51 protein-coding genes and 2 pseudogenes (1 of these 53 running past the window's edge) are annotated in these 56,222 nt (G+C 71.8%); 18 read left to right on the top strand and 35 right to left on the bottom strand.

All coding sequences use genetic code 11. The features are described 5' to 3' along the window. The 10 genes from ACIA5D_RS47360 to ACIA5D_RS47315 all read right to left on the bottom strand — a co-directional run. A protein-coding gene (locus ACIA5D_RS47360; protein WP_396037280.1) for an RDD family protein crosses the window boundary here: on the bottom strand, positions 1-326 show its 5' portion. Its footprint begins 124 nt before the window's first position; only the first 326 of its 450 coding nucleotides appear in the window; the start codon lies at positions 324-326; the stop codon falls past the left edge of the window. Next, entirely contained in the window at positions 323-3,064 is a 2,742-nt protein-coding gene (locus ACIA5D_RS47355; RefSeq protein WP_396037279.1) for a cation-translocating P-type ATPase, read from the bottom strand. The genes ACIA5D_RS47360 and ACIA5D_RS47355 overlap by 4 nt, the downstream gene beginning before the upstream one ends. A 236-nt stretch (positions 3,065-3,300) precedes the next feature. Beyond that, complete coding sequence (locus tag ACIA5D_RS47350) at positions 3,301-3,792, bottom strand: hypothetical protein (protein WP_396037278.1); 492 nt, start codon at positions 3,790-3,792, stop codon at positions 3,301-3,303. 1 nt (position 3,793) lies between these two features. Continuing rightward, the gene (locus tag ACIA5D_RS47345; RefSeq protein ID WP_396037277.1) at positions 3,794-4,222 is read right to left on the bottom strand and encodes a hypothetical protein; all 429 of its coding nucleotides are present in this window, start codon (positions 4,220-4,222) and stop codon (positions 3,794-3,796) included. Next, positions 4,222-4,731 carry a DUF6069 family protein gene (locus ACIA5D_RS47340; RefSeq protein WP_396037275.1) on the bottom strand — a complete coding sequence of 170 codons (510 nt, stop codon included), beginning with the start codon at positions 4,729-4,731 and terminating at the stop codon, positions 4,222-4,224. The genes ACIA5D_RS47345 and ACIA5D_RS47340 overlap by 1 nt, the downstream gene beginning before the upstream one ends. Before the next feature lie 173 nt (positions 4,732-4,904). After that, positions 4,905-6,122, bottom strand: a complete 1,218-nt coding sequence (locus ACIA5D_RS47335; protein ID WP_396037274.1) for a YihY/virulence factor BrkB family protein — start codon at positions 6,120-6,122, stop codon at positions 4,905-4,907. A gap of 8 nt (positions 6,123-6,130) precedes the next feature. Further along, entirely contained in the window at positions 6,131-8,797 is a 2,667-nt protein-coding gene (locus ACIA5D_RS47330; protein WP_396037273.1) for a LuxR C-terminal-related transcriptional regulator, read from the bottom strand. A 147-nt stretch (positions 8,798-8,944) separates the two neighbouring features. Then, positions 8,945-10,054 (bottom strand): YbdK family carboxylate-amine ligase, encoded by a 1,110-nt coding sequence (locus tag ACIA5D_RS47325; protein WP_396037272.1) that lies wholly within the window; start codon positions 10,052-10,054, stop codon positions 8,945-8,947. Positions 10,055-10,179: 125 nt separating this feature from the next. Continuing rightward, positions 10,180-10,680, bottom strand: coding sequence for a hypothetical protein (locus ACIA5D_RS47320; RefSeq protein ID WP_396037271.1), 501 nt, complete (start codon positions 10,678-10,680; stop codon positions 10,180-10,182). Then, positions 10,677-11,210: a hypothetical protein gene (locus ACIA5D_RS47315; protein ID WP_396037270.1), complete on the bottom strand. Its 534-nt coding sequence runs from the start codon at positions 11,208-11,210 to the stop codon at positions 10,677-10,679. The genes ACIA5D_RS47320 and ACIA5D_RS47315 overlap by 4 nt, the downstream gene beginning before the upstream one ends. Before the next feature lie 110 nt (positions 11,211-11,320). Between ACIA5D_RS47315 and ACIA5D_RS47310 the strand changes: the two genes are divergently transcribed. After that, entirely contained in the window at positions 11,321-11,725 is a 405-nt protein-coding gene (locus ACIA5D_RS47310) for a hypothetical protein (protein ID WP_396037269.1), read from the top strand. 8 nt (positions 11,726-11,733) lie between these two features. Beyond that, positions 11,734-12,282, top strand: coding sequence for a hypothetical protein (locus ACIA5D_RS47305; RefSeq protein WP_396037268.1), 549 nt, complete (start codon positions 11,734-11,736; stop codon positions 12,280-12,282). Between the two features lie 46 nt (positions 12,283-12,328). Here the strand turns inward: ACIA5D_RS47305 and ACIA5D_RS47300 are convergent, their stop codons facing one another. Together ACIA5D_RS47300 and ACIA5D_RS47295 are read right to left on the bottom strand one after the other, a co-directional pair. Beyond that, on the bottom strand, positions 12,329-12,757 hold the full coding sequence (locus ACIA5D_RS47300; RefSeq protein ID WP_396037267.1) for a hypothetical protein: 429 nt from the start codon (positions 12,755-12,757) through the stop codon (positions 12,329-12,331). After that, positions 12,754-14,220, bottom strand: a complete 1,467-nt coding sequence (locus ACIA5D_RS47295) for an APC family permease (RefSeq protein ID WP_396037326.1) — start codon at positions 14,218-14,220, stop codon at positions 12,754-12,756. Before ACIA5D_RS47295 ends, ACIA5D_RS47300 begins: the two co-directional genes overlap by 4 nt. A gap of 105 nt (positions 14,221-14,325) precedes the next feature. On the opposite strand from ACIA5D_RS47295, the gene ACIA5D_RS47290 reads away from it, so the two are divergent. Continuing rightward, complete coding sequence (locus ACIA5D_RS47290; RefSeq protein WP_396037266.1) at positions 14,326-15,099, top strand: N-formylglutamate amidohydrolase; 774 nt, start codon at positions 14,326-14,328, stop codon at positions 15,097-15,099. A 50-nt stretch (positions 15,100-15,149) separates the two neighbouring features. On the opposite strand, the gene ACIA5D_RS47285 is transcribed toward ACIA5D_RS47290, so the two are convergent. From ACIA5D_RS47285 to ACIA5D_RS47275, 3 genes are all read right to left on the bottom strand, one after another. Next, positions 15,150-15,743 (bottom strand): TetR/AcrR family transcriptional regulator, encoded by a 594-nt coding sequence (locus ACIA5D_RS47285; RefSeq protein ID WP_396037264.1) that lies wholly within the window; start codon positions 15,741-15,743, stop codon positions 15,150-15,152. Positions 15,744-16,212: 469 nt separating this feature from the next. Continuing rightward, on the bottom strand, positions 16,213-16,935 hold the full coding sequence (locus ACIA5D_RS47280) for an MBL fold metallo-hydrolase (protein WP_396037263.1): 723 nt from the start codon (positions 16,933-16,935) through the stop codon (positions 16,213-16,215). Positions 16,936-16,999: 64 nt separating this feature from the next. Then, positions 17,000-17,485: a molybdenum cofactor biosysynthesis protein gene (locus tag ACIA5D_RS47275; RefSeq protein ID WP_396037262.1), complete on the bottom strand. Its 486-nt coding sequence runs from the start codon at positions 17,483-17,485 to the stop codon at positions 17,000-17,002. Positions 17,486-17,759: 274 nt separating this feature from the next. Between ACIA5D_RS47275 and ACIA5D_RS47270 the strand changes: the two genes are divergently transcribed. Further along, a complete protein-coding gene (locus tag ACIA5D_RS47270) occupies positions 17,760-18,533 on the top strand; it encodes a phosphatase PAP2 family protein (protein ID WP_396037261.1) in 774 nt (257 codons plus the stop codon). A 3-nt stretch (positions 18,534-18,536) separates the two neighbouring features. On the opposite strand, the gene ACIA5D_RS47265 is transcribed toward ACIA5D_RS47270, so the two are convergent. From ACIA5D_RS47265 to ACIA5D_RS47240, 6 genes and pseudogenes are all read right to left on the bottom strand, one after another. After that, the gene (locus ACIA5D_RS47265) at positions 18,537-19,835 is read right to left on the bottom strand and encodes a neutral zinc metallopeptidase (RefSeq protein ID WP_396037260.1); all 1,299 of its coding nucleotides are present in this window, start codon (positions 19,833-19,835) and stop codon (positions 18,537-18,539) included. A 170-nt stretch (positions 19,836-20,005) separates the two neighbouring features. Beyond that, a pseudogene (locus ACIA5D_RS47260) lies at positions 20,006-20,281 on the bottom strand (AraC family transcriptional regulator); the annotation flags it as partial. Between the two features lie 112 nt (positions 20,282-20,393). After that, positions 20,394-21,245 (bottom strand): carbohydrate ABC transporter permease, encoded by an 852-nt coding sequence (locus ACIA5D_RS47255; protein ID WP_396037259.1) that lies wholly within the window; start codon positions 21,243-21,245, stop codon positions 20,394-20,396. Then, complete coding sequence (locus ACIA5D_RS47250) at positions 21,242-22,165, bottom strand: carbohydrate ABC transporter permease (protein WP_396037258.1); 924 nt, start codon at positions 22,163-22,165, stop codon at positions 21,242-21,244. Before ACIA5D_RS47250 ends, ACIA5D_RS47255 begins: the two co-directional genes overlap by 4 nt. Positions 22,166-22,176: 11 nt before the next feature. Next, positions 22,177-23,493, bottom strand: a complete 1,317-nt coding sequence (locus ACIA5D_RS47245) for an ABC transporter substrate-binding protein (RefSeq protein ID WP_396037257.1) — start codon at positions 23,491-23,493, stop codon at positions 22,177-22,179. A 3-nt stretch (positions 23,494-23,496) separates the two neighbouring features. Then, entirely contained in the window at positions 23,497-26,334 is a 2,838-nt protein-coding gene (locus tag ACIA5D_RS47240; protein WP_396037255.1) for a family 78 glycoside hydrolase catalytic domain, read from the bottom strand. Positions 26,335-26,484: 150 nt separating this feature from the next. On the opposite strand from ACIA5D_RS47240, the gene ACIA5D_RS47235 reads away from it, so the two are divergent. From ACIA5D_RS47235 to ACIA5D_RS47220, 4 genes are all read left to right on the top strand, one after another. Beyond that, on the top strand, positions 26,485-27,414 hold the full coding sequence (locus ACIA5D_RS47235; protein ID WP_396037254.1) for an AraC family transcriptional regulator: 930 nt from the start codon (positions 26,485-26,487) through the stop codon (positions 27,412-27,414). A 27-nt stretch (positions 27,415-27,441) separates the two neighbouring features. Then, on the top strand, positions 27,442-28,752 hold the full coding sequence (locus tag ACIA5D_RS47230; RefSeq protein ID WP_396037253.1) for an MFS transporter: 1,311 nt from the start codon (positions 27,442-27,444) through the stop codon (positions 28,750-28,752). 27 nt (positions 28,753-28,779) lie between these two features. After that, positions 28,780-29,304, top strand: a complete 525-nt coding sequence (locus tag ACIA5D_RS47225; protein ID WP_396037252.1) for an NUDIX domain-containing protein — start codon at positions 28,780-28,782, stop codon at positions 29,302-29,304. A gap of 88 nt (positions 29,305-29,392) precedes the next feature. Further along, positions 29,393-30,928: a serine/threonine-protein kinase gene (locus ACIA5D_RS47220; protein ID WP_396037251.1), complete on the top strand. Its 1,536-nt coding sequence runs from the start codon at positions 29,393-29,395 to the stop codon at positions 30,926-30,928. A gap of 291 nt (positions 30,929-31,219) precedes the next feature. On the opposite strand, the gene ACIA5D_RS47215 is transcribed toward ACIA5D_RS47220, so the two are convergent. The 3 genes from ACIA5D_RS47215 to ACIA5D_RS47205 form a co-directional block, all read right to left on the bottom strand. Continuing rightward, entirely contained in the window at positions 31,220-32,617 is a 1,398-nt protein-coding gene (locus ACIA5D_RS47215; RefSeq protein WP_396037250.1) for a WD40 repeat domain-containing protein, read from the bottom strand. A 63-nt stretch (positions 32,618-32,680) separates the two neighbouring features. Further along, on the bottom strand, positions 32,681-37,342 hold the full coding sequence (locus ACIA5D_RS47210; RefSeq protein ID WP_396037249.1) for a DUF4011 domain-containing protein: 4,662 nt from the start codon (positions 37,340-37,342) through the stop codon (positions 32,681-32,683). A gap of 76 nt (positions 37,343-37,418) precedes the next feature. Next, positions 37,419-38,441 (bottom strand): 12-oxophytodienoate reductase, encoded by a 1,023-nt coding sequence (locus ACIA5D_RS47205; RefSeq protein WP_396037248.1) that lies wholly within the window; start codon positions 38,439-38,441, stop codon positions 37,419-37,421. Between the two features lie 62 nt (positions 38,442-38,503). On the opposite strand from ACIA5D_RS47205, the gene ACIA5D_RS47200 reads away from it, so the two are divergent. The 3 genes from ACIA5D_RS47200 to ACIA5D_RS47190 are packed head-to-tail and all read left to right on the top strand — an operon-like array spanning position 38,504 to position 40,386. Then, on the top strand, positions 38,504-38,803 hold the full coding sequence (locus ACIA5D_RS47200; protein ID WP_396037247.1) for a MerR family DNA-binding transcriptional regulator: 300 nt from the start codon (positions 38,504-38,506) through the stop codon (positions 38,801-38,803). Positions 38,804-38,848: 45 nt separating this feature from the next. Beyond that, entirely contained in the window at positions 38,849-39,478 is a 630-nt protein-coding gene (locus ACIA5D_RS47195) for a formylglycine-generating enzyme family protein (RefSeq protein WP_396037246.1), read from the top strand. A 41-nt stretch (positions 39,479-39,519) separates the two neighbouring features. Further along, a complete protein-coding gene (locus ACIA5D_RS47190) occupies positions 39,520-40,386 on the top strand; it encodes a hypothetical protein (protein ID WP_396037245.1) in 867 nt (288 codons plus the stop codon). A gap of 10 nt (positions 40,387-40,396) precedes the next feature. Here the strand turns inward: ACIA5D_RS47190 and ACIA5D_RS47185 are convergent, their stop codons facing one another. Beyond that, on the bottom strand, positions 40,397-41,215 hold the full coding sequence (locus ACIA5D_RS47185) for a class I SAM-dependent methyltransferase (RefSeq protein WP_396037244.1): 819 nt from the start codon (positions 41,213-41,215) through the stop codon (positions 40,397-40,399). A 48-nt stretch (positions 41,216-41,263) separates the two neighbouring features. Between ACIA5D_RS47185 and ACIA5D_RS47180 the strand changes: the two genes are divergently transcribed. Next, the gene (locus ACIA5D_RS47180; RefSeq protein ID WP_396037325.1) at positions 41,264-42,004 is read left to right on the top strand and encodes a DUF899 domain-containing protein; all 741 of its coding nucleotides are present in this window, start codon (positions 41,264-41,266) and stop codon (positions 42,002-42,004) included. A 116-nt stretch (positions 42,005-42,120) separates the two neighbouring features. Here ACIA5D_RS47180 and ACIA5D_RS47175 read toward each other — a convergent pair whose 3' ends face one another. Genes ACIA5D_RS47175 through ACIA5D_RS47165 form a run of 3 tightly spaced genes read right to left on the bottom strand, consistent with a single transcriptional unit; the run spans position 42,121 to position 45,031 of the window. After that, positions 42,121-42,846, bottom strand: a complete 726-nt coding sequence (locus tag ACIA5D_RS47175; RefSeq protein ID WP_396037243.1) for an ABC transporter permease — start codon at positions 42,844-42,846, stop codon at positions 42,121-42,123. Next, positions 42,843-44,315, bottom strand: a complete 1,473-nt coding sequence (locus ACIA5D_RS47170; RefSeq protein ID WP_396037242.1) for a DUF1349 domain-containing protein — start codon at positions 44,313-44,315, stop codon at positions 42,843-42,845. The genes ACIA5D_RS47175 and ACIA5D_RS47170 overlap by 4 nt, the downstream gene beginning before the upstream one ends. Then, complete coding sequence (locus tag ACIA5D_RS47165; RefSeq protein WP_396037241.1) at positions 44,312-45,031, bottom strand: ATP-binding cassette domain-containing protein; 720 nt, start codon at positions 45,029-45,031, stop codon at positions 44,312-44,314. The genes ACIA5D_RS47170 and ACIA5D_RS47165 overlap by 4 nt, the downstream gene beginning before the upstream one ends. An 87-nt stretch (positions 45,032-45,118) precedes the next feature. On the opposite strand from ACIA5D_RS47165, the gene ACIA5D_RS47160 reads away from it, so the two are divergent. Beyond that, complete coding sequence (locus ACIA5D_RS47160) at positions 45,119-46,219, top strand: sensor histidine kinase (protein ID WP_396037240.1); 1,101 nt, start codon at positions 45,119-45,121, stop codon at positions 46,217-46,219. Next, the gene (locus tag ACIA5D_RS47155) at positions 46,216-46,872 is read left to right on the top strand and encodes a response regulator transcription factor (RefSeq protein ID WP_396037239.1); all 657 of its coding nucleotides are present in this window, start codon (positions 46,216-46,218) and stop codon (positions 46,870-46,872) included. The genes ACIA5D_RS47160 and ACIA5D_RS47155 overlap by 4 nt, the downstream gene beginning before the upstream one ends. Here ACIA5D_RS47155 and ACIA5D_RS47150 read toward each other — a convergent pair. Together ACIA5D_RS47150 and ACIA5D_RS47145 are read right to left on the bottom strand one after the other, a co-directional pair. Then, the gene (locus ACIA5D_RS47150) at positions 46,869-47,012 is read right to left on the bottom strand and encodes a hypothetical protein (RefSeq protein ID WP_396037238.1); all 144 of its coding nucleotides are present in this window, start codon (positions 47,010-47,012) and stop codon (positions 46,869-46,871) included. The two genes, ACIA5D_RS47155 and ACIA5D_RS47150, sit on opposite strands and share 4 nt — an antisense overlap. A gap of 2 nt (positions 47,013-47,014) precedes the next feature. Continuing rightward, positions 47,015-47,665, bottom strand: a complete 651-nt coding sequence (locus ACIA5D_RS47145; protein ID WP_396037237.1) for a GNAT family N-acetyltransferase — start codon at positions 47,663-47,665, stop codon at positions 47,015-47,017. 91 nt (positions 47,666-47,756) lie between these two features. Here ACIA5D_RS47145 and ACIA5D_RS47140 point away from each other — a divergent pair, with 91 nt between their 5' ends. Next, on the top strand, positions 47,757-48,992 hold the full coding sequence (locus ACIA5D_RS47140; protein ID WP_396037236.1) for a sulfite oxidase: 1,236 nt from the start codon (positions 47,757-47,759) through the stop codon (positions 48,990-48,992). 12 nt (positions 48,993-49,004) lie between these two features. Here the strand turns inward: ACIA5D_RS47140 and ACIA5D_RS47135 are convergent, their stop codons facing one another. The 5 genes from ACIA5D_RS47135 to rox form a co-directional block, all read right to left on the bottom strand. After that, entirely contained in the window at positions 49,005-49,430 is a 426-nt protein-coding gene (locus ACIA5D_RS47135) for a PPOX class F420-dependent oxidoreductase (RefSeq protein WP_396037235.1), read from the bottom strand. 4 nt (positions 49,431-49,434) lie between these two features. After that, on the bottom strand, positions 49,435-50,172 hold the full coding sequence (locus ACIA5D_RS47130) for an MBL fold metallo-hydrolase (RefSeq protein WP_396037234.1): 738 nt from the start codon (positions 50,170-50,172) through the stop codon (positions 49,435-49,437). Between the two features lie 19 nt (positions 50,173-50,191). Further along, positions 50,192-51,877 carry a dynamin family protein gene (locus ACIA5D_RS47125; RefSeq protein WP_396037233.1) on the bottom strand — a complete coding sequence of 562 codons (1,686 nt, stop codon included), beginning with the start codon at positions 51,875-51,877 and terminating at the stop codon, positions 50,192-50,194. A gap of 154 nt (positions 51,878-52,031) precedes the next feature. After that, positions 52,032-52,229, bottom strand: a complete 198-nt coding sequence (locus ACIA5D_RS47120) for a hypothetical protein (RefSeq protein ID WP_396037232.1) — start codon at positions 52,227-52,229, stop codon at positions 52,032-52,034. 299 nt (positions 52,230-52,528) lie between these two features. Further along, entirely contained in the window at positions 52,529-53,938 is a 1,410-nt protein-coding gene (gene rox, locus ACIA5D_RS47115) for a rifampin monooxygenase (protein ID WP_396037324.1), read from the bottom strand. Between the two features lie 260 nt (positions 53,939-54,198). Between rox and ACIA5D_RS47110 the strand changes: the two genes are divergently transcribed. The 3 genes and pseudogenes from ACIA5D_RS47110 to ACIA5D_RS47100 all read left to right on the top strand — a co-directional run. Next, positions 54,199-54,936 (top strand): hypothetical protein, encoded by a 738-nt coding sequence (locus tag ACIA5D_RS47110; protein ID WP_396037231.1) that lies wholly within the window; start codon positions 54,199-54,201, stop codon positions 54,934-54,936. A gap of 273 nt (positions 54,937-55,209) precedes the next feature. Further along, positions 55,210-55,551, top strand: a pseudogene (locus ACIA5D_RS47105) (dihydrofolate reductase family protein); the annotation flags it as partial. A gap of 162 nt (positions 55,552-55,713) precedes the next feature. Next, positions 55,714-56,222 (top strand): hypothetical protein (locus tag ACIA5D_RS47100; RefSeq protein WP_396037230.1); only part of this gene is annotated, 509 nt, incomplete at its 3' end.

Here is a 56,222-nt window from a genome sequence, read left to right as displayed (position 1 = left end):
CACCAGCGGACCGGCCTGCGGTTCGTGCCGACCACCCGGATGCCGACCATGGCCATGCCGATGGTGCGGCCGGCCAGTCCCCAGAGGACGGTGCAGTAGAGCGCGAACACGGCCGGCAGCGCCACTAGGTAGGCCGCGGTGAGCGTGCGGGCCAGGTCGCGCGCATCGCTGCCGACGACCGAGGCGACCAGGCTGATCCCGGCGGCCGTCCCGGCCGACGCGATCGAGACGATCAGCGCGTCGATGACGTACGCGATGGTCCTGCTCACCACGCCCGCGAAGCCGGCTACGGAGAGGGCCGGCTTCGCGGAGATGGTGGCGCTCATGCGGTGACGGCGACCGGCACGGGTTCCGCGGCGACCGGCGGGCGGCGGCGCCGCAGGACGGCCTTGCGGATCTCGGTGAGGACGATGACGGTCAGCGCGGCGCCGATGCAGATGATCCACTGCACGGCGTTGAGGCCCACCGTGCCCAGCAGCCGCTGGAGCACGTCGAGCGAGGTGGCCAGGTAGATGGCCGCCACCGACATGCCGCTGGTGATGACGAAGCGGCGGTCGCCGAAGGTCTCCACGCTGAACACCGAGCGGAGGTCGCTGCGCACCGTGAACGAGAAGAACAGGTTCATGATGGAGAACGCGGTGACGCCCATGGTCCGGCCGGTGTCGAGGTTCCACTCCTGGTCGCCCCACCAGATGACGATCAGGGTGCTGATGCCCATGACCAGGCCGACGACGCCGAGCCAGCGCATCGACTTGCGGCTGAGCAGCGGCTCGTCGGACCTGCGGGGCTTGCGGGCCATGATGTCGGGGTCGCCCTTGCCGTAGCCGAGGCCGACCGACTGGAACACCTGGGTGGTGAAGTTCAGCCACAGCGTCTGCAGCGGCACGAACGGGACGCCGGCCGCGATGTTGAAGATGCTGGCGCTCAGGAACGTGACGACCATGCCGATGAGCACGCCGATCTGGAAGAAGATGTACTTCTTCAGGTTGTCGTAGAGCTCGCGGCCCAGCCGTACCGCCTTGACGATCGTCGCGAAGTCGTCGTCGGTGAGGATCATCGCGGCGGCTTCCTTGCTCACCTCGGTGCCGGTGATCCCCATGGCGATGCCGATGTCGGCCTTCTTCAGCGCCGGCGCGTCGTTGACGCCGTCGCCGGTCATCGCGACGATGTGGCCCTTGCGCTTGAGCACCTCGACGAGGCGGACCTTGTGCTCGGGGGTGACCCGGGCGATCACGCCGATGCCGTCGATCTGCTCGTCGGCCTGGGCGTCGGTCATCGCCGCGAACTCGGCGCCGGTGATGGCCCGGCCGCGGATGCCCAGCTTCTCGGCGATGGCGGCCGCGGTGACCGCGTGGTCGCCGGTGATCATGCGGACCTGGATGCCGGCCGCGTGCGCCTCGACGATCGCGGCCTTGGCCTGCGTCCGTGGCGGGTCGACGATGCCGACGAGCGCGAGCACGGTCATCCCGTCGAGCGCCGCGAGCAGGTCGGCGCCGGCGTCGAAGGTCTTTGGGTCGAAGTCCTTGCGCCCGGTCGCCATGACCCGCAGCCCCTGCTCGCCGAGCCGCCGGTTCTCGTCGAGGTAACGCTTCTTGAAGGCGGGATCGGCGTCGATCACCGAGAGGTCGTCCGGGGCGAGCGTGTGGGTGGCACGGGACAACAGCTGGTCGGGCGCCCCTTTGACAAAGGCGCGGATCACCTCGCGCCCGTCCGGCAGGGAGAGACGGTGGAAGGTCGCCATCATCTTGTACGCGGCATCGAACGGCAGCACCGCCACCCGGGGATAGTGCTCCCGGGTCGCGTCGACAGAGATCCCGCCCTTCTCGGCGAGCACGACGAGCGCGCCCTCGGTCGGGTCGCCGATCATCGAGCCGTCGTGGACCACGGCGTCCGCGGCCAGCGCCATCGGCAGCAGGAAGTCGTCGAGCGGCGTGTCCGGCTGGCCGGCGACCCGCTGGATCGTGCCCTCGGTCGAATAGCCGCTGCCCGTGACCACGTAACGCCGTCCCGGAATGGCCATCTCGGTGGCGGTCATCTGGTTGAGCGTCAGCGTCCCGGTCTTGTCCGAGTTGATCGCCGAGGTCGAGCCGAGCGTCTCGGTCGAGCGCAGCCGCTTCACGATCGCGTTGGCCTTGGCGAGGGTGGTGGTGCCCAGCGACAGGATCGTCGTGACCACGGCGGGCAGGCCGGTCGGGATCGCCGAGATGGCGAACGCGATGGCGGCCGTGAAGACGACGTTGAACTCGTTGCCGCGGGCCAGGTTGATGATGACCGAGGCGAGCAGCGCGAAGCCGGAGATGTAGAGGATCTGGTTGGTCAGCTTGGCCAGCTGCCGGGTGAGGGGAGTTTCCTCCTCCTTCTCGGTCTGCAGCATGCCGGAGATGTGACCGACCTCGGTCTCCATGCCGGTCGCGGTGACCAGCAGCTCGCCGGAGCCCCGGGTGACGTTGGTGTTCATGTACGCCATGTCGGACCGGTCGCCGAGGTCGGTGTCGACGTTCCCGCAGGCCTCGACGCTCTTGCTCACCGGAAGGCTCTCCCCGGTCAGCGCCGACTCGTCGATCTCCAGGGTGGCAGCGCGCAGCAGCCGGCCGTCGGCGGGCACCAGGTCGCCGGCCTCGATCAGCACGACGTCGCCGGGCACCAGCTCCTCGGCCGCCAGCTCGACGAGGGTACCGTCGCGCCGCACCTTGGCCTTGACGATCATCATCTTCTGCAGGGCGCCGATCGCGGCCGCGGCCTTGCCCTCCTGGTGCAGGCCGAGCACGGCGTTGAGCAGCGTCAGCAGGATCAGCAGGATGCCGGTGCCCCACTGCTTGAGCGGCACCATGCTGCCGATGCCGGCGACCAGCAGCACGATTTGCATGGGGTCGGCGTACTGCCGCAGGAAGGATCGCCACCAGGGCTCCTTGCGCGCCTCGGCGAACTTGTTGGGGCCGTACTGGGCGCGGCGGCGCTCGACCTCGGCGGTGCCCAGGCCGGACTGGCGCTCGACCTCCTCGGCCTCGAGGGCCTGGTCGACCGTGAGGGTGTGGAAGGGGGGCGGGGAGGTCGTGATCGCCATCGGTTGCTCCTCATGAGAACGGCGGGATCGGGCACGGCCGGGTGGACGTTCCGGCCGTGCCCGCGGTGACGCCGGTTAGCGGCGGCGAGAAACGCGTCGTGCCGTTCTGCGGCCGGTGCGCCGGGCCACGCGGCGGGATCCGAACATGACTTTGCCTCCTCGGGCTCGATCGTCCCGATCGTCCCGTCGACGCCCGTGCGACCGCCTCATCCCAGCCGAATGAGCCGGGCGGGCGGTCAGTGCAGGAGGATCTTCAGCGCGATCATGACGACGCCGAAAGCGCTCGCCACCAGCGTGGACACCAGCCGCTCGGCCGGGTGCAGCCGGGCGCCCATCCGCCATCCGGCCAGGCCGAGCAGAAGTGTGCTGGTGACCAGCGCGAACAGAATCGCGAGGTTCATCCCCGCGCCGGCCGCCCGGGCGAGCAGCAGGACGAGCAGCGGCACCAGCGAGGCGCTCATGATCTCCCACCCGTGGGTGAGCTGATCGCGCACGGCGTGCCATTGCGGCCGGTGCCCCTCGTGTATCCGTTCCGCGATGATCCGGGCGTACCGCTCGGCCAGCCAGTAGATGATCAGCGTGACGACCACGATGATGTCGAGCTTGTACGCGGTCTCGGCGTGGGCCGTCACCAGCACGGCCGAGCTGACGATGATGCCGTAGATACCGGCGGCGGTGCCCTCGGCCGTCTCGTGCGTCAGGCGGATCCGCCACCGGCTCACCGACATGTCAGGCCTTCTCCCGGCGGAGCATCTTGGCCTCCTGGCCGTGCACGGCGAGCGCGTAGATGGCGATCAGGTCCAGGCCGATCGCGATGATCGACCAGATCGGGTACGCGGCCAGGAAGGTCAAATTGATCAGCGCGTGGACGAAGACGATGATCAGCGAGATGAACCGGGCCCACAGGTAGCCGAACATCACCGCGTACCCGGCGCCCATGAGCATCACCCCGAACGCGACCAGCGTCCAGCCCCAGACCGAATAGTTCACGTCGATCGCCAGTGCCTCGGCGGTGACCAGGTAGAAGTCGTCGTCGAGGAGCGCCACCAGGCCCTGGATCAGGCTGATCAGGCCACTGACGATCATGACGATGCCGATGAACAGGATCCAGCCGATCCACTTGGTGAGGTCTCCGCGCCGAGCGGCGTGCTGGGACATCAGCGGTATCCCGTCTGTGGTGGTGGCGGTGGATTCGTGCGGGCGCCGGGCTGCATGAGGGCGGGCCGCAGCGCGCTCTTGGCGACGCCGGCGACGAGCGTGCCGATCGCGATGCCGAGCACGAGGTTGAGCCCGGCCGTGTACCAGCGCGAGCCGCGGTCCTCGGTGGTGACGAACGGCATCAGCATCGCGGCGATCGTGGCCAGCCCGATCACCCAGCCGAAGAAGCGCATCGGCCTCGGCGTGGTGAGGATCAGCAGCTGGATCAGACCGGTGGCGAGCAGGGCGGCGATCGCGGCGCCGAGCGCGTACCAGCCGGTGGAGGCGTCGCCCCAGACGCCCTCGCCCTTGGGGGCGAGGACCTCGACGTCGAAGACGCCGCGGCCGAAAAGGATGCCGACGACAGCGATCAGCGCGGCCACCACGGCGGTGGCGACGCCGCCGGCCCAGAGCCGGCCGGCGTTCAGTACGGGTTGCGGTGGTGTCGGCGGTCGATAGACGTTGGTCATTGCCGTCCTCCTCGAGAGCTGCCCGAGTCGTCCCCGAGTATCGCGACCGGCGCACGCGGCGTACCTCATCCGGCGAGGGTGACGCGGTCGTCCCGGCCGCGGCGGACGCTGGCGGAGTGACAGATCAAGAGAAGGAGCCGACCGGGTGGATCGCCTGGATCCTGTTCGGCGGCCTAATGCTGTTGCTCCTGGGCGGCGCGCACCTGACCATCGGGTCGCTTGCGCTCATTCGCCCGGAGGCCCTCGAGGGCTCCCGGTCCGACCTGCTGCTCGACGTCGGGCTCACCACCCTCGGCTGGATCCACATCGTCCTCGGCGTGGTCCTCATGGTCGTCGGCGGCGGCCTCATGCTCGGTCAGATCTGGGCCCGCGGCCTCGCGATCGTCCTGGCCTGCGTCGCTCTCGTGATCAACTTCGCCTTCATCGACGCCTACCCGATCTGGTCGGTCGTCTCCCTCGGCCTGGCCGCCGTCGTGCTGTACGCGACGGTCGCGCACGGCGGGGAGCTGACGCGCGCGTATCGCCACTGACAGCGACCGCAGCCCGGCCTCGCCGCGGACCACCTGGCCGAAAAGGCTCCGGTCCTCGGCGAGGACCTGCCCGATCACGGCCGCGCCGAGCAGGCAGAACGAGATGATGTAGAGCCATCCGATGTAGGTGAAGGCCAGCCCGATCGTGCCGTAGTGCTCGCTGCTGGAGCGCAGCGCCCGCGGCAGGTAGATGTGCCCGGCCGGCCGCACGGCCAACATGATCAGCCCGAAGGCGAGCCCGCCCGGCACCAGCCGCCGGGCCGGGACGGCGCCGCCCAGCAACATCATCGGCAGCAGGATCGTGATCGCCACGTCGGCCACGAACAGCGCGACGCTGTCGGTGATCAAGGGCAGCGGCGTGTCGTCGCCGAGCCGGCCGATCATCCGGCTGCCGATCACGTACCCGCTCAGCAGCAGCACGACCAGCAGCCAGCGGGCGGCCGCGGCCGGCCCGGAGCGGACCTTCGCGATGCCCCAGACGGCCGCGTACGCGCGCACCATCGCGCGGGCGAGCCCGGTGGCCGACACGAGCACGATCAGCGCGCTGAGCACCCCGAACGTGCCGAAGCCGGTGTCGTCCAGGGCGTCGGACAGCAGCTGGCGCGACGAGTCGGGAAGCTCGATGGTGTCCGCGATCGCGCCCGCGTTCTTCGCGCCGAGCAGGGCGCCGAACATGATCAGTAGCGGGAAGATCGAGGTGAACGCCTGTGCGGCCAGGGTCATCGACCGATCGAAGATCTGGACGTTGATCAGCCCGCCGGCGAACCGCAGCAGCAGGCGGCCGAACCAGGACGCCAGCACGAGACCGGCGCGCGGGCGTAGCCACCCGGGAAGGGCGGCCAGCCCGCGGTCCGCGTCCATCGCCGGCTTCAGATGAGGCCGAGCGAGCGCGCCCGCCGCACGGCCTCGTTGCGCCGCGAGGCCGACAGCTTGCGCAGGATGCTGCGCACGTGCGTCTTGACCGTGTTGACCGAGACGTAGAGGGTCGCGGCGATCTCCTCGGTGGGCAGCATCGCCGCCATGCCCTCGAGCACCTCCATCTCGCGCTTGCTGAGCGCCTCGAACACCAGGACGTTCTCGGCGGCCGCCGCGGGCGCGGCGTGCGCGGCCCCCTGGAGCTGCTTGTACTGCGCGGCGAGCTCGTCGTCGTCGCGCAGCACCCGGCGCAGGTCGGCCCAGACCTGCTGGACCGCCCGGCGCTGGGACTCCGGCGAGGCGGCCCGCAACGCCTGCCGCAGCGCGCCGCGCGCCTCGTCGACCTCGCCGCGGCGCGCCGCGACGGTCGCGAGGACCAGCCAGGCCTCCAGGCTCACCGGGGAGGCCACCCCTGCCGCCCCGGCCACCGGCTCGACCAACTGCCAGGCCTGCTCGGCCTCTCCCGCCGCGGCCAGCGCCGCGGCGCGCACCACGGTGGCGTCGTCGGCCTCCGGCTCGGCCATCTTGCCCAGGGCCTCCAGGGCCTGGTCGGGCCGGCTCATCGTCACCAGCAGCCGCGCCCGCGAGAGCGCCAGCTGGCGGGTGAGCCAGTACGGCGCCGCCTGGCCGCCGGGCACGGGGCCGCCGTCGGCGAGCGCCGTGAGCGCGCCGCGCAGCTCGCCGCGCGCCTGCAGGCGGCGGGAGCGGATCAGCGCGAACGCGGCGTGGATCATGCCGTCCGCGGGGCGGATCCGGCGTGGGTCGGCGGCGCGCAGGTGCCGGCCGGCGGTGTCGATGTCGTAGCGCTCCATCGCCACCCAGGCCAGCGCCAGCTCGGCGCCGACCGGCCGCGAGGCGGTGCCGAGTCCTATCCGGTCGGCGAGCTCCGTTGCCTGGTCGGCGAGCTTCTCGGCGTGGCGCAGCCGGCCCCGGTGCGCCTCGATCAGCGCCAGGTGGGCGAGCGCGCCGATGCGTACGCCGTCGCAGTTGGCAGTCGCCGTGGTGGCGACCTCGGTGAGCGTGATCGCGGCGGCGTCGACCGCCCCGATCCGGCTCTGCGCGTCGCCGCGGGCGGCGAGCACCAGCATCCGCAGCTCGTCGTGGCGTTGCTGCTGGGCGGGCGGGGTCTGGCCGAGCAGCTCCTCGGCCGCCGCGGCGGCGTGCAGCACGGCGTCGGTGTCGTCGCGCTGGCGGGCCAGCATGGCGTCGGTGATCAGGTGGGCGAGGGCCAGGGCGGGGCTGTAGCCGGAGGGCCGGGTCATCATGAGCTCCTCGGCCCGCTCCAGCTGAGCCGCGCTGGTCTCCGCGTCGCGCACGGTGAGGGCGAGCGCCGCCGCGATGACCGCGCCCTCGGGGCTCTCCAGGCCGGCGGGCATGCCGGACAGCAGCTCGCCCAGCCGGCTCTCCCGCCCGTCGACCAGAAGCCGGCCGATCGCGTAATCCTCGATCACGACGGACGCCGCGAGCACCCAGTCGCCGGCCGCGGACGCGTGCCCGATCGCCTCGATGAGCTGGCCGGCCGCGGCGAACCACACGGCGGCCCGCCGGTGCAGTTCGGGGATGCGCTCGGGCGCCTCCCGGTTGAGCTGGGCCTCCAGCAGCTCGGCGAAGAGCCGGTGGCACCGGTACGCGCCTTCGCTCGCGTGCTGGACGAACGCGTTCTGCCGGCAGAGCGCCGCCAGCAGCTGCCGCGAGTCGGCCCGCTCGGTGACGGCGCCGGCCAGTTCCGGGGTGAAGGTGTCGAGGATGCTGGTCTCCAGCAGGAACGTGCGCACGTGCGCGGGCTGGATGCGCAGCACCTCGTCGACGAAGTACTCGGCGATCGTCGCGTCGTTGCCGGTGATCGTGGCGATCAGGCTCTCGGCGTCGCCGGCGTCCTCGAGCGCCATCGCGAACAGCCTCAGCCCGGCCGCCCAGCCCTCGGTGTGCTGCAGCAGCTGGGCCATGCCGTCGCGGCTGAGCGGCACCCGGTGCAGCGCGAGCAGTTCGGCCGCCTCGTCGGCGGTGAAGGCCAGGTCTTCGCTGCGGACCTCCTCGAGCCGGCCGGCCAGCCGGTAGCGGTGCAGGGGGAGCGGGGGATCCCAGCGGCCGGCCAGGACGAGCCGCAGCATCCGCCCGGCGTGCCGCAGCACGAACTCCAGGTCGGTGGCCCATTGCTGGCCCTGCAGGTACGACACGCCGTCGAGCACCAGCACGACGGGTTCGGCCTGCTCGGCCAGGGCGGCGGCGAGCCGCACCAGGAAGGACCGGTCGGCGGTGGCGTTGAACGACGGCGCGAACGGCACGCCGGCCCGGCGCAGTGCCTCGAGAATGTACGCCCAGAGCGAGTCGGACTGCCCGTCCTCCTCCTCGAGCGTGATCCAGCCGATCGGGTATCCGGGCGACTCCTCGGCGGCCCACGCCGCGACGAGCTGGGTCTTTCCGGCGCCGGCCGGCCCGACGACGAGCGTCACGGGCTCGCGGACGCCCCGGGCGAGGCGCTCGGTGAGCCGGGGCCGGGCGACCAGGAAGCTGGGCGGCTCGGGCACGGCGAACTTCGATTGCAGCAACGGATCGCCGGCGGTGGCCGGGGCCACCGCCGAGGTAGAGATCGGTGCCGGGACGACGAGCTCTGATGTCACAATGCTCCCTCCGCAGGCACAAGCGTCAGAACGACTGGATCATCGTTGACCGTGGGTGACGAATCCCGCATCGTCCGAAACGGATTAAGCGCTGAGTAACCCTCTCACTACGCCAAGGCAGCCACCAGCGTACGCGTTGACAAGCTTCTATTTATGTGCCGCCGTGGCGCCCGCGGTCGCGTTCGCGAGGAAATCGATGAATCCCTCTGGCGATCCGGCGCGGACCCAGGCCCGCCGCTGCCGGTCGGCGCCGGTTCCCTCGCGCCGCAGCCGGTCCAGGCTCGCGTACACGTCGTCGGCGTCTCCCCAGGCAGCGAGGGCCGGGGCCACCTTCGTCATGAGGCGCGCGACCGCGCCCGCGGCGGCCGGCGACGTCGCGTCCGGCGTGCGGCCGCGGCGGATCCGCACCTGGCCGTGCGCGGCCGTCATGAGGTGCGCGTCGACCACGCCGGTGGGGATCGGCAGCGTGGTGATGTTGTGCCGTGCGTCCTCGATCAGCGTGGCGACCAGCGCGCGTACGACCGCGGCGAAAAAGACGGTGTCCTCGACGCTGAGGCAGGCGTCGGCGACCCTGACCTCGACCGTCGGGTAGCGTTCGGACAGCCGTGCCAGGAAGTACACGGCGCGCGGGTCGTAAGCCGCGCCTGTGCCCACCAGCGAGCGCACCACCCGGTCGTAGCGTGCCGCTCCGGCCCAGGCGCCGGGCGGCCGGAACGTCGGCCAGCGTTGCTGCAGGTGGTAGCGGTAGCTGGCCCAGCCGGTGTCCCGGTCCCCGGCGAACGGTGAGTTCACCGTGAGCGCCAGCAGCGCGGGCAGCCACGGCCGGATCCGGGCGAGCACCTCGACCGCGAGGTCCCGGTCGGGCACGCCGACGTGCACCTGGCACGCGCAGGCGCTGCCGGCCACGACCGCGCCCGGGAAGTGCCCGGCCATCTCGCGGTACCGGGTCTCGTCGGTCACCGCGCCCAGCGGCCCGGCCGCGAACGGCGGCGCGCCGACCGAGACGAGGTTCGCCCCGGCCCGCCGCGCGGCGTCGCCGGCGCGCAGCCGCAGCCGTACCAGTTCCTTGCGCAGCTGGTCGAGCCGGGTGCAGACCGCGGTGGTGGTTTCCAGTTGAAAGGCGAGGAACTCCGGCTTGACCTGGTCGCCCGCCCGCGCCAGGCGCGCCACGTAAGGCGCCGACGGCACCACGGCGCCGTCCGGCCCCAGCAGCAGGAACTCCTCTTCGACCCCCATCGTGAGCATCGCGTCCCCCATCGCTCGCTGCATCACGTAGCGTGCAGCGTGCGACCGTGCGGCGGGCGGGTGCCTCATCCGCAGGGGGTGATCCGATCTTTATAACCGCAGCTCTTTACAACCGCAGCTCTTTTGTGACCGCAGCGTCAGGCCTCGCGGCGCAGCACCCGGGTGGTGATCCGGTCGACCGCGTCGTCGCCCGCGGCGGCGCCGCTACGGATCCGGCCGACCAGTTCGTCCACCATGGTGTCGCGCTGGCCGCGCACGAGCGACTGGATCCGGTCCGGCTCCTTCTCCAGCAACGCCAGAACGTCGTCGAGGATGTCCCGCACGAGCGGCCGCAGGATGCGCTCGACCTGCGCGTCGACCATGCGGTTGACGATCGGCGAGGTGGCGATCGCCGTGATCGCCGAGTCCAGGGCCGCATCGAACGCCGCCGACGCACGGCGCTGGGCCTTCTCCCGCTCGGCCGCGCCGCGCGCGGCCATCTCGTCCATCCGCTGCTGCGCCTTGATCCCGTTGAGCGGACGGGAGACGCCGTAGCGCACTCCCGCCACCATCAGCTCGGCGGCGTCCTGGGCCTGGAACGCGGCGCCCACCAGGACGTCGCGCATCCTCGTGCCCTGGACCAGGATGAAGGTGTTCATCGCGCACGTTCCAGCTCGTCGAGCTGGGCCGCCTCCGCCGCGGTGACCAGGCCGATGCCGACCAGGTCGAGCGGGCTGATGAAGGCGTCGGCGAGCCGGAACCCGCCGGCCCGGGCGATCGCGTCGCGCAGCGGCACCGCCCAGTGGTGCTCGATCAGCAGCAGCGCGGCGGCGCTGTCGTCGGGGATCTCCTCGAGGACGTCCCAGGCGGCCTCGTCGTCGAAGACCTCGATGCCGTCCTCGGCCGCGGCGGCGCCCAGCGCGGCGCCGGCCTCGAGCCCTTCCTCGCCCTCGATGCCGAGGCCGACCAGCGCGCCGACCTTGCTGCCGAGCTCGACTGCCTCGTCGGCGGTGAGGTTGCTGAGGTGCTCGACCTCGATCTCGCCCTTGGCGTCCTTGTAGACGGCGAGGGCGTCGATCACCCGGATCGCGTCGCTCGCGCGGAGCCGTTCCAGCTCGGCGATCACCTCGCCGTGGAAGTTGGGGTGTGTGAAGCCCAGCACGATGAGCTGGACCGGTCCGATGGCCATGGGATGCGCTCCCTTCGTGGGTCCAGGTCAGCGTCGCGCCCACGCGGCCCCGCATACCTCATCCGGCCGGGGTGACGTGACCGGCAACGCCTCCGGCGATCCTCGATGACATGCGACGCACGACAGCGATCATCATGTCGGCCGCCGTGCTCGGCGTCCTGCAGACAGCCGGTTGCGGCACCACCTCGACACCCGCGTTCTGCGACAGCCTCTCCGCGGTGCAGCTCTCGGCGCAGCACGCACGGGAGACGAACGTGGCCGAGAACGGCCTGTCCCAGCTCCGTACCAACCTCAACCAGCTGCGCACCGACGTGCAGCAGCTGATCACCGACGCGCAGGGCCAGTGGTCCGAGCAGGCCGGTCAGGTCCGCAGCAACCTGGACCTGCTCAAGGCCAGCATCGAGGCCGCGAGGGCCACCCCGAGCGACACCAACATCGGCGCCGTCCGCTCGTCGCTGAACACCCTCATGGCGAGCGTCACCGACCTCGGCGACGCCATGCGCGACACCTGCTGAGGCGCGGGGTGCGCAGACTGCTGCGGCGGCTGGGCTGGGACCGCAACCCGCTCCGCCGCCGGTCCGATCGGGTGGAGGCGTGGCTGAACGCCGCGCTGCTCATCGTCCTGCTGATCGCCGGCGGCGTGCTGTCCGTCCACGCGGGACGTGCCGCCTACCGGGAACAGGCGCGGGCGGCCGCCTGGGACCGGGCGCATCGCTTCGAGGTGTGGGCGGTGCTGCTGGCGAAGCCGGCCGCGCCGGAGGGCACGGCGAAGGCCCGCTGGAAGGCGCCGGACGGCTCACCCCGTACCGGGCCGGTGCGGGTGGCGGACAACACCGCCGCCGGCACCTGGACGGTCATCTGGGTCGACGAGAAGGGCGGGGTGGCCGCCGCGCCACCGCTGCGCCGCCCGGCCAACCACGCGGCCGAGGTCGTGGTGGTCACCGTTCTGCTGGTCGGCACGGCGCTGGCGCTGATCCGGCTGCTCCTGCTGCGGATGCTCGAGCGCCGGCGTCTGCGGTCGTGGCAGGCCGAGTGGATGGAGGTCGGGCCCCGCTGGTCCAACTACCGATGAGGAAGGGCCGGCCCAGCGGGCCGGCCCTCCCTTACCGCGCACGATGTCAGGCCGCGACGTCCGCGAACTTCAAATCGTCGATGACCTGCTGGAAATCCTCCGCCTCCTCCGGGCAGTAGACCTTGACGATCAGCAGAACGCCCTGCACCGCCTTGTTGTCGGCGATGATCGGCCGCTGCCCCGGCCCGGCCGCGCCGTTGGTGAGCTGCCCGTACAGGATGCTCTTGACCAGCGCGTTGGCCGGCGCCGCGCAGACCGCGCCGCCGTCGTCGCCGAGGACGTTGTAGATCTGCTGGGAGGCCGGCACCGGCAGGCCGGCCGCGGCCAGCTCCTGGCTGAGCTGGGCGGCCTTGTCGATGGCTGCCTGGTTCTCCTTGTTGGAATTGAAGATCGTCACGCCGACGACCATGAATCCGAGGAAAATGAGGCCGAGGACGATCCAGGTGACCCGCCGCTCGCGCTGCGCGTCCATCATGATTGCGCCACCTCCGCCTCATCCGCGTTGACTGTCTTCCACGAGGGCTTGCGGGCGCGGTAGAAGAGGAACGGCACGAGCAGGCCGAGGCCGAGCGCGCCGACGGCCACGATGACCACGTAGAGGCCGGGGCTGCCGCCGCCGAACTGCGACGGCGGGACGAAGCCGATCAGCAGGGCGGCGAGGGAGGCCGCGAAGCCGACCCCGCACAGCCCGACCAGCATCGGCGCCTTGTAGCCACGCGGGTGGTCCGGCTGGTTGCGCCGTAGCCGCACCGCGGCCACGAACATCAGCAGGTAGACGATGAGGTACACCTGCGTGGTGATCACCGAGAAGATCCAGTACACGCTGGAGACGTCCGGGATGAGCGCGTAGCCCAGTGCGATCACGGTGGTGACCAGACCCTGGGTGACCAGGATGTTCTGCTGCACGCCGTGCTTGTTGAGCCGCTGCAGGAACGGCGGCAGGTAGCCCTCCTGGCGAGAGATCAGCAGCAGGCCCTTGGACGGTCCGGCCAGCCAGGTGAGCATGCCGCCCAGCGACGCCGCCACCAGCATGATGCCGACGATCGGGGTCAGCCAGGACGAGTTGAACTGCGCGAACATCGCGTCGAACGCCTGCATGACGCCCGCGGTGAGGGACAGCTGGTCGGCCGGGACCACCCAGCTGATGGCCAGCGCAGGCAGGATGAAGATCAGCAGAACCAGGCCCATGGCCAGGAACATCGACTTCGGGAACTCCTTGCCGGGGTTGCGCAGCGAGCCGACGTGCACCGCGTTCATCTCCATGCCGGAGTACGACAGGAAGTTGTTGACGATCAGCACGAGGCTGGACAGGCCCGCCCACGCCGGCAGCAGGTGCCCGGCGTCCATCGGCGCGGCCGACTCGTTGCCCTGGCCGAGGAACACCATGCCGAGCACGACGAGGACGGTGCCCGGGATGAGCGTCCCGATGATCAGGCCGCCGCTGGCGAGCCCCGCCACCGATCCCGTGCCCCGCGACGACACCCAGACGCCGGCCCAGTAACAGACCATGATCACGATGGCGGTCCAGAGACCGTTCGCCGCGAGCTCCGGGTTGATCACATAGGCCAGCGTGCTGGCCACAAACCCCAGCAGGCTGGGGTAATAGAAGATCGTCATCGCGAACTGGCACCAGATCGCGAGGAAGCCCATCGGCTTCGACAGGCCCTGGCTCACCCAGTTGTAGACGCCGCCCGTCCAGCCCGAGGCCAGCTCGGCCGAGACCAGCGAGGTCGGCAGCAGGAAGACGATCGCCGGCACGATGTACAGGAAGATGGCCGCCAGGCCGTACACGGCCATGGTCGGCGCGGCGCGCAGGCTCGCCACCGAGCTGGTGGTCATCAGAGCCAGCGCGATCCACGAGATGTAGTGAATGGCTTTGGGTTTCGCGGCGGCGGATGCTCCAGCCGCGGCGGGCGCCCGTCTTGCGGGCACATCCATGGCGCTCACGCTGGATCCTTTCTGGTAGGGGTCCAGCGAAATCATCAGCGGCGATGGAAGCGGGCAACCTCATCCCTGGCGGGCTAAACGCTAGGCTCCCTAATAATGATCTTCGAAAGCACCCCGGGCGCGCCGGCCTCCCCGGTCGTCCTGCACGTCCCGCACGCGTCGAGGGCCATCACTCCCGCCGCGCGGCAGTCGCTGCTGATCGGCGACGAGGCCCTGACCGAGGAGCTCGACAACCTCACCGACGCCCACACCGACGTCCTGGCCCACCGCGCCGCGCGCTCCGCGGCAACCCCGCCCTGGATCTTCGAGAACCGATGGTCGCGCCTGGTCGTCGATCCGGAACGCTTCCCCGACGAGCGCGAGGAGATGCGGGCGGTGGGTATGGGCGCCGTCTATACGCACGGCTTCGCGGGCCGCAAGCTTCGAGACGATGATTTCGTACGGGACCAGGCCCTTCTACAAACGCATTTCCGCCCGTACTCAGAAGCTTTCGCGAGCTTGGTCGCCGACCGCTGTGCGGCCACCGGCCACGCCGTCATCGTCGACGTCCACTCCTATCCGACGGCGCGGCTCCCGTACGAGATGCATGGTCTCGGCCCTCGACCACCGGTCTGCCTCGGCACGGACCCGGACCACACGCCCACCTGGCTTCTCTCCGCCGCTTCGGCCGCGTTCCCGCTTTCCGCCCTCGACACGCCGTTCGCCGGCGCCTACGTCCCGCTCGACTTCTACGGCCGCGACCCGCGCGTCTCGTCGCTGATGGTCGAGATCCGCCGCGACACCTACATGACCGAGCCCGGCGGCCCGTTCCACGAGGGACTGGACCGCCTGGCGACCGCCCTGGCCGGCCTGATCGACGCTGTTTCCTGATCAGCGCTGTTTCCTGATCAGCGCTGTTTCCTGATCAGCCTGTTTCCTGATCAGCGCTGTTGGCTGACCAGCGGCAGGAAGATGTCGTCGACGATCTCCGCGATCGCCTCGTCGGAGGCGGGCCGCAGCGTCATCAGCAGCTCGTGCCGCAACAGATCCCCCGGTAGCGCCGCGATCCGGGGCGTGAGCCGGTGCGGATCGACCTCCCCGCGCGCCACCGCCCGCTCGAGCAGCCGATCGAAGCCGAACGGCCGCCGGCGCACCGCCAGGAACTGTTCCCGCAGCTCGGCCGGCGTGGTTCCCGTCTCCGCGAAGTACTCGGCCATCTGCACGCTGAGCAGCGCCACCAGCGCCGACCGCCGCTCCGACATGTCCCGCAGCATGAGGATCAGGTCTTCCCGGAACGACCCCGTGTCCGGCACCTCGGGAACCGGGTCGTTCCGCCCGTAGTGCCGCAGCGCCGCAAGAGCCAGCTCGGCCCGCTGCGGCCACCGCCGGTAGATCACCGGCCGGCTGGTCCCCGCCCGGGCCGCCACCCCTTCGATCGTGAACCGGGCATACCCCACCGCGATGAGTTCCTGCCAGGCGGCTTCGAGCAGCGCTTCCTCGAGAACGGCCCCGCGCCGCCGAGTCTCACCCGCCATCAGCCCACCCCACCCCTGGATGCATCCCCGTACCTTATCGACCCCGCACCCCCACGGTCGCGTAGCCGAGGACGTGGTCGCCGACGGCGTGCGGCAGCCGTGGTGAGTTGATGCGCGCTCCGCGCCGATCCTTATCAAGGTCGCGTCGCCGACAGCGTGGTTGCCAGCAGCGCTCGGAAGCCGTGATGAGTTGCTGCGCGCTCCGTGCCCGCCGTCATCAAGGTCGCGCTCTCGGATGCGCGCGAGAGGCGAGCAGACAAACGGCGGGAAGGGTGAAACGGCGTGGGGCAGCCCGGCCGCCGACCGACGGATGGGCAAGCAGTGGCCGCCGGTGCCCCGGCGGCGGGCGCCCCAGCGGCGGGTGCCCCAGCGGCGGGTGCCCCAGCGGCGGGTGCCCCAGCGGCGGGTGCCCCAGCGGCGGGTGCCCCAGCGGCGGGTGCTCCAGCGGCGGGTGGATGGTGGCCGGCGGCTACGGGTTTGCCGTGGTGTCGGCAGTGGCTTGGAGGGCGGCGGCTGTGTTGTCGGTGAGGGGGTCGCCGTGGCCGAAGCAGGCGATGCTCGGGCGGAGGGCCGCCTGTTTCCGGAGCGAGGCGGCCGCGGCCGGCGGGTCGTAGTTGAAGACGCCGAGCATGACCGTGCCGTCGGGGCCGCGGGCGATCGTGTCGCCGGTGAAGAGGACTGCGGCGTCCGGCAGGTGGAACGCGACGCTGCCCGGCGTGTGGCCCGGTGCTGCCACGCACGCGGCCCGGATGCCCCCGCCGAGGTCGATCTGGTCGCCGTCGTCCAGTTCGTGGTCGACCTGCACCGGGGGGACCGGCGCGGCGGTGTCGGCGCCGGCGTGCACCTCGGCGAACAGCTCGCGTTCCCATTCGGCCACCAGGATCGGGGGAGGGCCGGTCGTCTCGCCGCGGATCGTCGGGGCGTCGAGGCGATGGGCGAACACCTCGGCCCCGCCCCACCCGGCGATCTCGGCGGCCGAGCCGGCGTGGTCGCCGTGGAAGTGGGTGAGGAGAATGCGGCGCACCTCGGTGGGCCGATGCCCGAGGGCCTCGAGCGCGGCGGCCATGGCCGGGGCCGAGCCCGGGACGCCGGTGTCGATCAGCGTGAGCCCGGACGGGTCGCGCCACAGGTAGGCGTGCCCGACCGGGAAGCGGAACATGACCAGCTCGGGCAGCAGCTCGACGACGTCCATGCGCTTGACCGTATGCGGGGTAGCGACCGGGGAGAAGGGCGATCTGCCGACGGCAGAAAGGGGCTCAGGCGGCAACCGAGGGCAGCACCGTGGCCGTCACCGGGCCGACCCGCAGGACGCCGTCGTCGAGTGGCGTGCAGCGCACCCCGCCCTTGCCGCGCAGCGCCTTCCACGCGCCCGGCCCGACCGTCACATCCATCCAGGCGCAGGGGTGCGCCTTACGGTTGACCATCAGGCGGACGGGACCGTCGCCGGAGTCGAGGGTCAGGATCTGGCCCACCAGGTCGTCGACCGGCACGCCGGACAGCAGGATGTTGCGCCGCACCGCCAGCAGACCGGCCCCGGCCGGCAGCGATGAAGAGGCGATCACGGTGACGGCGGCGTCGCGGTGGGCGGTCCGGCCGAAGTAGCGGTCCCCGACGATGCCGAGGCCGGCCCGGATCCGCACGGAGGACACCAGCTCACCCGGCGGCGCGGGTGCCGGGCCGTCGCTGGGGCGCCCGCCGAACCGGTGAGCCGGCGACGCGAGAAGTTCGAGGATCTCCGGCACGCGGCCGAGTCTATCCACCCCGGTCATGGGTCCGATTCGACCGGAAAATCGGGATGGGTCCGGCTGACGGGCGGCGAGAACCAGCCGGCAGGTCACAGGTTAACGACGTGCAACCCACAGGTGAAGGAGGTCATACCTTCCGGTTGCGGGCATCTGGGAAGATCGCAGGCCGGTCGCCAGTTCGATCTTTCCGGAGAGGCGCGGCGGCCGGACGACCAGGACGCCTGCGCTGTTCCGTTCGGATCGCACAGCCGAGACCGGGGGGAGACGCGCGATGAGCCTGCTTCGGGAGAACGACGCTCCGGCCGTACCGAATAAATCCCGACAAAGGCTGCGACGCGCCCTTTACGAGGTGGTCCTGGTCGTGGTGCTCTTCCTGGCGTACAAGGTCGGCCGTCTCGCCGCGGACGGGCACGTCGGGGAAGCCCTCACGAACGCCGACAACGTCTGGAATCTCGAGCGCCTGCTGCACCTCCCGAGCGAGTACGCCTTCCAGCAGGCGGTCATCTCCCACGAGTGGCTGATCAAGGCCGCGAACTGCTATTACGCGTACGTCCATTTCCCCGCCACCGCGGCCGCCCTGATCTGGCTGTACCTGCGCCGCCCCGAGCACTACGTCCCGACCCGGCGCCTGCTCGCCTGGCTGACCGCCGCCTCCCTGGTCGTGCACCTGCTGTTCCCGCTCGCCCCGCCACGCATGCTCGCCGCCGTCGGCATGGTCGACACCGGCCGCCTCTTCGGCCCCGCCGTCTACGGCTCGCCGAGCGCCGACACCCTCACCAACCAGTACGCCGCCATGCCGTCCCTGCACGTCGGCTGGGCCCTGGCCGTCGCGATCGCCCTGATCGCCGCCACCAAGGGCAGGTATCGCTGGCTCTGGCTCGCCCACCCGACGATCACCCTGCTGATCGTCGTGGTGACCGGCAACCACTACTGGCTCGACGCGATCGTCGCGGCCGCGCTGCTCGGCCTGGTCGCCGCCGTGCTCAGCCATCGCGCGCCGGCGGCGGCGCTGACGATCCCCAAACCCCGCGTCGGCGAGAGCTGAGCGTCAGACGCAGACGCCGGTGCCTTCCAAAACCCCTTTCCGGTACGCGGAGATGCGGTCGAACGCGGAGGGACCGCCGTTGCCCGCGTCGCCGAACGCCAGCAATGCCGCCACCGCTTCGTCGAGGTCGCCGGGGGAGAGCCGGATCCTCTCGTCCCCGGCCTCGCCGGTGAGCAGGTCGTTGGTCCACGACCCGGCCAGGCAGTCCACGGTCAGCTGCCCGGTCTTGCCGGTGGTGGACTCCCCGCGCCGGTCCTGCACGGCCCGCGCGAAGAGGTCGCCGAACACCATGCCGACCGCGAAGTCCCCTATCCGGTCGTACAGCTGTGGCCCGAGCTTGGCAGTGTCGAAGGCGATGAAGTCCGGCGAGGGGCAGTAGTACGCCTGGTCCTCGACCGCGGCGTCCGGGTCGTCGCAGTCCGGCGCCTGCCCGGCGTCGATGACGTCGACCCGCTGCCACTGCTCGTCGGTGATCTCCGGGAAGGTCCGGGTCCAGTACGCCTGCGCGTCCTGGGCGAGCAGGTTGACGGCGTCCTCGTACGGAAGCTCGCCCCCGCTCGCCGCCTCCTGCTCGGTGCTGAACGGAACCTCGGTGACCTGGAGGTTGCCGGCCTCGTAGCCGGCGCACTTCGCGGGGCCCTGCTGGACGCCCTCCTGGAACGCCCGGATCCGATCGAACGCGTTGCCGTGCGCCCCCTCCGCCACGGCCGGCGTCCCGGGCTGGTCGCGCAGCATGAGGATTCCCGCGACGGTGTCGTCGAGCTGGGCGGCGGCCGGCTTCTTGAACGCCGCCGAATGCCCGGCCTGCACGTCCGCGAGCCACGCACCGGCGAAGCAGTCGGCCTGCTGTTCGAGCACCACGGTCTGCTGGCCGGTGTTGCCGAGGCGGGCCTGGATCGCGTGCCCGTACTCGTGGGCCATCACCACTCCGACGAGCAGCGGCCCGTAGTCCTCCTGCAGCTGGGGGATCAGGTTCTGCGCGTCCCAGGCGATGTAGTCGCCGTCGGGGCAGTAGAACGCGTTCGGCTGGTAGCCCGCGGACTGGCCACCGCATTCGAGCGGCGCCGACTTCTCGATGTAGGGGTGGAACCCGCCCGTGACGGCCTGGAACTTCTTCCCGCCCGAGATCTTCGGGTACTCGCCCGTCCAGTACCGCTCGACGTCGTCGAGCGACCGGGTGACGACGTCCGGCGACTTCTGCGGCCGCCGGTCCTGCGCGCCGTCGTCCGAGGGCGCCGGCACCAGCCCGCACCCGGCCACCGACAGCGCCAGAACCCCGGCCACGACCCGCAAAGCCCGCATACCCTCAGGAGTACCCGACCGCCGCAACCGGCTACCGCCCCGGGACTATTTGCGCGACTGCTGGCGGTACCGGCCGGGGGCCACGCCGAGCTCCCGCTTGAACGCCTTGGCGAAAAGGCGAACTCGGACGTGTATCCGGTGCGCTGCGCGACGGACTGCACCGGTTTGTCGCTGTCGCGCAGCAGCTGCGCCGCCAAGGTCATCCGCCACCAGGTCAGGTAGCCGAGCGGCGGTTTGCCGACCAGCGTGGTGAACCGTCGGGAGAACGCCGCCCGCGACAGCCCGGCCTTCGTGCCCAGCTCTTCGACCGTCCACTGCCGGGCGGGTTCCTGGTGGATGTGGCGCAGCGCCGCGGCGATCACCGGATCGCGAAGCGTCGCGGCCCATCCCGCGACCGGGCCGTCGGTCTGCTGGGCGAGCCACGCCCGCAGGATGTAGAGCAGCATCATGTCCAGCAGGGCCGCAGACCGGGTAGCCGGGGGCGGTCGATGCGCAAGGCCGGGCTCTCCATGGCGTGCGGCGTTGACGGACGCGCCATGGAGATCTCGGCCGGACACCTCAGCCCTTGATGGCGCCGGCGGTCATGCCGGCGACGATCTGGCGGTTGAAGAACAGGAACATGATCAGCGGGGGGATGGTGATCAGCAGGATGTTCATGAACAGCAGGTTGTACTGGGTGGAGTACTGACTGGAGAAGTTGTAGAGGGTGAGCTGGACCGTCGCGTTCTGGTCGCCCGGCAGGAAGTACAGCGGGTTGGTGAAGTCGTTGAAGACGGTCACCGACTGCACCACCACCGACGTGATGATGACCGGGCGCAGCAGCGGCAGGATCACCCGGAAGAACAATCGCATCGGGCCGGCGCCGTCGATGGTGGCGGCCTCGTCCAGCTCGCGCGGGATCGTGCCGATGAAGGCGCGGAACAGCAGGATCACGAACGACAGGCCGAACGCGATCTCGACGAGGATCAGGCCCGGCATCGTGCGGAACAGGCCGGTCTTCTGGAGCACCCAGATGGTCGGCACGACCGCGGGCGGAATGATCAGGCCGGCCAGCACCAGCATGTTGACCAGCGGGTTCCAGCGGCTCTTGCGGCGTTGCAGCACGAACGCGACCATCGCCCCGAACACCACCATGATGGTCACGCTGGCGACCGTCAGGATGGTGCTGTTGATGAACGCGATGACCAGCATGTAGTCGCGGGCCTCGAGCACGTCCATGAAGTTCTGCACGAACATGAACTGGTGGGGCCAGCTGAAGTCGAGCAGCGACGCCTGCCGCTGGTCCTTCACCGCGGTCAGCAGGATGAAGGCGAACGGCACCACGAACACGATGATCGACAGCACGACCGCGACGATGCTGAGCAGCAGGTTCTTCCGGGGGCGGCGGGAAACCACGGGAGTCGCGGTCACAGCTCGACCTCCTTCCGGTTCAGGAAGCGAGACAGCGGCAGCACGATTGCCGTCACGACCAGGAACAGCACCACGTTCCCGGCGGTCGACAGGCCGTAGAACCCGGCCTGGTACTGCTTGTAGATCACCGACGCGATGACGTCGGAGGTGAAGCCGGGACCGCCGCGGGTCATCGCCCAGATCAGGTCGAACGACCGCAGGCCGCCGATCAGCGACAGAATGATCACGGTCACCGTGGCCGGCCGGGCCAGGGGCAGGACGATGTTGCGGAAGCTGTCCCATGCGCTGGCGCCGTCGACCCGGGCCGCCTCGAAGTACTCCTGCGGGATCGAGACGATGCCGGCGATGTAGATCAGCGTCGCCAGGCCCACGCCCTTCCAGACGTCGACCAGCGCGACCGAGATCAGCGCCAGCGACGGGTCGGTGAGCCAGCCCGGCCCCTGGATGCCGATCGCCGAGAGGGACTGGTTGATCAGGCCGCGCTCGGGGTTCATCAGCACCGTGAAGGTCAGGCCGACGCCGATCGTCGACACCAGGACCGGGAAGAACACCACCGAGCGCAGGTAGCCGCGGGCGATGATCTGCGAGGTCAGCAGCATCGCGAGCAGCAGCCCGAGGACGACCTTGAGCCCGGACGTGATCACCGCGTAGACCAGCGTGTGCCACAGGCTCGACACCAGCGCCGGCTCTTTGAAGAACGTCACGTAGTTGTCGAACCCGATGAACTTCGAGTCGAAGATGCTCCACCGGGTGAGGCTGAAGTAGAACGCGATCAGCGTCGGCACGATGAAGAGCACGCCGTAGATCACGGCGGCGGGGAGATAGAACCAGTTCGGGTACGGGCTCTTGGCCCGCACCCGGCCCGCCGAGGACGCGTCGCTGCGCGTCTCGGCGGACCGGGTCACGGTGGTGGTCGCCACGGGCTGCTCTCCTACCAGCCCGACAGTCCGAGCTGCTGGGCCTGCTTCTTGACGTCCTCGTCGTAGAGCTTCGCACCCGCGTCGGCCTTGCGGATGCCGGAGCCGACCTCGACGCAGATCTGCTCGAGCGCCGGGCCCTTGACCGGGGAGAGGAACTCGAGCGCCAGGCTGGACTGGCCCGCGTCGATGTAGGTCTGCATGTCCTTCACGGCCTGCGGCACGCTGTCACCGACCGAGCAGCCCTTGACCGCGTACGGGCCGGTCGGCTGCGAGGCGGTGGTCTGCGAGTTGCAGCCGTCGACGCTGGCGATGTAGGCCAGGAACTTCTTGGCCGCGTCGAGCTTGGCGCCGGTCGTGGTGGTCGGGATGTAGACGCCGGCCGGGGCCCAGACGGTCAGGTTGTTCTTCGAGGCGTCGCTGCCGGGGATGGCGAACAGCCCGATCTTGTTCTCGGTGCCCGGGTTGTCGGCGATCAGCTGGCTGAGGGTGGCCGACAGGATCGGGTAGCTCGCGCCCTTGCCCTGGGCCAGGTACCGCAGCGCGTCGGTGACCTTGGCCGAGGCGAAGTCCTTGTTCTCGTACCCGGCCTCGTGCACCTGCTGCAGGTGCTGGAAGCCGGCCAGGGCGGCCGGGGTGGTCGCGTACTTGGCCTGGTTCTTCGTGTACTTGTCGGCGAACTGGGGGTCGGCCGAGAGCACGTTGGCGAAATCGCCGAGCACGAACAGCTGCGAGGTCCAGGTCTCGCCGTACGACTGGATCACCGGGTCGACGCCGCCGGCCTTGATCTTCGCGTTGTTGGCCATGTACTCGTCCCAGGTCTTCGGCACCGACAGGCCGAGCTTGGCGTACACGTCCTTGTTGTACATGATCGCGCCGGCCATGAAGCCGCCCCACGGCACGCCGTAGACCTTGTTGTTGGCGGTGACCGTGGTGGTGAAGTTCTTGTCGAGGTTGCCGATGTTCTGGCCGTCGTCCAGCGCCACCAGGTTCTTCTCCGGGGCGATGGCCTGGAACAGCGAGCCCGAGTTGTACATGAACACGTCGGTCATGTCACCGGTCGACAGCCGCGTCTTGATGATGTTGTCGCCGTCGGTGCCGGCCGGCCGCTGCTCGACGCTGATCGTGATGTTGGGGTTCTTGGCCGTGAAGTCCTTGCCCAGCTGGTTGGCGATCTTGACGGTCTCCTGGGCGTTGTCGACCAGGAACGACAGGCTGACCTTGCCGTCGCCGCCCGAGTCGTCGCTGGAGCCGAGGCTGCCGGCGCTGCACCCGGTCAGTGCGAGGGAGACGCTGGCGAGAAGGGAGAGTGCTATGTGGCGTGTTCTCATTTCTTACTCCTCCGGGGTTTCGTAGAGGGCGCGGAACCTGTCGGCGCCCGGGATGAAGCCGTCCGCGGTGGCGGCCTCGACGACCGTGGCCGCCGGCGCGTCGAAGAAACGCATGAGCCGGTCGGCGAGCGCGGCCTCGTCGGCCGCGACGCCCGCCTCCCGGGCGGCGGAGACAAGGCGATCCCAGCTGGGCTCGTGGTCCATCAGCTGCCGGATCGTGCTCGCCGCGGTGGTTCCGCCTGCTGACGCGTACGGGTCGGGCACGCGCCATTCGTGACGCCCATGGCGTACACCCTGGTCTTGATCTTGACCGGGCACCCGGACGTCGGCCGTGGCGCCCACCGGGACCACGACGGTCAGGCGAAGCTCGCCGCCGGACCTTTCCCAGGCGACCGACGCCTCGCCGTAGGGCGTCAGGTGCGTCGCCGACGCGCTGGTCAGGCGCGGGTTCGGCAGCGGCCGCACCTCGATGAGCTGGTATCCGGGGGAGCCGGGCGCCAGGCCCGCCACGCGCCGGTGCAGCCAGTCGGCGACCGCCCCGAGCGCGTAGTGGTTGAAGGAGGTCATCTCGCCCGGGTTGATGCTCCCGTCCGGCAGCATGCTGTCCCACCGCTCCCAGACCGTGGTCGCGCCCATGGTCACCGGGTAGAGCCAGGACGGGCAGCCGGTCTGCAACAGCAACCGGTACGCCAGGTCGGCGTGCCCCGTGTCGGCGAGCGCGTCGGTCATCAGCGGCGTGCCCACGAAGCCAGTGCTGATCCGGAAGCCGGACGCGCGCACCAGGTCGACGAGGCGGTTCCCGGCGTGGCGGCGCTGCTCGGCGTCGGGCAGCAGCGCCCACTGCAGCGCCAGCGCGTAGGTGGTCGCGGCGTCGCTGAGCACCCGCCCGCCCGGCGTGACGTACTCCCGGCCGAAGGCGGCGCGGACCTTCGCGGCGAGCTCGCCGTACTCGCGGGCCGCGTCGGCGTCGCCGGCCACCTCGGCCGCCAGCGAGACGATCTCGGCGGAGCGGGCCAGGTGGGCGGTGGCGATGACGTCCGGGTCGGCCTTGGCGCGGAACGGGTCCTCCGGCGGGGCGGTCGGGTCGAGCCAGTCGCCGAACTGGAAACCGCCCGCCCACAGCAGGCCCGGGCCGGCCAGGGCGGCCATCTTGTCGACCCAGCCGCGCATGCTGGGCAGCTGCCGCTCGAGCAGGTCGCGGTCGCCGGTGCGCTGGTAGAGCACCCAGGGCACGATCGTGGCGGCGTCGCCCCAGGCCGCGGTGGCCTGCCCCGGGCGGCGGATGACATCCGGGATCACGTACGGGACCGAGCCGTCCTTCTGCTGCTCGGCGGCCAGGTCGGCGAGCCAGTTGCCGAGGAAGCCGGCGGTGTCGAACAGGAAGCTCGCGGTGGGGGAGAAGACCTGGATGTCGCCGGTCCAGCCGAGCCGCTCGTCGCGCTGCGGGCAGTCGGTGGGCACGTCGACGAAGTTGCCGCGCATGCCCCAGACGACGTTGTCGTGGAATCGATTCAGCAGGTCGTGCGAGGACTCGAACCAGCCGGTGCGGCGCAGATCCGAGCCGACGACGACGGCCTCCGCCTCGAAGTCGGCGACACCGGTGACCTCGGCGTAGCGGAAGCCGTGGAAGGTCAGCTCGGGCTCGAGGGTGACTTCGGCCGGCCCGGCGAGCACATAGGTGTCGGTGGCCTTGGCGGTGCGCAGCGGGCGTACGCCCAGCTCGCGGTCCTCGAGGACCTCGGCGTGCCGCACGGTGATCACGTCGCCCTCGGCGCCGCCGCGGACCTTGAGGCGTACCCAGCCGACCAGGTTCTGCCCGAAGTCGATCAGGGTCTTGCTTCTGGGCGAGGCGGTGACGGAGACGGCCGGCAGCACCTCGGTGATCCGGACGGGCGGGCCGTCCGGCGCGACCAGCAGCGACAGGTCGGCGTCGAGCACGTCGACCGCGGTTGTCCCGCTCGCCGGGCGAGTTTCTTGCAGGGCGAGGAAGCTGTCGTCGCGGCGCAGGTCGGTGCTCTGGCCGTCGTAGAGGTCGTCGGCGACGATCCGGCTCTCGCGGGCGGTCCAGCCGCCGTCGGTGTTGAGCACGTGCACCGTGCCGTCGGCGGTGGTGACCTCGAGCTGGGCCAGGGCGGCGAGCCGGTCGCCGTAGACCGCGTGCCGGCCCTGGAAGCCGAGCCGGCCCCGGAACCAGCCGTTGCCGAGCAGGATCTCCAGGCGGTTGGTGCCCGTCCGGACCAGATCGGTGACGTCGTGGGTCTGGTAGCGCAGGCGGAACTGGTAGGCGGTCCAGCCCGGGGCGAGCTGCTCGTCGCCGACGCGCGCACCGTTGATCCGCGCGACATAGAGGCCGTGCGCGGTGGCGTACAGGCGGGCCTTGACGACCTCGCCGGGCAGGTCGATCTCGCCGGAGACGATCGGGGCGGCCTGACCGATGGCGCCGATCTCGCGGGGGCTGACCAGGCGGGCGGTCCAGTCGGCCGCGCCGAGAAGGCCGGCCTCGACGACCGCGGGGGCGGACCAGTCGCTCCAGGAGGCGGTGTCGCCGACGCGTACGCGTACGGTCGCCTGCTCTCTGGCCTCGAGCGGAACGCCTGGCCAGGCCACCAGGATCTGCTCGCCGGAGGCGGCCGCGTGCATCTCGGTCTCGCCGCCGCGGTTGATCTCGATTTCGTAACGGGCCTGCGCGTAGTCGTCCGGCGCCGCCGCGACCCGCCACGACAGGCGCGGGGTGGCGGTGCCGATGCCCACCACCGGGCGGTCGGCGGGATGGTGCTCGAAGCGAAGGTCGGTCGGTGCGGCGAGCTCGGGCATGACACTCCAGGTGGTGAAACGATTCAAGAACCGAACCGAGGAAGTCGATCATATTGTTTCGGCATTGTGGCGGGAAGGTTTCGCCTGCACCCGATCCTGCTGGTGGGCGTAGGTCCCGGCATAGCCCGAAGTGAACCGGAGGTAGCACGAAATTCACCTGGGGCCCTAGGGTGAGGCATGGACGTCTTCCCGGTCGAGCAGACTCGCACCCTGCTCCACATCATCGACGGGTCGCTGGCGTTCGCCGGGCACTACGTGCACGAGGACGCCCACCCCATCCACACGCACAGCTTCGTCGAGGTCGCCGTCGTCATGGGCGGCGTCGGGGCGCAGCGCAGCCTCGCCGGCCGCACCCCGCTCGAGGTCGGCGACGTCCTGGTGCTGCGGCCCGGCGTCTGGCACGGGTACGAGGACTGTCGCGGCCTCGACCTGTTCAACTGCTGCTTCTCGACCGAGCTGCTGCGGCGAGAGCTGGCGTGGACCCGCGAAGACCCGCAACTAGGCCATCTGCTGTGGACCGGGCCGTACGCGGAGCAGCGCCGTGGCATCCTGGCCGCGCACCTGCCGCCGGCCCCTCTCGGCGAGTGCGTCGAGCACCTCGAGCGGCTGCACGATCTGCGCGAGGCGTCGCTGTCCACCCACCGCGGCGATCTGATCGGGCGGCTGACGCTCTTTCTCAGCTGCCTGGCGCGGTCGGTGTGCCCGGCCGGGCCCGCGCCCGGCGCCACCCACCCGGCGGTGCTCGAGGCGATGCGGATGATGGAGGAGCGGCCCGCCTACCACTGGACGCTGAGCACGCTGGCGGCCGAGCTGCACCTGGCGCCGGGCTACCTGGTGCGGCTGTTCAAATCGGCGACCGGGTTGCCGCCGATGGCGTTCCTGTCGCGCCACCGCGTCGAGCTGGCCGCCACCGCCCTGCTGCACAGCGACCAGCCGATCAACCGGATCGGCGAGTCGGTCGGGTGGCCCGACCAGAACTACTTCGCCCGGCGCTTCAAGTCCCACTACGGGCTGAGCGCCTCGACGTACCGGGCCCGCTTCACCCGCAAGCTCGGTCTGCAGTCCTCCGCCGCCGGACATGGTTTGCCACCGGCGTCACGTGGGTAGACGGCCTTCGATCCGTTGGAGGCCACCATGGGCACTGACCTCGCGCCCGGCGGAACTCAGCGCCGCCGTGCCGTCATCGCGAGCACCGTCGGAACCACCATCGAGTGGTACGACTTCTTCCTGTACAACACGGCCGCGTCATTGATCTTTCCGGCCCTGTTCTTCCCGAAACAGGCAGCCTTCACCGGCATCCTGCTGTCCTTCGGCACCCAGTTCGTCGGCTTCGCCGCCCGACCCGTCGGCGCGGCGATCTTCGGTCACTACGGCGACCGCATCGGGCGCAAGGCCACGCTGATCGCCACGCTGCTGCTGATGGGCATCGCGACGGCGCTGATCGGGGTGCTGCCCACCTACGCCTCGATCGGCTACGCGGCGCCGATCCTGCTCACGCTGCTGCGGGTCTGCCAGGGCATCGGCGTCGGCGGGGAGTGGGGCGGGTCGGTGCTGCTCTCCATGGAGTGGGGCCATCGGTCACGCCGCGGCCTCATGGCGTCGTGGCCGCAGCTGGGGGTGCCGCTCGGGCTCGTTGCCTCGACCGGCGTCGTGCGGTTGATGACCGACTGGACCGGGCCGTCGTTCGACGAGTGGGGGTGGCGGATTCCGTTCCTGCTCAGCATCGTGCTGATCGGGGTGGGGCTGTACGTGCGGCTGCGCGTCATGGAGAGCCCGGAGTTCACCGCGGTGCGCAAGGCCGACCAGGTCGCCAAGCGCCCGCTGGTCGAGGTGATCAGGACCGAATGGCCGACGATCCTGAGCTCGGCGTTCGTGCGGCTGGGCGAGCAGGCGCCGTTCTACCTGTTCACCAGCTTCGTGCTGACCTACGGCACCAAGCATCTCGGCCTCGAACGCGACAACCTGCTCGACTACATCCTGATCGCCGCCTGCGTCGGCCTGATCAGCGTGCCGTTGTTCGGCCATCTGTCCGACATCTTCGGGAGAAGACGTGTCTACGGCACCGGGATCGTGCTGACGGCCCTGTTCGCGTTCCCGTACTTCGGCCTGCTGAACACGAAGGAGTCGATCCTGGTCCTGCTGGCCATCGTCGTGTCGCTGATCTTCCACGACATGCAATACGGTCCACAGGCGGCTCTTATCGCCGAGGGCTTCGGCACCAACCTGCGCTACTCCGGCGCCGGCCTCGGCTACCAGCTGGCCTCGGTGATCGCCGGCGGCCCCGCACCGCTGATCGCCACCAAGATCCTGCAGGAGACGGACTCCAGCACCGGGATCAGCTGGTACATCGTCGGATGCTGCGTGCTGGGTTTCGCGGCGCTGCTGCTGATGCCGCGCCGGGCCACGGCCGACGTGGCCGAGACAGAGGCGGAGCTGCGGCGCTGACGGGCCCGCGCGTGGTACTCAGGGCAGATGACTTCTGACGTGCCGCTCTTCGAGCGCGATCCGGATGCCTGGCGGGAGCGTCTTGCCGAGGGGAACCGGTCTCAGCCGCGCAAGCGGGTGAGCGCCGACGTGCTGTTCTCGGATGCCGCCGGGCGGGCCCTGCTGGTCGATCCGGTCTACAAGCCGGACTGGGACCTGCCGGGCGGGGTGGTCGGCGCCGACGAGGCGCCGATCGAGGCGGCGCGGCGCGAGATCGTGGAAGAGCTCGGGATCGTGCCGGTGGTGGGGCGGCTGCTGGTGGTCGACTGGGTCGCTCCGCACCAGCCCTGGGACGATCTGCTGGCGTTCGTCTTCGACGGTGGGGTGCTCGGCGAGGAGCAGCTGGCGAGCATCCGTTTGCAGCAGGGCGAGCTCCGGGCGTACCGGATGGTGGCGCAAGCGGAGGCGCCCGGCCTGCTCCGCGACTATGTCGCCCGCCGGCTCGTGCGGGCGATGGCCAGCCGCGACGAGGGCGGCACGGCCTATCTGCACGATGGCGAGCGGGCCGCCTGAGCTGTCGCGCGTGAGAGCGGGCCGCCTGAGCTGTCGCGCGTGAGAGCGGGCCGCCTAAGCTGTCGCGCGTGAGAGCGGGAGCTGGGGCATGCTGCACGCCGGGGTGAGGCTGGGCGACCGGTACCGCCTCGAGGACCGGCTCGGCGCGGGCGGCATGGGTGAGGTGTGGCGGGCGGTCGACGAGCTGCTGGGGCGGCCGGTGGCCGTCAAGGCGATGCTGCCGTCGGTGGCCGACGATCCCGACTTCGCGCGGCGGTTCCTGGCCGAGGCGAAGTCGATGGCCCGGGTCAACCATCCGGCCGTGGCGTCGATCCACGACTACGGCAGCGTCCAGGGCGTCGCCTACCTGGTGATGGAGCTGGTGGACGGCGAGTCGCTCGCCCAGCGCCTCGCCCGCGCCGGCCGGCTGGGCGCGCCCGAGACGATGCGGCTGATCGCGCAGGCGGCCGAGGGCCTGCAGGCCGTCCACGACCAGGGCATCGTCCATCGCGACATCAAGCCGGCCAACCTGCTGATCCGCCGCGACGGCTCGGTGGTCATCACCGATTTCGGCATCGCGCGGCACGAGGACGCCAGCCGGCTGACGGCCTCCGGCGCCATCCTCGGCACCCCGAGCTACCTCTCGCCCGAGCAGGTGATGGGCCAGGCGGCCACGCCGCGCAGCGACGTCTACTCGCTGGGGCTGACCGCCTACGAATGCCTGGCCGGGGAGCGCCCGTTCGTCGGCGACAATCCGTACGCGGTGGCGCTCCAGCGCCTGCAGTCCGCGCCGCGCACCATCGGCATCACCCTGCCCGCGCAGGTCCTGATGGTCGTGGAGCGCGCCCTGGCCACCGACCCCGCCCACCGCTGGCCGTCCGCGGCCGCCCTGGCCGGCGCGGCCCGGAACGCCACCGGCGCCCGCCCGGCCGATACGTCCCCGCGCCCGGCCGATTCCGGTCGCGCGCCGGCCCGGCCGAGCGCATCCCCGTCGAGCGCGCCCCCGTCGAGCGCGCCCCCGTCGAGCGCATCCCCGTCGAGCGCGCCCCCGTCGAGCGCATCCCCGTCGAGCGCGCCGGCCAGCCGGCCCGGTGGCACGCCGCATCCCCGCCGGAAGGTCATCACCGTCGCCTGGGTGGCCGCCGTCCTGATCGCGGCGACCACCGCCTGGTTCCTCACCCAGAGCCACCGCGGCACCGAGAACGGCGGCCATCAGGGTGACCCGACGGTGGCGGCCGCCGGCCCGACCGCACCGGCGAAGGCGGCGATCCCGGCCGGTTTCACCGCCTGCGGCCAGGGCTTCTGCCCGTCCGAGCCGATGTGCTGGGGCGGCCTCACCGCGATCGGCGGCAACGCCGAGCCGCCCGAGCGGGTCCCCTGCACCGAGGACCACTACTGGGAGACCTTCGCCGCGATCGCCTTCCCGCCCGGGGCCGCCGAGGTGCGCGCCGACGAGCTGATCGACAACGCGGTGGTCGCCAAGGCCTGCACCGCCAAGCTGATGGCCTCCCGCAGCCGCGCCCCGAAGGTGACCAGCGCCTGGCGCCGGTCCGCCTGGCCGATCCAGGCCTCCGGCAGCACGGTCACCCTCCTGCACTGCCTGGCCGGTTCCACCGACGGCGAGACGAAGACCGCCGCTTTCTGACCAGGGCCTCCATCGAAGTCAGGCCGTTCGTTCCCGCCCGGGTCGCCCTGCCGTCGGGCCGCGCTCGGCGTCGCCTTTGCTCTGACCGGAAAATAACCTCCCGGGCGATCGGCTGCGGTGACCCTGTAGGGGAAATCCCAGGTACGTGACCTCGACTGCTTAGGAACGGCCTGCTGCGAAGCCACCCGTGTCGCGGCCTTGAGAAAGGTTCGGGCGGTTGATCTCGCGGACGAGGTCGAGGTCGCGGTGGGCGACGAAGGAGTCGGCGGCGTGTCGTGAGGGTGGTGTGGCTCAGGCCGAGAGGGCGCCGTCCGCGCCGAGGGCCAGGATCACCAGCTCGCCGTGGTGATCGGTTGCGGTCAGGCGGTGGTCGTCGAGGCGGGTGAGCGCCGCGATGCCGTACCCGAACTCGCCGATCAGCCGCGGCCCCGCCGGAATCCCGGACCAGTCGAGCGTCCACGAGTAGAGCCGGAAGTCGTACGACGCTGCCACCACGACCGGAGCGTCCACCGCCCCGAGCACCGCGACCGCCTTCACCGGCTCGGGCGCGTGCAGCGTGATGCCGCGCTCGATCGCCAGGTCGGGCCCGTCCGCCACCAGCATCACCCGCACCGCCCGGTGCGCCGCCGACACCACCACCCGGTCGGCCAGCGCCGCGACCGCCGTGACCCGGGTGTCGTGCTCCCACAGCGGATGCCGGTCGCCGGCGTTCCCGGCCGTCAGGATCCGCCCGGTCGCCGCCAGCACCCCGGCCCGGAACCTTGCCGACGGCTCGGCCACCGGGGTTTCGGGCACGCCGCCACCGGTGGCCAGGTCGACCAGGTACGGCCGGCCACCGAACGTCGCCGCCGCGACCAGCGAACCCGCCGCCGCGATCGAGCGCGGCCAGAGCCGGGCCTCGGTGCGCCGCCACTGCGGCCGGCCGGCGGTGTCCAGCGCGACCAGCGCGGGGTCGTACGTGCCCGCGATCAGCGCCCCGCCGTCGGCCGACCAGGTGATCCCGCGCAGCGGCGCGTCGCCGAGGCGCACCGACCGTATTGGCAGCAGGCCGGGGTCGAGCAGCTCGATCGCCCCGTCGTCGCCGGCGAGCGCGAGGATCATCCCGTCCGGCGACCACGCGCAGTCCTCGACGGCCGCCCCGGGCAGGTACGTGATGCGCCCGGGGTCGCGCCACAGGTCGCGCACCGCGACGAGCCCGTCCGACCCCACGGTCGCCACCAGCCCGTGCGGGCTCACGGTCAGCCGTACGCAATCTTCGAGCTCACCCAGGTAGGTCTCGCCGAAGGCGTTCCACACGGCGGCCCGCGACGACGAGATCTGGCAGATCAGATGTTGCCCGTCGGGCATCCAGGCCACCGAGGTGACCGGCCCGGGGTGCCCGGCGAGGACCTTCATCTGCGACGGCGGCCGGTCGTCGACCACGCGCCACACGGCGGCCGTCCCGTCGGCGGAGCCGGTGGCGAGCAGGTCGGCCGCGGCCGGGTTGAAGGCCACCGACAACACCGCAGCGTGATGACCGAACTCGGTCACCTTCACCGGGCGCGAAGGATCGCCAGTGTCCCAGACGAAGACGCTGCGGTCATGGGAACCACTGGCCAGCCGCCCTCCGTCGGCACGGAGGGCGACACAGCTGATCGGCGCGGCATGCGCCGGCCCGTTCCCGACCGTCACCCGAACCATGCTGGACATCGACGGAGCGTGAGTCAATACAGGCGGCTCGAAGATCAAAATGTCAAGGGTGTCGGATAACCGTCACGAGACCGGGAGCAGCTGAAGCAGATCGGGGCGGCGGGTCGGGCCCCGGCCGGGCAGAGCCGCCCGCTCGATCGCCGCGCGTAGGCGGGCCTCCTCCTCAGCCCGGTCGCGGTACCAGGCGGCGCCCCAGACGCGGTAGAGGTTCCAGCCGAGGTCGCGCAGGACGGCGGCGCGCAGCCGGTCGCGGTCGCGGGCCACCGGGCAGCCGTGGTACATCGCCCCGTCGCATTCGATGCCCAGCACGAACGAGCCGTCGTCGCGCACCACGCCGAGGTCGATGCGATACCCGCCCGACCCGATCCTGGTGCGGACCTGGTAACCCCACGACTCGACGGTGGCTCGCACCGACTCCTCGAGCGGTCCGAGAGGCGTCCGGCCGGCGGGGTCGGCGGTGGCGCCGCCGCTCTCGCAGAACGAGAGGTACGCCGCCAGGTGCCGGACGCTCTCGTTGCCGCTATCGGGGATGTCGTGGGAGCGGATCGACGAGACGATCTCCACCCGCTGCCGGGCCCGGGTGATCGCCACGTTGAGCCGCCGCCACCCGTTGGGCCGGCTCAGCGCCCCGAAGTTCGCGCTCATCCGCCCGTGCTCGTCGTGCCCGTACCCGATCGAGAAGATCATGACGTCGCGCTCGTCGCCCTGCACCGCCTCGAGGCTCTTCACGAAGAACCCGTGCAGGCGGTCGCCGTCGAGCAGCCGGTCGAGCCCCGGGTGGTGCGCGACCGCCTCCGACAGCGCGTACTCGATCGCCTCGGCCTGCGCGACCGAGAACGTGACCACGCCCAGCGACAGGTCGGGCCGCTCGGTGAGGCCGGCGATCACCCGCTCGGCGACGATCCCCGCCTCGACCGGGTTGTCCCGGGTGCTGCCACGCCGGTAGATCCCGCCGGCCGGGATGAGGTGCACCCCGGTGTCCACCCGGTCGGCGGGGGCCGGGAAGGTGATCAGCCGCCCCTGGTAGAAGGCCTGGTTGGCGAAGGCGATCAGCGCCTCGTGCCGGCTGCGGTAGTGCCAGGCCAGGCCGAGGCTCGGGAACGTGCCGCACGCCTTGGCGAGCTCCAGGATCGACTGGAAGTCGCTGACATCGGTGCCGCCGTCGGCGGCCGTCTCGAAGAACGAGGTCGGCGGCAGCTGCTTGTCGTCACCGGCCGCGATCAGCGCCCGGCCCCGGTAGATGCAGTTGATCGCGTCGGCCGGCGTGACCTGCGAGGCCTCGTCGAAGATCACGACATCGAAGCCGATGTCGGCCGGGAGATACTGACTCACCGCGAGCGGTGACATCAGGAAACAGGGCTTCATCGCGAGGACGGCGGTGCGGCAGCGTCCGATCAGTTCGCGTACGGCGAGATGCCTCGTCTCCTTCATCCCCTCCCGTCGCAGCAGCGCGGCTTCGTCGGTCGGCACGGCGTCGGCGCGGCGCGCGTGCAGCGCCGCGGCGATGCGCGCCGGGGCGGAGGCGATCAGCTCCTCGTCGCGCCGGCGGAACTCGTCGACCAGGTGGTTGCGCTCCTCGGCCCGCAGCGGGTGCAGCCGCCGGTCCCGGTGCAGCACGTCGTCGGCCCAGGCCCGCAGCAGCGCCCGCTCGAGCACCGCCCGCAGCATCTGCGGCCGCACCTGGGTGTCGGCGCAGAACGCGACGGCCGCGTCGAGCCCGAACCCGGAGAGCACCTCCCGCGCCGCGACGTGGCTGAACCATTCCTCCTGCCCGCTGGAGTCCTCGCGCAGCGCCCGCAGCAGGGCCGGCCCCTGCTCGTAGTCGTCCAGCGCGGCCTCGAGCGAAGAGCGCCGCCCGGGCCCGAAAGCCGCGACGATCGCGTCCCGGGCGGCCGCCCACGCGGCCGCCTTGGCGGCGAGGCCCGGCGACGGCCGGCATCCGGCCAGCGCCCCCGCCTGGGCGGAGGTCAGGGCCCGCCCGGCCAGCTCCCGCGCCCGCTCGGCCCAGTCGATCGCCGCCGCCTCGGCCCGCTCGTCCACCTCCGTGTCCGCCGCCGGCATCTCCCGGAGCGCCTCGGCGACCGCCTGGCGCAGGGAGGCGAGCCGCCGCGCCCCGGCGAGGTCGAGCGTCTTCCCGGTCGCCTCGTCGTGCGCCGACACGTACCGGGCCGAGGCCGTCAACGGCCCGGCGTTGGCCCGCAGCCAGCCGATCGCGTCGCGCACCGCGCCCTGGGCGAGCTCGGGCCGGGCGGCCGGCTCGGGCGCGGGGCGCAACGCCGCCTGCCACCGGGCCATGGCCGCCTGCACCCCGGCGGCCGCGCGCAGCGGCCCGTCGTCGGGGCAGGGCGCGCAGACGTGGTCGATGACCGCCGGCACGGCCTGCGGCGGGGTCCAGCGCAGCAGGTCGTTCGCGGCCTGCAGGGCGTCGGCGAGCGCGGTGAGGTCGCTGCTCGCGCCGCGCCAGTAGCGGCCGAGGGCGGGGCCGTGCGCGCGCTCGAGCGCGAGCAGGTCGCGGCGGGCGGCCCGCCAGGCGACGGCCAGGCCGAGGTGCGCGACCGCCTCCGAGGGCGACACCGACGGCAGGGCGAACGAGGCGACGGCCTCGTAATCGCGGCGGTACGCGCCGAACAGCTTGCGCAGCCCCCGGTGCACCCGGGTGAGCCGGTCGGCGAGCTGCTCGACGGGCTGGTCGAGGATCGCCTCGTGGAAGTAGCGGCGAGCCTGCCCACCGGCCGCGGCCAGCGCCTCCACGCCCCGGCGCAGCGCGGCCGCCGCCGTGGTGGCCTGGGCGAGCGCGCCCGCGCCGAACCAGTGCGGCTCGGGCCGGTTGGCGCGCCCGCCGAGCTCGACGATCGCCACCACCCGGGACACGTCGGCGAACGTGACGGCCGCGGGCAGGGCCAGCGCCGAGGTGAGCCGGGCGACGTCGCGCATCCGGTCCTCGAGCAGCGTCGCGTCGTCGTCGAAGCGGCGGGCCAGCCCGGCGGCAGCCTCGGCGGTCAGCGGGCCGGGGTCCACGGCGGCCGGCCGCAGGCTCGGCGTCCGCACCTCGGGAAGGTCCTGGGGAAGGTCGTCCCACTCCACCCCGGCGGCGGCGCGTACTGCCTCGCGGGCCTGCCGCAGCCCGGCCAGCCGGCGCCCGCGCTCGGCGGCGGCCCGCCGCACGGGCCGCAGGCTGGAGGCGGTCAGCCACTGGTCGGCGACCCCGTCCGGCCGCTGCGCGGCGTGTTCGGCCAGCGCCGCCAGCGACGCCGCGCCCGAGGGCCTGGCCAGGCCGAACCCGGCGGCCAGGGTGGCGTTGCGGCCGGCCGTGCCGGAGAGCTCGCGCAGCGCGTGCTCGGCCCGGTCGAGGCGGCTGTCGAGCGGGTCGTGCTCGGTCACCTCCCGCCAGGCGAACTGTTCGCCCAGCGCGGCGGGCCGCCACGACCGGGCGAGCTGGTCGGCGGCGTCGGCCACCTGCCGCAGCGCCTCGGGAGTGAGGGTGACCGGCTCGGGCGCGGGCGCGGCCGGGACGTCGGCGAGCCGGGCGCAGCGGCCGAGGATCTCGTGCAGGCTCGCGCCCAGCGGCTCGCGCGTCTCGTTCATCGCGGCGGCGTACGCGGAAAGTTTCTCTCGCGCGTCGCGGGCGTCGCCGCTGGGCTCCCGGGCCGGCGGCGCGCCTGGCGGCTCGTCGAGGGCCGTGGCGAGACCGCGGGCCACCTCCTTGCGGGTCGCCTTGTGGCTGTGCAGCTCGAGCAGGTGGTCGCCGAGGCCGGCCGAGGCGAGCCGGTTGCGCACCACCTCGAGCGCCGCGGCCTTCTCCGAGACGAACAGGACCCGCTTGCCGGCGTGCAGCAGGCAGCCGATCATGTTGGCGATCGTCTGTGACTTCCCGGTCCCGGGCGGCCCGTCGAGCACGAAACTGTGCCCGGCCGACGCGGCGGCGACGCATGCCCGCTGGGAGGCGTCGGCGTCCAGCACCAGCGGCACGTCCTCCGGCGGCGCGGCCCGGTCGGCGTCGTCGGCGGCGATCGGCTCGAAGGCCGGCTCACCATCGCGGGCGGCCAGCGCCCGGACCAGCGGGTGGGCGAGGATGCGCTCCTCGTTCTCGTGCAGATCCCGGTACATCGCCTCCTTGTGGAAGCTGAACGTGGACAGCAGCACGGTCTCCTCGGCGCGCCAGCCCTCCCGCCCGCTGATCGCCGCGCGCACCCGGGTCATGAACTCCGGCACGTCCAGATCGGCCAGCGACTCCACGGCGGGCAGCTCCACGCCGAGCAGCCGCAGCCGCAGTGTGAGCGCCGGGTTGACCACCGGGTCGTCGTCGCGCCCGCGCAGTTTCGGCAGGCCGGCCGGTCCCGCCGCGGTCAGCTCCACGGGCACCAGCAGCAGCGGGCTCGCGAAGGCCGTACCGTCCTCGTCACGCCACTGGAGCATGCCGATCGCCAGGTGCAACGCGTCCACGCCCCGGTCGAGAAAGTCCTGGCGGGCCTTTCGCATCAGCCGGCGCAGCACGGTTCCGAGCGGCTGCGCCGCCATCGCCGTACGGAAGAACTCGCCCTCCCCGGTGAAGCCGTGCTCGCCGCCCGCCCGCAGCGCGCCCACGATGACCTGCGGCGGCGGCCCGGCGATGTCGACCGTGCCCGTCTGCGACCGGCGGAAGCCGATCAGGCGGTTGCCGGCGTCGAGGTTGACCAGGCCGTCCCGCCAGGCGCGCAGCGCGGCCCGCACTTCCTCGGTGGGCATTTCGGGCGTCATAGCCCGATTTCATCAACGACGGGGCCTATCCGCTGGACTTTCGTGCTTTTCGGGACAACGCGCGTCAGAAGAGGATGTCCTCGTCGGCCTTGCGGTAGTCGCGGATCTCCTCGATCCGGCCCTCGGCGGCCAGCCGGACCCAGCCGGGGTTGGCGAGCAGAGTGCGGCCCAGCGCGACCAGGTCGAACTCGTCGTTGGCCCGCCGCTTGAGCAGGTCGTCCAGCTCGGGCGAGGTCAGGAAGGCGCGGGTCAGGCCGACCGACCCGACCGTGATCGCGGGCAGGCCGGTGATCCGCTTGGCCCAGCCGGCGAGGTTCTCGTGGTGGCCCGCGAACACCGGCTCCCAGAAGCGGCGCTGCGAGGCGTGCAGCACGTCGGCGCCGGCCTCGGCGAAACTTTCCAGGATCGTGGCGAGCTCGCCCGGGGTCTCGGCGATGCGCGCCGCGTAGTCGCGCTCCTTGAACTGCGAGAACCGCACGATCAGCGGGGTGCTCGCCGGGAGCTCGGCCTTGACCGCGCGGATGACCTCGGCCGGGTATGCCGCGCGCCGGCGGACGTCGCCGCCGTACCGGTCGGTCCGCCGGTTGGTGCGCGGCCACAGGAACTCGTCGAGGAGGTATCCGTGTGCCGCATGGATCTCGACGGCGTCGAAGCCGGCGCGTACGGCGGTACGCGCGCTTCCGGCGTACGCGTCAAGAATTTCTTCGAAGTCGGCGCCGCGCATCGTCGACGCGGTCCAGGCGCCGGCGCCGCGCTCGCTGCCCAGATGCCAGAGCTGCGCGGCGATCCGGCCGCTCGCCCGGTGAACCTCGTGCGTGACGTTTCGCCACCCGGCCTCGGCGGCGCCCGGCGTCATCCGCGGCACGTCGGTCTCGTGGCTCGCGCTGGGGTGACCGACCAGCGCGCCCTCGGTGATGATCAGGCCGACGCCGCCCTCGGCACGGCGGCGGTAGTAGGCGGCAACCTCGGCGGTCGGCACGCCGCCCGGCGAACGTTTGCGGGTCATCGGCGCCATGACGAAACGGCTGCTCAACGACAGGCCGGCGAGGGTGGCCGGCGCGGGCAGGGCGTCCAGGAAAGCGGTCATGCGGCTAAGGTAGAACCTCACACGGATGTGAAGTTCAAGGATTTGTGGCGCGGGAGACATCCATGCGGATCGGCGACCTGTCCGCGGCGACCGGGGCGAGCACGCGGTCGCTGCGCTACTACGAGGAGCAGGGGCTGCTCACCAGCACCCGCACGCCCGGCGGCCAGCGGGTGTACCCGGACGGTCGAGCGGGTCTCGCTGATCCAGTCGCTGCTGGCGGCCGGGCTGAACAGCGCGACCATCAACGACGTCCTGCCCTGCATCAGCGACGAGTCGCTGCGCACGCCATGGCTGGCCGGCCGGTTGCGTACGGAACTTTCGCGGGTGGAGACGCAGATCGACAACCTCGCCCGTACGCGTGAGATCCTGGCCGGGCTCGTCGAGCAGTACCGCGTCCAGTGAACCCAATGGTCACGATCCCGGCCGGCCGGGTCACCCTCGCCGACCGCCGCACGTCGCAGTCCTGGGAAGTCGCGGTCTCGTCGTTCTCGCTGGGCGTCTTTCCGGTGACCGAGGCCCTCTTCACCGGCGCGGGCGATTCGCCGCTGCCCGCCACCGGAGTGTCCTGGACGGACGCGGTTTCGTTCTGCAATCGCCTCTCGGTCGCGGACGGTCTCGCACCGGCCTACACCGTGGCGGAATCCGTGACCTGGGATCCGGGCGCCGATGGCTACCGGCTGCCCACCGAGGCCGAATGGGAGCACGCCTGCCGGGCCGGCACCACCGGTCCGCGCTACGGCGACCTCGACGAGATCGCCTGGTACCGCGGCAACTCCGGCGAGCAGGTGCACCCGGTGGGCGGCAAGCGCGCCAATGCCTGGGGACTGCACGACATGCTCGGCAACGCCTGGGACTGGTGCTGGGACATCTACGACCCCGACGTGTACGGCAGCTATCGCGTGCTGCGCGGCGGCGGGTGGTTCGACGAGCACTGGAGTTGCCGGGCCGGGGTACGGCGGCGCAGCCACCCGAGCCTGCGGATCGAGGACGTCGGATTCCGCCTCGCCCGCTCGGGTGTATCCGGGGCGATCTCCTGATCCCCTACCCTGGCGGACGATCGGCTGGGTTGGGGGAGGGCATGGCGCTACCGGGAAAGAAGACAGGACAGACGTCGCTGGTCGTGCTCACGCTGGCGAGCGCCTTCGCCGGCGCGATTCTCGGCGCCGTCGTGCAGAACCAGATCACCGGCCCGCGCCGGCTCACCGAGATGGTCATCGGCCTGCTCTGCCTCACGGTCATCGGCTTGTCGGCGGCCGTCGTGGCGATGTCGCGCAGCACGCAGCGGTCAGTCGAGGACCTGTTCAAGGTCATGGACATCACCGTCCGCTGCCAGATGCTCAAGGACGTCAACCAGTACCGCACCCCCGGCGACGACCTCGTGGTGCGCGCGTTCCAGGACGCCCAACGCGAGATCCTCGTCCTCGATCGGGTGACCGAGAGCGGCGTCCGCCCCGACATGGCCATGCAGTCGAACGTGATGGCCTGGCACCTCGACGCCATCCTCGACCGGGTGGAGAAGGCCGGGATCCGCTACCGGCGCTACCTGCAGGTCCCCGACACCGACGCGCCGTTCGACGAGGCCGGCGAGGCCCACTCGGAGAACACGTTCGCCGGCCACTGCGTGAAGATGTGCGAGATGCATTCCGCGGGCCGGGACGTGTCGCTGCGGGTGACGCCCACCAGCTTCCCGTACAAGTTCCTCATCATCGACCGCAACGTGCTGATCCTGCAGCTGCAGGAGCTGCGCGAGACCGACGAGAACGAGCGTGAGCCCCGCACGATGTGCGAGCTCGTGATCTCCGACCCGCGCGGCCAGCTGATCCAGCACTTCCTCGGCATGTGGATCCAGCTCGAGGGTCACCACCGGACGCGGTCGCTGGACACCCGCTCCGCGGAGATGACGATGCTGCGGTCGTGGGCGGCCGCGGGCAAGCAACGGTCCTGACGCGTCGGTGTCAGGACGTGGCGGGCTTGCGGCCCCACGCCGAGATCATCGGGGAGGTGGCCAGGTCGAGCGGGGTCGAGACGAGGTTGGCCAGGTGCTCGTCGATCTCGGTGTCGGTCGCGAGGCTGGCGGCGACCAGGCGGTCGCGGATCTGGGCGATCGTGGCCTGCTCGAGCATGGTGCAGGCGGGGCCGGTCATCGGGAAGTAGGCGTCGGCCTCGACGTTGAGCAGTCCTGCATTCCGCATGATCCGTGGCAGGGTGCGGCCGTAGGCCAGGTCGGCGCCGCGCTGGGCCATCAGCGTACGGAAATCGCGCTTGAGTTTGTTGGCCAGGCGCTGCTCGGGGCCGGGCTCGTCGGGGCACACCAGCGGTTGCAGCGCCGGGTCGGCCTCCTCCAGCAGCAGCCAGCCGCCGGGGCGCAGGGCGTCGACCATCGCGGCCAGGGCGGCCTCGCGCTGGGGGACGTGCACCAGGACCAGGCGCGCATGGATCAGGTCGAAGTCGCGCGCCGGCGGAGGCTCGGCGCCGACGTCGTGCCGGCGGACCTCGAAAGACCGGACCGCGGACGACCGGACCTCGGACGACCGGACCTCGGAAGACGTCGCGGGCAGCCACGACACGTCGATGTCGGTGGCCAGCACGTAGCCGGCCTGCGAGGCGAGCCAGGCGGGGAGGCTGGGGCCGCCGGCGCCGACCTCCCAGCAGCGCCAGTCCGGGCCGATGCCGAGCGCCTCGATGTGGCGGAACGTCGACGGGTTGAACAGGGTGGCCAGCGCGGCGAAGCGGTCGCCGGCCTCCGCCTGCTGGTTGTCGAGCAGATAACTCACGGGCGATGACTTTCCGGGTCGGCGGCGGTCTGTACGTGCATGACTGAGCTGAGTTTGCCGAAAATCGTGTCGCGCGACGAGTGGGAGGCCGCCCGCCGGGAGCTGCTGGTCAGCGAGAAGGAGGCGGTGCGGGCCAAGGACGCGCTGAACACCCGGCGGCGGGAGCTGCCGATGGTGCGCGTGGACAAGGACTACTTCTTCGAAGGGCCGGATGGGGAGAAAACCCTGATCGACCTCTTCGACGGCCAGGATCAGCTGGTCGTGCAGCATTTCATGTTCCACCCGGACTGGGAGGACGGCTGCGGCAGCTGCAGCGCCAACGTCGACGAGCTCTCCGACGGGCTGCTGCGGCACCTGCGGGCCCGCGGCACCGTGTACGCCGTGGTCGCCCGCGCCCCGATCGCGAAGCTGGAGAAGTACCGGGCCAAGCGCGGCTGGACGATTCCGCTGCACTCGTCGTACCAGTCGGACTTCAACTACGACTTCCACGTGACCATCGACGAGTCGGTGGCGCCGGTGCAGTTCAACTACCGCGGCCCGGACGAGCTGCGGGCGGCGGGCTTCGACTGGCTGCTCAAGACCGGCGACCAGCCGATGGAGCAGCCGGGCATGAGCTGCTTCCTGCGGGTGGGCGACGACGTCTTCCACACGTATTCGACCTTCGCGAGGGGCACCGAACAGATGGGCGGCGCCTACGGCATCCTCGACATGACCGCGCTCGGCCGGCAGGAGGAGTGGGAGCTGCCCAAGGGCCGCGGCGGCAAGCCGGCCGTCCCCGACTTCACCTGACTCCGGCCTCGCCTCATCCCACCCGGCCGTGATGGCGCAGGCAACGCCCCGGGCGGGATGAGGCCGGGCGGGATGAAGCCGGGCGGGATGAGGCCGGGCAGGATGAGGCCGGCGGGCTACACGTCGCGCGCCCGCAGGACGAGAGCCCCGATCCCGAGGAGGCCGAACGCCCAGGCCGCGGCCACCCCGAGCCCGGCCCACGGCCCGATCGGCAGTCCCGCCAGGTCGACGGTGGACTGGATCGTGCTGCCGGCGGTGGACGGGGACAGCCGGTAGATCCAGCGCTGCCAGTCCGGGTCGCGGAACATGTTCTGCACCGCCGGGCTCAGGTACAGCAGGCCCAGGACGAGGCCGGACGCGGCCACGGCGCTGCGGACCGCGGCGGCCACGCCCAGGGCGAGCAGCGTGATCAGGCACAGGTAGAGTACCGAGCCGCCGGCCGCCCGCAGCACCACCCCGGAGCCGACGCCGGGATAGCCGTCGGCGTGCCCGCGGGCGAAGAGCACCGACACGACGATCGCGGGCACGCACGCCGCCAGCACCCCGGCCAGCAGCAGCACCGCCTTGGCCAGCAGCACCTCGAGCCGGCGGGGGAGCGCCGTGAACGTGGCCCGGATCAGCCCGTTGCCGTACTCGCCGGCCAGCATGTGCACGGCCCAGACCGCCACCGCCGCCTGACCCACCTGCACACCCAGCAGGCTGGACCGCACGACGTCGGGGCTCGAAGCGGTGGCGGCGGCGACCGAGACCCCCGTGGTGAGCAGGGCGATCAGCGGCACGGCGACGGCGGCGTCGGGCACCGTGCGCAGCTTCGTCCATTCGGCGCGCAGGGCCGGCATCATGCGTCCGCCCTCCGGGCCCGCAGCACGGCCAGTCCCAGGAAGGCCAGGGCCCACACCGCGACGACGCCCAGTCCCGCCCACGGCGCCAGGGGGAAGTACCCGTCGGACGGGCTGTAGGGCAGCTGCACCTGGTGATAGGCGGGCAGGACCTGCTGGAACGCGAATCCCGCCGCCGGGGTCAGCCGCAGCAGCCACACCGCGACGCCGGCGGGCAGGATCGACGTGGTGGCCAGCAGGTAGGGCAGGACGATCAGCACGATCGCGGCGGTCACGGCGAGCACGCCGCGGCGCAGGGCGGCGCCCATCCCGTACGCGAGAATCGCCGCCAGCGAAAGCAGCACGCCCGCCCCCACGACGACCCGGATCTGCGTGCCGACGCCGGCCGGCAGCAGGAAGCCGTCGTTGCTCTCCACGAGATACCGCCCGAGGGGCAGGGCGATCGCGGCGGCGGCCAGGCCGACGACGAACGTGACACCGCCGATGACGATCGCCTTGGCGGTCAGGAGGCGGCCGCGCGCGGGCATCGCCGCGAAGGTGGTGCGGATCAGGCCGCGCCGGTACTCCCCGGTGATGAACAGGACGCCCACGATGATGACCGCGATGAGCGCGCCGATCATGCCGGTGAGGGTGAAGGTGAGCGTGGGACCGGCCTCGTTGGCGGCGGGTGCGATGTCGCCGCTGCCCGAGACGGTGAGCCGGCCGTCGTCCTGGGTGAAGCCGGCCGGTTGGTTGTTCTTCTCCCAATCGGTCTGCATGCCGTCGTCGCCCACGTCGGTGAAGGTCCACGCGCCGGTGCGGTCGACCCGGTCGAAGGCCGCGGTGGCCTGCGTGAATCGCGCCTGCACGATCGAGCCGCCGTGCGCGTTGGCCTTGGCGGTCACGTCACTCGGCGATGCCACGAACAACCCGATCTGTACGGCGTCCGGAAGGTCCCCGAGATCGGCGGTGCCCACCTGCTGCCAGGTCGCGCCGTCCGCCGAGGCGTACCCGATGACGGTGTCGCCCTTGCGGGTGAGCCGGAGCCACGCCGCCTGAGCCGGGCCCGCCTTGTCCTCGGTGAACGCGTGCTGCATGCGCACGCCGTGCGAGCCGGTCAGCATCACCGCGGCGTAGGCGGCGCCCTCCTTCGTGCCGTCCTTCACCATGATCCCGGCCTTGGCCCAGGGGACCAGGCCGTCGACGATCGTGTCGTGGTTCGGCGGGGGATAGGTGATGATCCCGGTGAACGAGGCGACATGGGCGGTCAGCTCCCCGTCGCCGTCGAGCCGCTGATGCACGTACGAGAAATTGTCCCGGACCGCCTCCCCGCCCGGACCGGTCGGCGGCTTCGGGCAGGGACCGTCCGGGCAGTCGATCTGGATGCCCGCCGCGCCGAGCGCGCCCAGCCCGACGATCGCCACGAACGCCATCGCGATCCCGGCCACCCAGGCCCGCACGCTACGCAGCTTGGTGAGCTCGGCGCGGATCACGACAGCACCCCCAGGCCCCGCGTGAGCTCGAGATACGCCGCCTCCAGCGAGCCGTAGCGCTCGGTGAGATCAGTGGTCGGCGCCGACCGGACGACCTTGCCGGCGCCGACCACCACGACGTGCCCGGCGATGTCCTGCAGCTCGCTCATCAGGTGGCTCGACACCAGCACGGCCCGGCCCTCGTCGGCGAGCGACCGCAGCAGCCCGCGCATCCACACGAACCCCTCCGGGTCGAGCCCGTTGAACGGCTCGTCCAGCATCAGCATCGGCGGATCCCCCAGGAGCGCGGCCGCGATCCCGAGCCGCTGCCGCATGCCAAGTGAATAGCCACCCGCCTGCCGCCGGGCCACCGGCCGCATACCGGTCAGCTCGAGCACCTCGTCGACCCGCCGCGCGCCGAGCCCTTGCGAGTGGGCCATCCAGAGCAGATGGTTGCGGCCGGAGCGCCCCGGCTGGAGCGCGCCCGGGTCGATGAGCGCGCCCAGACAGGTCAATGGCCGTTCGAGGGTGGTGTAGCGGCGGCCGCCGACCAGCGCGGTCCCCGCGTCCGGCCGGTCGAGGCCGAGGATCACCCGCATGGTGGTCGACTTGCCGGCGCCGTTCGGCCCGACGAACGCGGTGACCAGGCCCGGCCCGGCCGTGAACGTCATGCCGTCCAGCGCCACGCTCGGGCCGAACCGCTTGCGCAATTCGCTGACTTCGATGATTGCTTCCATGCCCGGCAGTTCTACGCAGGCGCGGGTAACGCCGGCGGAACGCCGGTTGTCACCCTTCTGTTAGGTGGGGCCGGGCATGCTTGGCCGATGGGTGTGCGGCTGCGTTACACGCTCCTCTACGGGGCGATGGTTCTTGTCTCCGGCGTCGGGCTGCTCGCGATCGTGGGCGGCCTGAGCGTGCGCAGCACCACGCAGGCGCGGTCCGGGACCGCTCCGGCGCCGGCCGCGGAACAGATCGCCCGCCTCCAGCGGCAGCTCGCCGACGCCGACGCGGCGCACTCCCGCCAGCTGCTGGTCGGCCTGATCACCGGGCTGGTCGTGTCGGTGCTGCTGTCGCTGCTGCTCGGGCGCTTCCTCGCCGGCCGCGTGCTGCGCCCCTTGCGCGTTCTCACCCAGGCCACCCGGCGCATCTCGGCCGACAATCTGCACCAGCGGCTGGCGGTGCGGGGCCCGGCCGACGAGGTGAAAGACCTCGCCGACACGATCGACGAGCTGCTCGCCCGCCTGGAGGAGTCGTTCGCGGCGCAGCGGCGCTTCGTGGCGGACGCCTCCCACGAGCTGCGGACCCCCCTGGCCACCATGCGCGCCTCGGTGGACGTGGCGATGGCCAAGCCGGGACCGGTGCCCGCCGAGACGGCCGTGCTCGCCGACCGCATCCGGAGCTCGCTCGACGAGGTCGACCGGCTGCTCGAGGGCTTCCTGCTGCTCGCCCGCGCGCAACACGGGGCGTTCGACGATCGCGAGGCGGTCTCGCTCACCGCTCTGGCGGCCGGCGCCCTCCGGTCGCAAGAGCAAGACCTTGCTGTGTACGAGGATCTGCCCGCGGATGTGGCGACGCGGGGGAACCCGGTGCTGCTCGCCCGTCTGGTCGGCAACGTGATCGACAATGCGTTCCGGCACAACGTGGCGGGTGGCTGGGTGCGGGTCTCGGTCACCGCTTCCGGTTCGTCCGCGGCCCTGGTGGTCGAGTCGACCGGCCCGGTGCTCGACCCCGCTCAGGTTGCGCAGCTGGGCCGCCCGTTCCACCGGCTGGGCGCGGAGCGCACCGGATCGGGCAACGGCCTCGGGCTGTCGATCGTCGCCGCGGTGGCCGCCGCCCACGGCGGGAGTCTGCGCTTGCGGGCGCGGCCCGCCGGTGGCCTGCTCGTGACGGTCGTGCTGCCGCTGGCCGTGGCGGTGCCGGCATGAGGGTGCTGGTCGTCGAGGACGCGCGGGCGCTCGCCGACGTCGTCGCCGAGGGCCTGCGAGATCAGGGCATGGCCGTCGACATCGCGTACGACGGGCTCACCGCGGCCTCGAAGCTCGACGTCAATGCGTACGACGTCGTCGTTCTCGACCGCGACCTGCCCGGCCTGCACGGCGACACGCTCTGCCAGATGATCACCTCGCGGGACGACCGCTCGATGGTGCTGATGCTGACCGCCGCCGGCTCCGCGGACGACCGGGTGCGCGGGCTGACCCTGGGCGCCGACGACTACCTGGCCAAGCCGTTCCACTTCCCCGAGCTGATCCTGCGCGTACGGGCGCTGGCCCGCCGCCAGCCCGCCGCCCGCGCCCGGACGCTGCGGCTGGCCGGTCTCGAGCTCGACCCGATAACCCGGACGGCGTCCCGCGACGGCGTCCCGCTCTCGCTGTCGGTCAAAGAGCTCGCCGTGCTGGAGGCGCTGATGCGAGCCGCGCCGGCGTACCTGAGCAGCGAGGCCCTCCTCGAGCAGGTGTGGGACGAGAACGCCGACCCGTTCACCAACACGGTCACGGTGACGATCGGCCGCCTCCGGCGCAAGCTGGGGGACCCGCCGGTCATCACGACCACGCCGGGTGTCGGTTACCGCATCGCCTAGATGCCCGCGGCGCCGGGCGGCAGCTTGGAGCGATCGTCCACCTTGTCGCAGCGGGAGCACTGCCGGAAGCGCCCGCCGTCCTCGGTGGAGCGGCCCACCCACTTGTGCCAGCCCAGGCGACAGCTCAGAGCCCTGCTCATGCTCACGAAGGGTAGGAGTTGCCCGGTGTGGTCGCTATCAGCACTTCGGCCACAGTCCGCCACCCCAGGGTGGCGTAGAGCCGCTGCCCGTCCTGGCTGGCGATGAGAATCCCGTGCTCGGCCCCCTGCCCGGCCGCCGTGCGGGCGAGGGCCCCCATGACCACGCGGGCCAGCCCTCGCCGCCGATGCGCCGGCATGGTCTCGATCCGGTCGGCGACCGCGTCCTCCTCGCTGAGCCCCATCGTGCCCTTCGCGGCCACCTGGCCCGACTCGTGCCGCACCGTCGCCGTGACCACGCCCCGGTCGGCGCCGACCTCGAGCCCGTAGGGCCCGGTGAGGGCGCCGTCCGGGTGGTCGGGAAGCTCGATGGTCATGAGCTGCTCGGCCCGCTTGAGCAGGATCAGGCCGGCCGCCTCCAGGGCCCCGGCCGTCCGGGCCGGCTCGGTGGTCGGCACGGTCAGCCAGGTGACGTCGCGCTCGGCGCGGACCTGCCCGGCCAGCCGGTCGAGGTCGCCGGCGTGGTAGGCGATGTACTCGACGTCGCGGCCGGGCTGGAGGCTGCGCACCCGCAGCCCGTTGCCGAGGTCGTCGGCGGCGGGGAGCCCGCGGGCCACGCCCCAGCCCCGCTGCCAGCGAACGATCAGATCCCTCACCCGCCCAGTAGATCAGAGCCCGCACCGGGCGACTGAGAACCGCCTCGTCCCACTACTTCTCTATGGCCTATCGCATCGATAGGCTTAATGGATGACAGGGATCGGTGACGAGGCCGCGTACGACGCCCTACGGCTGCGCCAGTGGCGGGCCGGCGAGGCGAGAGGGTTCTCCCGGCGGGCCTTCCTGGCCTTGACCGCCGCCGCTTCGGCCGGTGCTCTGCTCGACGCGGGTGCGGCGTCCGCGGACGCGGGCAGTCCGATCGTCAAGCCGCTGCCGCCCGAGTTGTTCGCGGTGTTCGGCTCGAACGCCGAGATGCGCTGGCCGGCCATGCGCGACCAGGGCTATCTGGTGCCGGTCGACCGCTTCTTCGTGCGGGACCACACCAGCACGCCGCTGATCGACGCCGACACGTGGCGGCTGACCGTGGACGGCGCCGGCCTGCGCGGCGGGCCGATCCAGCTGAGCCTCGCCGAGCTGCGCCGGCTGCCGAGCGAGACGGCGATCGCCACCGTCGAGTGCGCGGGCAACGGGCGCAGCTTCTTCACCACCCAGCAGGCCCAGGCGGTCACCGGCACGGCCTGGCGCCTCGGCGCGGTCGGCGTGGCTCGCTGGCGGGGCGTGCGGCTGTCCACGGTCCTGCGGCGGGCCGGGCTGTCCGCCCGGGCCGTCGACGTGATGCCGTCCGGCCTCGACCCGAACTACGTGACCGGCGGTGTCGACCTCGGCCCGGTCCGCCGTCCGATGCCGGTCGGCAAGGCGCTGCACGACGTGCTGCTGGCCTACGAGATGAACGGCGAACCCCTGCTCGCCGATCACGGCCACCCCGTACGCGTGATCGTGCCGCACTGGATCGGGGTGTCCTCGATCAAGTGGGCCGGCCGGATCGAGGTGTCCGACGAGCCGCTGTTCTCGCCGTGGAACACCCAGTTCTACCGGCTCTTCGGGCCGGACTACCCGCAGGACGGGCAGCCGTTCGACAAACAGGTCGTCAAGAGCGCCTTCGAGCTCGACTTCGGGGCAACAGTCACGGCCGGGCGCACCGTGCGGCTGACCGGCCGCTCCTGGTCGGCCGGCGGCCCGATCCGGCACGTCGACGTCAGCACCGACGGCGGGCGGCGGTGGCGCCGGGCCCGTCCGGCCGGGCCGACGGCGGGGGCCTGGCAGCGCTGGGAGCTGGATTGGCGGCCTGCCGTCGGCAACCACGAGCTGCTCGCCCGCGCCACCGACGTCCACGGGCACACGCAACCGGACGTCACCCGCCACAACACCCTCGGCTACCTGTTCGACGCCGTGGTCCGCCACCCCGTCACGGCAGTCGCGCCCTGATCGGGGCCGGCATCAGGCCCGGCGGGTCCAGGGGCCGACGCCGCCGATGCGCTCGATCTCGTAGCGCACGATGTAGCCCGACGTCCGCGGCGCGGGGAACTCCTTGCCGGGCGCCATGTAGACCTTGATGAGGCGGTTCAGCAGGTCCCACGCCTGGTCGGTCGGGACGATCGTCGCGTGGGCGCGCAGCACCGCGTGCTCGTTCAGGAACACCGACGGGTCGCGCGGGGCCTCGAACGACAGCACCACCCGCGGGTCGCGGCCGATGTTGCTCAGCTTCTTGTTCCAGGTCAGGTGGCCGCTGACCACCTCGTCGCCGTCGAGGCCGATCCAGATGACGCTCACCTGAGGGCTTCCGTCGGGGTTGACCGTGCTCAAATGGGCCAGGGGCCCGGACTCGACCAGGTCGCGCAGTTCCTTCGGCAGCGGCTTGCTCACCGGGTCACTGTAGCGTCGCGGCGAGATCCTTCAAGGCCGTGCCGGCGCCGGACACCAGCGGCTCGCCGTGTCCGCAGAGGATCGCCTTCACGTCGAGCGCCGCCAATTTCCGTACGGAAGCATTGGCCTGTGTCTCGTCGGCCGTGTATTGCGGATCGGACACGGCCAGCCCGGCATTCGTTCGCAGCGCGTCGCCCGCCACGAGGATGCCGGTGGCCGGCTCGAAGACCGAGATGTGCCCGAGGGTGTGGCCGGGGGTCTCGACGATCTGCATGCCGAAGACCTCGTCGCCCTCCTTGAGCGGCTTCAGCGGCTTCGGCGAGATGATCGACGCCAGGTCGCCCTCGCCCGCGTAGATGGCCGCCGCGTTGACGTGCGGGGCCACGCTGTCGAGGCCGCCCACATGATCTTGGTGGAGGTGGGTGAGGACGATGTGCTTCACCGAGCCCCAGCCGGCGCCGGCGGCCTTCAGGCCCTCCTCGATCGCGCCGGACGAGCCGGGGTTGCCGAGGTCGACGATCGCGACCTCGCCGCCGCGCACCAGCAGGTAGGCCGAGACCGATGACATGGCGACCCGCCGCCAGTCGCCGGCCACGGCGCCGCTCGCCGCGGGGACGGGCGACTCGGGCGCGGCCGGCGACGGCTTGCCGGGCGGCGACGACGTGGAGCATCCATCAAGGACGGCGATGCCGAGAACGCCGGGCGCGGTCGTGAACAGCAACCGCCGGCGGGTTAGCTTCATGGCGATCGATTATGCCCGGCTACGCCACGCTCCGGCGGGACAGTTCGTCGAGAACCCGGGCGAGCGTCTCGCGCGACACCTCCGCGTCGGCCGGAGCGCGAGCGGCACGCATTCCCCGCAGCCGCTCGAGGCGCGCCTCCAGAATGCGGGGAAGCGCCTCCGCCACGTACTGCCGGGCCAGACCCGCGCGCTCGCGCAACTCGCCCTCGAAGGCCCGCTTGGCCTCGGCGACCGCGGCCTCCGCCCAGGTGGCCAGGCGGATGCGGCGCTGCGGTCCGGCGTCGCCGCGCAGCCGCCACCAGCCGGCGCAGGCGGCCAGCGCGAGGTCGGCGCCGACCACCGCCGAGCCGGTGATCAGCGTCAGCACCATCGCCGAGCCGGTGAGCAGCCCGGTCAGCGTGGGCAGCAGGTCGCGGCCGCGCGCGACGGTCTCGGACTCCTCGGCGGTCCGGCGCGGCGCGGCCGCATCGCCGGCCCGCAGCCGCAGTTCGAGCTCGGCCGCCGGCGGCAGCAGCACGTCGTCGCGGAGGCTGTCGCGCAGCGCCTCGAGAATGCGGACCTCCGTCTCGTCCAGCGCGGCCACGCCGGCCGCCGCGAGACCGATGACCAGCCGCGGCGGCAGCGCGTCCAGATCGACGCCGGGCCCGCTCTCGGCGGCCTCGCGGTGGCGCTCGCCGAGCTCGTCGGCGCGGGCGGTGAACCGCTGCGTGGCCGTCTGGCGGGCCTCCTCGAAACGGGCGCCGAGCAGCCCGCCGCCGTCGAGCAGCGTGGTGACGGTGGCGATGTCGGCGTCGAGCCGATCGGCCGGGCCGGTCAGCCGGTCGAGGTGGGCGAGCAGCTCGCGGGCCACGGCCGCGGTGGCGTGCGCCTGGTTGGTGGCGCGCCGCCGGCGCACGCCGGCCGTCGCCTCGTACGTGATGAGGTCGATCAGCTGCCGGGTGCCGGCCAGCTCGGTGAGCCGGATCGCGACGGGATGCGGGGTGTCCGGCCGGCCGGCCTGCTCGGCGAGGCGCGCCGAGATCCCGACGACCGGCAGACGGGCCAGGTCGGGGTGCCCGGCGAGCCGGCGGCGGGTCTCGGCGAGCGCGCGCTCGTGGCCGACGGCGTCGCTCTTGTTGACGGCCACGACGATGGTGTCGAGCCGCTGAGCGGCCACGGCCAGGAACGCCATCTCGCGCTCGGTGACCGGCTCGGAGGCATCGCTGACGAACAGCAGCCCGTCGGTGTGGCGCAGGGCGGCGTTCGGCCCGCCCACCCCCGGCGTGTCGACCAGGATCAGGTCGCGGAGGATGGGCGCGTCCAGCCGCACCTCGACACCCAGCACCGGGGCTTCGACTTCATCCAATTTCGCGTACGCGTGCAGCGCGGTCAAAGGGATCGGCATCCGGCGCGGCGTCCCCGGATCGCGAGGGTCCGCGATGAGGGCGACGGCCGAGTCGTCGGGCCCGTAGCGGAACTCGACCCACCCGCCGGTCGTCGGCCGGCTACCGACCGGGCTCAGCCCCGGCCGCCCGATCAGGCTGTTGATCAGCCGCGACTTGCCGCGGCCCGGCCCGCCGGCCACCACGATCCGCGGCCGGCGCGGCGCTTCCCGCGCGCCGGGCGGAGCGGGCAGGAAGGCGGCGAGGTCGTCGCGGCCGAGCTTGAGGGCCTCGGCCCGGACGAGGTCGATGAGGTCGGCGAGCCCGGTGTGCGGATCGGTCACGCGGCGGCTCCGGGGGATGCGGCGGGGGAAACCGGTGGTTCGGGGAGACGGGCCCGCGGCGGCCGGGAGTGCGGACTGGTCACGACCACCACCCGGCCTTCCACCTCGTGCCGGCCCGGCGTCGTCACACCGGGCACGGCCTTGCTCGTCAGCTCTACTCCGGGGGATACGCCGGCCGCCACCGCCACGGCCGGATCTTCGCGGCCCGCCGCGGCACGGCGGCGGGCGTGACGGCGGCGGCCGGCCGGGCGTCGGGCGAGGGCGTGACCGCCCAGAGCACCGCGCCGAGGCCGGTCGTCTCCGCCGCCCCGGCGATGGCCGGGCCGCTGTTCGAGGAACGGCGGTCAGCCATGCGCCCGGGTGAAGAAACGGTCGAGGAACGCGTAACCCACTAGCAGGAGCTTTCCATGGTGGACCCGGCCCGCAACATCCACTCGGCCGACGATCCGTTTCCGACCCGGCGGGTTCCCTCGTCGAATAGTCAGCAGACCCCGGCCACCCGAAGGTGGGAGCGTTCCCGCGCGCAGCCGACCGCGGCCGCTGCCCTTGGGCGGCGGCCCGGGTTCGCCCAGAACGACGGCTCAGTTCTCCCCACGTACGGAAAGGGTGAGCGAAGCCCCGCGCAGACCCGGCCCCGGTGCTCAGGCGAAATTAGTCGGCGGGCTTGCCGAACCAGCGGGAGAGGTGGTCGTCCAGGTCCTGCTGATCGTTGCCGATCCAGGCGACGTGGCCGTCGGGGCGCAGCAGGAGGCCCGGAACTTCCAGCGCCGCAGTGGGATCCGCGAGGTGGTCGACCCGGTCCGACCAGCCGCCGGCGGTCAGGCGTTCGGTGCGGTCCAGCAGCAGGCCGCGGCCCCGGTGCAGCAGGCCGTAGAGGTGGCCCTGCCGCACGTCGATGTCGGGCAGGCGGCGGCCGAGCAGATCGGGGCCGGCGCCGAAGTCGTACCGGATGCCGATCGCGGAGATCTTCTCGATCAGATAGCGGTTCACCTCGTCGAAGTCCATCAGCGCGGTGAGCAGCCTCCGCACGGCCTGCGGGCCCGGTTCGGTGGACGACAGCTCCATCTGGGCGCGGGTGTTGTCCAGCACGTCCTCGGCGACCGGATGACGCTCGGCCTGGTAGGTGTCCAGCAGTGTGTCCGGCGCCCAGCCGCGGACCTGTGCGGCCAGTTTCCAGCCGAGGTTGACGGCGTCCTGAACGCCCAGGTTGAGGCCCTGACCGCCGGTGGGCGGGTGGATGTGCGCCGCATCGCCGGCCAGCAGCACCCGCCCGACCCGGTACCTCTCGGCCAGCCGGGTGGCATCGCCGAAGCGGGACAGCCAGCGCGGGGAGTGCACGCCGAAATCGGTTCCGGCGATGGCGCGCAACTGCTGCCGGAAATCCTCGAGGGTGGGCGGTTCCGCGCGGTCGCTGACTCCCGCGGCGGGGACCACGACGCGATAGACCCCGGCGCCCGCGGGCCGGAGGCTGAGCCGCTTGTCGGTCACCTTGGCGGCGATCTCCTCCGGCGGCACACCCACTTCCATCTCGCCCATCAGCGTCTCGGTCCGCGACGGCTCGCCGGGGAAGCCGACGCCGAGCAGTTTGCGCACCGTGCTGCGCCCGCCGTCACAGCCGACGAGATAGCGCGAGCGCAGCCGTTCGCCGCCGGCCAGCTCGACGGTCACGCCCTCGTCGTCCTGCTCGAGACCGGCCACCGCACAACCGTGCCGGACCTGCGCCCCCAGTTCGATCGCACGCTCCGCGAGCAGGCGGACGACGACCGGCTGCGGGATGCCCAGCAGATAGGCGTACGGGGAATCCAGGCCCGCGGGCGCGGGTTTGTCGATGGCGGCGAAGTAGGCGCCGGCCGGACGCCGTCTTCCGTGTTCGAGAATGCGCTCCAGCAGCCCGCGCATGGCCATCAGCTCGAGACTGCGGATGTGCAGACTGACGATGCGGACGAACGACGCGGGCTCGGTGTCCTTCTCCAGGACGAGTACCCGCACATCGTGCAGCCGCAGCTCGGCGGCCAGCATCGCGCCGGTCGGCCCGCACCCGGCAATGATCACGTCGAACATGAGGGGCGCGCGCTCGGCGCCGGAGGACTGGGAATGCATGGGTGCAGCCTTTCGGGAGTGCCTGGTCGGCGAGGCGCTCCCGGCGACACCTACGTCAATCGCCCGACCGTGACGGCAAGGGGGAGCACCCATTTCGATACAACGTTCATGGGTCTCACCTCCTCGGGCGGTATCACGATCAACTGCAAGCTACAAGCCCGGATGGCATCCCGTCCAGTCGGCGCCCCGGCGGGCTTGAAGCGTTGCCGCACTGTGGGGGCATGCAGATCGTCGAGGTGAGCGTGGTGGGAGTCCGCTCCGCCGTGCTCGAGCTGACCGCCCGGGGCACGCCGCTGCGGTTCCGCTTCTTCCCGATGGTCCATGTCGGTGAGCCGGCCTTCTACGCCACGGTGACCGACCGGCTGCGCCGCTGCGACCTCGTCGTGGCCGAAGGTGTGGGCCGGCCGGACGACGCGTCCGGCGGGTCCGCCGCCAAGGCGGGACGCTCGCCGGCGATGTCGGTGCTGACCGCCAGCTACCAGCTACCGGCCTGGTTCCGGCGCTCCGGTCTGGTCGAGCAGGACATCCCGTTGGCCGCGTTGGGCGTGCCTGTGCGCTACCCCGACATGACCGCCCGGCAGTTCGCGACGGGCTGGCGGGCGGTGCCGTGGTGGCAACGCGCCGTCGCCACCGTGGCCTCCCCTCTGGTCGGCTTCGACCGGCTGGCGTTCGGCTCGCGCCGGGCGCTGGCCGCCGGCATGGAGCTGAGCGACACCGACTGGCACGACCAGCTCGCGGACGTCGACTCGATGGGCGAGCTGATGTCCCTGCTGGGCGAACAACGGGATCGGCTGCTGATCAGCGAACTGGACCGCATCCACCGCGAGCACCGGCACGACCCGATCACCGTCGGCGTCGTCTACGGCGCCGCCCACGTCGCCCCGGCGATCTACGGCATGCGCGCCCTCCACCGCTACGCCCCCCGCGGCGAGGAGTGGCTGACCGTGATCGGTTTCTAGATGCTGGCGGCAGCGCGGCTGGACCATCCCGGCGCGCGATGCCGGCGGGGCGGTGGCGATCGGCGACCTGGGGGGTGGCTGCCGGTGTCAGCAGCACTCATCTGGCACAGCGGTTCAAGGAGCTCATCGGCGTCACGCCAAAGCGGCCACGAGTTCCGGGCGTTCACCGGGCTCACACCGACCCGGTACGCCGAAGTCCGGCGGCGGTTCCTGCGCGAGCATCCGGCAACGTATTGGACGGCTGGTCGCTGCCGGCCGATTGATTTCTTACATCCGGGCGGGGTCGACCACGTGGTCGTCGTGACGCACCGGCCGGAGCCCGAGGGCTGGGACCCCGAGGCGCCGTTTCACTTCGTCGACGGCGTCGAGGCAGCCGTGGCCAAGGCGCAGGAGCTTGCGGGTGACCGCATGGTCGAGGTCGCCGCCGGCGAGGTCGGTGGCCAGGTGCTTGCCGCGGGCCTGGTCGACGAGGTGCGCATGGACGTCGTGTCCGTCGTGTTCGGGTCCGGCAAGCGCTACTTCGGGTCGGTCGACGCGCAGCACCTGTTGGCGGATCCTGACGTGGTGATTCAGGGCAACCGGGTGCTTCACCTGCGCTATCGGGTGCGCCGTTGACCGATCTGAGCGGGTACCCGAAGAAGTCCACTGCGAACTGCGAAGAGCCGGATATCACCATTGTTGACGGCGGCTATTCGGGGGTGAGAATTGGCATGCTCGAAGAGGGTTCTGGGCTTACCGCCGGATTCGTTGGGGTGGGATAATTCTGGGGTGCGACAGATGGAGTTCTTCACCAGGTCCCAGTTGGCAGAAATGCGTGATCCGACGCGGGCGCGTCGTTATTCGCCGGCGCGTGAAGAGTTCCGTCGCGTGCATGCCCGGCAGCGCGCGTGGGGGCTTGTCGAGCGGCACGCTCGTAAGCTGCGCCGGCTGCACGGCGGTGACGACGGTTCACCCTTGACGGCGGCCGAGCGTCGGCTCTGGTTGGACCGCGCCGGCACAGCTGGGCGCCCGGTGGTGCCGGTGGTGCCGGTGGTGCCGGTGGTGCCGGTGGTGCCGGTGGTGCCGGTGGTGCCGGTGGTGCCGGTGGTGCCGGTGGCGCCGCCCGCTCCTGCCCGCACCGGCCAGGGCCTCGGCTCGCCAGCGCAGCGGGTGGTGCGAGCTTGTCAAGATTTTTGTGTAAATGATCGTAAGTATTGGTCAGTTGATGTAGGGGCCGATGCGGTCTGGGTAGTGCAGGGCGAGGGCGCCGAGGGCTTGCCGCCAGCCGTGGACGGCGGCGCCTTCGA

The sequence above is a fragment of the Actinoplanes sp. NPDC051513 genome (genome assembly GCF_044454685.1).
Classification (GTDB): domain Bacteria; phylum Actinomycetota; class Actinomycetes; order Mycobacteriales; family Micromonosporaceae; genus Actinoplanes.
The sequence above is the reverse complement of the archived record's forward strand: the minus strand, read 5'-3'. Positions and strand labels throughout refer to the sequence as shown.

Bases quoted from the DNA above. Each gene is read 5' to 3' on its own strand.
- ACIA5D_RS47355 (WP_396037279.1), bottom strand. From the start codon at position 3,064: ATGGCGATCACGACCTCCCCGCCCCCCTTCCACACCCTCACGGTCGAC.
- ACIA5D_RS47350 (WP_396037278.1), bottom strand. From the start codon at position 3,792: ATGTCGGTGAGCCGGTGGCGGATCCGCCTGACGCACGAGACGGCCGAG.
- ACIA5D_RS47345 (WP_396037277.1), bottom strand. From the start codon at position 4,222: ATGTCCCAGCACGCCGCTCGGCGCGGAGACCTCACCAAGTGGATCGGC.
- ACIA5D_RS47340 (WP_396037275.1), bottom strand. From the start codon at position 4,731: ATGACCAACGTCTATCGACCGCCGACACCACCGCAACCCGTACTGAAC.
- ACIA5D_RS47335 (WP_396037274.1), bottom strand. From the start codon at position 6,122: ATGGACGCGGACCGCGGGCTGGCCGCCCTTCCCGGGTGGCTACGCCCG.
- ACIA5D_RS47325 (WP_396037272.1), bottom strand. From the start codon at position 10,054: ATGGGGGACGCGATGCTCACGATGGGGGTCGAAGAGGAGTTCCTGCTG.
- ACIA5D_RS47320 (WP_396037271.1), bottom strand. From the start codon at position 10,680: ATGAACACCTTCATCCTGGTCCAGGGCACGAGGATGCGCGACGTCCTG.
- ACIA5D_RS47315 (WP_396037270.1), bottom strand. From the start codon at position 11,210: ATGGCCATCGGACCGGTCCAGCTCATCGTGCTGGGCTTCACACACCCC.
- ACIA5D_RS47310 (WP_396037269.1), top strand. From the start codon at position 11,321: ATGCGACGCACGACAGCGATCATCATGTCGGCCGCCGTGCTCGGCGTC.
- ACIA5D_RS47300 (WP_396037267.1), bottom strand. From the start codon at position 12,757: ATGATGGACGCGCAGCGCGAGCGGCGGGTCACCTGGATCGTCCTCGGC.
- ACIA5D_RS47295 (WP_396037326.1), bottom strand. From the start codon at position 14,220: ATGGATGTGCCCGCAAGACGGGCGCCCGCCGCGGCTGGAGCATCCGCC.
- ACIA5D_RS47290 (WP_396037266.1), top strand. From the start codon at position 14,326: ATGATCTTCGAAAGCACCCCGGGCGCGCCGGCCTCCCCGGTCGTCCTG.
- ACIA5D_RS47285 (WP_396037264.1), bottom strand. From the start codon at position 15,743: ATGGCGGGTGAGACTCGGCGGCGCGGGGCCGTTCTCGAGGAAGCGCTG.
- ACIA5D_RS47280 (WP_396037263.1), bottom strand. From the start codon at position 16,935: ATGGACGTCGTCGAGCTGCTGCCCGAGCTGGTCATGTTCCGCTTCCCG.
- ACIA5D_RS47270 (WP_396037261.1), top strand. From the start codon at position 17,760: ATGAGCCTGCTTCGGGAGAACGACGCTCCGGCCGTACCGAATAAATCC.
- ACIA5D_RS47265 (WP_396037260.1), bottom strand. From the start codon at position 19,835: ATGCGGGCTTTGCGGGTCGTGGCCGGGGTTCTGGCGCTGTCGGTGGCC.
- ACIA5D_RS47245 (WP_396037257.1), bottom strand. From the start codon at position 23,493: ATGAGAACACGCCACATAGCACTCTCCCTTCTCGCCAGCGTCTCCCTC.
- ACIA5D_RS47235 (WP_396037254.1), top strand. From the start codon at position 26,485: ATGGACGTCTTCCCGGTCGAGCAGACTCGCACCCTGCTCCACATCATC.
- ACIA5D_RS47230 (WP_396037253.1), top strand. From the start codon at position 27,442: ATGGGCACTGACCTCGCGCCCGGCGGAACTCAGCGCCGCCGTGCCGTC.
- ACIA5D_RS47225 (WP_396037252.1), top strand. From the start codon at position 28,780: ATGACTTCTGACGTGCCGCTCTTCGAGCGCGATCCGGATGCCTGGCGG.
- ACIA5D_RS47220 (WP_396037251.1), top strand. From the start codon at position 29,393: ATGCTGCACGCCGGGGTGAGGCTGGGCGACCGGTACCGCCTCGAGGAC.
- ACIA5D_RS47215 (WP_396037250.1), bottom strand. From the start codon at position 32,617: ATGTCCAGCATGGTTCGGGTGACGGTCGGGAACGGGCCGGCGCATGCC.
- ACIA5D_RS47210 (WP_396037249.1), bottom strand. From the start codon at position 37,342: ATGCCCACCGAGGAAGTGCGGGCCGCGCTGCGCGCCTGGCGGGACGGC.
- ACIA5D_RS47205 (WP_396037248.1), bottom strand. From the start codon at position 38,441: ATGACCGCTTTCCTGGACGCCCTGCCCGCGCCGGCCACCCTCGCCGGC.
- ACIA5D_RS47200 (WP_396037247.1), top strand. From the start codon at position 38,504: ATGCGGATCGGCGACCTGTCCGCGGCGACCGGGGCGAGCACGCGGTCG.
- ACIA5D_RS47195 (WP_396037246.1), top strand. From the start codon at position 38,849: ATGGTCACGATCCCGGCCGGCCGGGTCACCCTCGCCGACCGCCGCACG.
- ACIA5D_RS47190 (WP_396037245.1), top strand. From the start codon at position 39,520: ATGGCGCTACCGGGAAAGAAGACAGGACAGACGTCGCTGGTCGTGCTC.
- ACIA5D_RS47175 (WP_396037243.1), bottom strand. From the start codon at position 42,846: ATGATGCCGGCCCTGCGCGCCGAATGGACGAAGCTGCGCACGGTGCCC.
- ACIA5D_RS47165 (WP_396037241.1), bottom strand. From the start codon at position 45,031: ATGGAAGCAATCATCGAAGTCAGCGAATTGCGCAAGCGGTTCGGCCCG.
- ACIA5D_RS47160 (WP_396037240.1), top strand. From the start codon at position 45,119: ATGGGTGTGCGGCTGCGTTACACGCTCCTCTACGGGGCGATGGTTCTT.
- ACIA5D_RS47155 (WP_396037239.1), top strand. From the start codon at position 46,216: ATGAGGGTGCTGGTCGTCGAGGACGCGCGGGCGCTCGCCGACGTCGTC.
- ACIA5D_RS47150 (WP_396037238.1), bottom strand. From the start codon at position 47,012: ATGAGCAGGGCTCTGAGCTGTCGCCTGGGCTGGCACAAGTGGGTGGGC.
- ACIA5D_RS47140 (WP_396037236.1), top strand. From the start codon at position 47,757: ATGACAGGGATCGGTGACGAGGCCGCGTACGACGCCCTACGGCTGCGC.
- ACIA5D_RS47130 (WP_396037234.1), bottom strand. From the start codon at position 50,172: ATGAAGCTAACCCGCCGGCGGTTGCTGTTCACGACCGCGCCCGGCGTT.
- ACIA5D_RS47120 (WP_396037232.1), bottom strand. From the start codon at position 52,229: ATGGCTGACCGCCGTTCCTCGAACAGCGGCCCGGCCATCGCCGGGGCG.
- rox (WP_396037324.1), bottom strand. From the start codon at position 53,938: ATGTTCGACGTGATCATTGCCGGGTGCGGGCCGACCGGCGCGATGCTG.
- ACIA5D_RS47110 (WP_396037231.1), top strand. From the start codon at position 54,199: ATGCAGATCGTCGAGGTGAGCGTGGTGGGAGTCCGCTCCGCCGTGCTC.